The sequence below is a fragment of the Streptomyces sp. NPDC005485 genome (assembly GCF_040606085.1).
Lineage (GTDB): Bacteria > Actinomycetota > Actinomycetes > Streptomycetales > Streptomycetaceae > Streptomyces.
On the sequence record NZ_JBEXDZ010000048.1, the window covers coordinates 1 to 57,671 of the forward strand.

The following is a 57,671-nucleotide window of genomic DNA, read 5'->3' on the forward strand; positions in this document are numbered from 1 at the left end:
TCGTACTGGACGTACTTGGGGCTTCGGCCGGTGCGGCGAGGGTGCGTGCCGGGCGCCGTGGGTGCTGTGCGGGACTTTCAAACACCCCCTAGGGGCAGCTGAGCCGCGTGTCGCCCGTGTCCGTCGTGCAGGTGTCCGTGCCGAGGCCGCCGTTGGCGGTGTCGTTGCCGGAGACGTTGTCGACGGTGTTGAGCCTGTCGTTGCCGTAGTTGCCGATCAGGTTGTCGTTGCCCGGGCCGCCGTTCAGGGTGTCGTCGTTGTAGCCGCCGTCGAGGCGGTCGTTGCCGTAGTTGCCGTACACGGTGTCGTTGCCGTAGCTCGCGTCGACGGTGTCGTCGCCACCGAGGCCGCAGATCACGTCGGTGCCGTAGCCACCGGTGAGGGTGTCGTTGCCGCTGGTGCCGATGCGGGTGCAGCCGCGGGCGTTGTTGACGGTGGTGGTCGCCGTCGCGCTGTTGTTGCCGGGGGTCGGGTCGGACTGGCCGGCGCTCACCGTGGCCTTGTCGGTGAGGGTGCCGGTGGCGCGGGGTTCGGCGACAACCGTGACCGTGGCCTTCGCGCCGGGGGCGAGGGTGCCGAGGGAGCAGGTGCCGCCGGTGGTGCAGGTGCCCTGGGAGGGGGTGGCCGAGACGATCGTGGCGGCGGGGCCGGTGAGCGCGTCCGTGAGAGCCACGCCGGTGGCCGTGGTCGTGGCGCTGTTGTTGGTGACCGTCACGGTGTACGTCGCCCGGTCACCGATGCTGACCGTGCCCGTGCCGGACTTGGTGACGGACAGGTCCACCCCGGCGGGCGGCGGAGGAGGGGTGCCGGCGCCGCCCAGGTAGCGGGCGAGGGCGCGGTCGTCGCCGCTGGTGCCGACCGCGACGATCCTGCCGTCGGACCGGAGGGCGAGGCTGTTGACCTGGGCGGCGGCGCCGAAGCCGGTGCTCGTGCGGCCGCCGGTGCCGAACCCGGTGTCCAGAGTGCCGTTGGTGTTGTAGCGGGCCAGGGCGAAGCCGCCGTCGGCGCTTCCGGCGGCGACGATCCGGCCGTCGGGCTGAAGCATCAGGTCCCGCACGCTGCCGTTGGTGCCGAAGGGGGTGTTCACGACACCGCCGGTGCCGAAGCCGCCGTCGAGCGTGCCGTCGGTGTTGTAGCGCACCAAGGTGAAGCCGGGGCCCGCGCCGCTTCCGGCGGCGACGATCCTGCCGTCCGACTGCACCACCACGGCCTCACCGAAGTTGTAGCCGCCCAGGTCCGTGACGACGCGGCCGTCGCCGCCACCGAACGTGGTGTCGAGGCTCCCGTCGGGGTTGTAGCGGACGACCGCGAAGTCGAAGGCCGTCTCGCCCGTGTCGCCGAATACGACGAACCGGCCGTCCGGCTGGAGCGCCATGTCCTTGCCCTGCACGCCCTGCTCGAAGGCGGTGGTGACCTCGCCGTCACCGCCGCCGAACGCGGTGTCCGGGGTTCCGTCGGGGTTGTAGCGGACCGCGGCGATCTCACCGCCCGCGGTCCCCGAGGCGAGGATCTTCCCGTCGGGCTGCACCGCGACCGCCCAGCCGTCCTCGGCGCCACCGGCCAGTTCGGGGATGACCCAGCCGGTGCCCCCGAAGCTGGTGTCCAGGGTGCCGTCGGGGTTGTAGCGGGCCAGCGTGAACCAGCAGCAGCCGCCGCTCTCCTCCCCGAACCGCTCGGTCCGGCCGACCACGACGATCTTGCCGTCGGGCTGCAGGGCCGCCCCCTGGGCCCGGTCGTCGCCGCCCTCGAAGTCGGTGGTCACCTCGCCGTCGCCACCGAACGAGGGGTCGAGGCTGCCGTCGGGGTTGTGCCGCATCAGGGAGAAGTCGGGCGACGGGGCGTCGGAAGCCCAGTTCACGCCGACCGTGACGATCTTGCCGTCGGGCTGCAGGACGACGTCCTCGCCCTCCTCGTTCTGGCCGCGGTCGACGGTCACCTTCCCGCCGGTGCCGAACGAGGTGTCCAGGTCGCCGGGTGCGGCGAGGGCGGTACAGGGCATCGCGACGACGAGTGCGAGCGCGGCGGCGGCCAGAGCTGCCGCGCGGAGGGATCCCCGTAGGGAAACAAGGGTGGACATCCGCCCAGCTTCGGGAGGTTCCCCCGGCGCTATCGCGCGGCTTACCGGCGGCTGGGCCCACTGCGCCGCGGAGTCCACTCTCGGGGGTGACGGCGAGGCCGTCTCCCCCGCGACCGGTTCCTCAGCCCGGCTGTACGGACCTCAGCGCCGCCAGCAGCGCACGGGCGTCGCGGACCGTGGGATGGCCGTCCCCGAGGTGTACGGCGACCTCCTCCACGACGCGTTCGGCGTACTCGGTTCCGCTCGCGCCGTCATAGCCGAGCATGGCGTGGGAGACCTTGAGACGCAGGGCCAGGGGGTGCTCCTCGCCGAGCCGGGAGCGGGCCTCCGCGGTGAACGCGCCGCATTCCCGGCGTACTTGGTCGGTCGGCTTCGAACCGCCCTCGCGTTCCCAGGCGAGGACCTGGGCTTCGAGGTCCTGGGCCGCGGTGTCGGGCGTGCGGTCCTCGGGCGGTACGTCGCCGCCCGCGCCGCCCCTCCCCTGCCGTGCGGCCACCGTGGTGGCGTCCGGGCCCTGCTGCCTGGTGCGAACCAGCGTCTCGAAGCGGCGGGTGGGCGGCAGGCCGGCGTGCTCGCGGATGAGGGTCGTCGCCTCGTCGGGCAGGAGCGGCGGGGTGAATCGTTCCGCCCCCGGGTCGCGGAGTTCGCCCTCCGGGCCCTTCGCGAGGGCGGCGGCGACAGCGGCGGGGGTCGGCCGTCGGGCCGGGTCGAGCTGGAGGCAGGAGCGGACCACCTCTTCCAGTTCGGCGGGCATCCCGGCCAGGTCGGGCGTGCCGTCGCAGATGTTGCTCATCACCGCGAGCACCTTCTTGCCCCAGGGCAGGCGCCCGAGGGCGAGGCGGGCGAGGAGTGTGCCGAGCGACGGCTTCGTCCAGGTCCTCCGTCCGCATGGCCGCCTTCGCCTGTGAGACCAGCGCGCCGAGCGTCCGGTCGCTGCGGGCGCCGTACAACTCCCGGCATTTCTCGGCTATTTGGCCGTACATGCGACTCGCCCGCGAGAGGTCGCCGCTCCGCTCGATCTCCGCGGCCGCCGCGACGAGGTCCTCCAGGCTGTCGTGTCCCCGCTCGTGGCCGAAGGGCAGAGCGCCGGCGAGTTCGGCGTAGCGCCTACGGGCGATGCCGGCGAGTTCGTGATGGGCGCCCAGTTCGGCCTCGGCGGTCTTCAGCATCCGGGTGTAGGTGCGCAGCGCGGCGGCGTTGTCGTCGGCCTGCTGCTGCCAATGGCCCAGGTCGCACAGGAGGTTGAGCGCGGCCTCGGTGCGGCCCTCCTGTTCCGCCGCGCGGTGCATCTCCCCATAACGGTGTACGGCCTCCTCGCTCCGTCCCGCCCGGCCGTGCCAGTGGGCGAGCTGGTGGCGGGCGAGGCCGGTGTCCTGGTGGTGTGGCCCCTGGAGGCGCTCACGGTCGGACAGGAGCTGCGCGAACAGCTGCACGGCGCCTTCCGCATCGCCGGACTCCCCTGTCCAGTGGGCGAGTTGGTGCCGCAGGGCCAGGGTGGTGAGGTCGTCGGGCCCGGGGGCGGACGTCGCCTGGACGACCAGTTCGCGATAGCGCTTCACGGCCTTGCGGGGTCGGCCCTGCCGGCCGTCCTGCTCGGCCGAGGCGCTGCCGTCCCGCAGCCGGGCGAGCACATCCGCCGCCGGTTCGCCGGACGCCGGCGTGGTGTTCCGTCGCTTGCCGACCCATCGCACACAGACCCCCCGGAGCTGCAGATCGGCCGACATCCCGCCCCGCACGGGGACCGAATGAAGAGCCCGTAGGCGACAAAATACCCCGATCCGCGAGGAGTTGACCTTATGAACAACCGATCACTGTCCCGCTACGCTCGGCCGGATGAACGAACAGGAAAGCGAGCCGGTCGCCTCGTACGCCGACGAACCCGCCCTCTGGCGTCGGTTCGCGCGACTTCTGCCGTCCGCCGAGGACGCGGCCGAGTTCCAGGACTGCTGGGACATCGGCGAGCAGGAGGCCGGGCTCCAGTTCGTGCTGCTCCCGCGGCTCCTTGAGCGGGGTGTACCGATCGGCGAGACCACGCGGGCCGAGCTGGCGGTCATGGCCGAGACCTGGACCATGTGGGACGCGCTCGGCGCCGACATCGCGCGCTGCCAGGGCGATCCCGCGCAGGACGCGTCACTGCGGCTGGTGGAGTTCGACGGTGACCGCGAAACGCCGGGGCCCGCCGGGGTCCAGGAACCCGACGGTCCCCTGCTCGTCCCGTGGATCACCTGCACGCACTGCGGGCAGGTGCTGGCCCGCGCCCACCGACGGGAGGAGTGGGGCGGCCTCTCCTACCTTCCGGAGTCGTACGTCGTGTTCGGCCCCGACCGCGGCACGGCACCCAGCACGTTCGCCCAGGACTCCGCCTGGGACGCCCTCACCGCCTTGCGGACGGCCTGCCCCGGCCGCGAGGACTCGTCGGCATCCGAGGGCCGCTGAGGGCACCCCTCCCGCGTCCGGATGCGGCGCGGGCGCGGGCGAAGCCTGCCCTCGCGAGCCTGTTGAACGGGCTCGATCCGGCGCTGCGGGACCTGTCCGCGGGCGCGCCACTTCCACGCGCTTCACCCGCAGGGTGCGGAGGGTTCGATTCGGCCCCCTCCGCGCCGCGGGCCCACGCACGATCAGCCGTATGCGCATCCAAGGCGTCAACGTCCGCAGACGAGTGGTGGTCCGGCTGTCCGCCGTCGCCGTCCTGGCCGGCGGCCTGCGGGCCCTGCGCGCTCTGGTGACGGGCGCAACCGAGCCGCACGACGCACTCGGCCTGCCCATCGCGGTCGCGGCCCTGGCCTGCGCAGGCCCAGGTCCGTGACCTATCGGCCTATGTACACTAGGTCATTACCTAGGGCTCCTAGGTTTCAAGGTGTGCGGAGGTGGATCACCCATGGTCCGAGCAGGGCTCACGGCCGACCGGCTCGTGGAGGCGGCCGCCGACCTCGCGGACGAGGTCGGATTCGAGAGCGTCACCCTGTCCGCGCTGGCGCGGCACTTCGGTGTGAAGGACGCGAGTCTGTACTCGCACGTCAGGAACCTCCAGGACCTGCGGACACGCGTTGCGCTGCTCGCGGGCGGGGAGATGATCGACCGGATCGCGGCGGCGGTGGCGGGGCGGGCGGGCCAGGACGCGCTGGCCGCGTTCGCCGGCGCCTACCGGGCGTACGCACTGGAGCGGCCGGGACGGTACGCCGCCACCCAGATCCGGATGGACCAGGCCCTCCTCACCGAGTCCCCCAACTTCCGGCGCACCGCCGAAATCACGTACGGCATGCTCCGCGCCTACGGCCTCGAAGAACCCGACCTCACCGACGCCGTACGCCTGTTGCGCAGCACCTTCCACGGCTACTGCGCCCTGGAGGCCACCGGCGGCTTCGGCGCCGCCCGTGACGTGCAGGCGTCCTGGGACCGGGCCATCGCCGCGCTGCACGTGGCACTGGAGCAGTGGCCTCGACAGGAGAAGAGCAATGACTGATCCGACCGACCTGTACTACGACGTGCGCGGCGTCGGGCCCGTGCTGCTGGTCATTCCCGGCGGGGCCGGGCATCCCATGGGCTTCGACGCGTTGACGGACCGGCTCGCCAAGCGGTTCACCGTCGTGACGTACGACCCGCTGGGCCTCGCGCACGGCCGGCTCGGCCTGCCCGTCGGCGAGCAGAGCGTGACGGCGTGGAGCGAGGGCGCCCATCGCGTGCTCGGCGAAGTCCTGCCGGACGGCGAGTCCGCCTACGTCTTCGGGACCAGCTCCGGCGCAATCGCCGCACTCGACCTGCTCGCCCGCCGTCCGGAGCGCCTGCGGCGCGTGGTGGCACACGAGCCGCCGGTCGTGGAGGTGCTGCCGGACGCGGACGTGCAGCGGGCCATGTTCGCGGAGGTGTACGACGTCTACCGCGCGGCGGGCCTGGGTGCAGGGGCCGCCCGGCTCGGCGCCGGGCTGGAGGAGCGAGCGTGGACCGCGGACCGGTCGCTCGACTCCCAACGCCCTTCTGCTGATGATGAGTTGACCAAGCCCATGGCACTCTTCCTCACCCGTGTCCTGGGTCCCTTCACCGCCTACATGCCGGATACGACCGCTCTCAAGCAGCTGCCCGGACGTCTCGTCCTCGGTGCGGGGGTCGACTCGCGCGGCCGACTACTGCACCGTACGGCCACGTTGGTGTCCGAGCTGAGCGGCGGCGAATTCGTCGAGTTTCCCGGCGGTCACATCGGCGTCGCCGAACACCCGGCCGACTTCGCGGAGTTGCTCGCGCGGACGCTGCTGTCGGTCACGGTGCACTGAGCGCCTGCACCTCGGCGTAGGTCGGGGCGGGGCCGCGGGGCGGGCGTCCGGCCCGGATGTCCGCCACGCCTTCCAGGGCGGCGCCCAGTGCACGCCGGTAGAGGTAGGAGCCGAGACTGACCCTGCGCACGCCGAGGTCGGCGAGATGCGGGAAGGCCGGGCCGGACGGGGAGTAGAGGATGTTGAGCGGGACGTCGAGGGACTTCACGAGAGCGGCGATCCGCTTGTCGTCCGTCAGGCCCGGCACGAACACGCAGTCCGCGCCCGCCTGTTGGTAGGCCTCGAGTCGCTTCATCGTCTCCGCGCCGTCGCCCAGCCAGTACGTGTCGGTGCGGGCGTTCACGAAGAGGCCGGGCACGGCTGCCTTCACCGCGGCGATCTTCGCGGCGTGCAGGCCGGCCGAGCCGAGGCCGTCCTCCAGGTTGATGCCGACGGCTCCGGCGGCGGCCAACTCCCGTGCCACCCGGGCGACTTCGTCCGGATCGTCACTGAAACCGCCCTCGGCGTCGACGGACAGGAGGAACGGCCCCTGGCCGAGTTGCAGGGTCAGCCCCAGGGTCAGGTCCCGGGTCGCCGCCGAGCCGTCCGGCAGTCCGGCCGCGGCGGCGACACCGAGGCTCGTGGTGCCGATCGCCTCGAAGCCCTCGGCGGCAAGAGCGGCCACCGAGGCGTGGTCCCAGGCGTTGGGCAGGAGCAGAGGTGTGTCGGCGTGGTGGAGTGCGGCGAACGCGGTCACGGTCATACCGGAACGGTAGGGCCGGATCGGTTCGGTGCGGGCCGAACTGTGGCGGGATTTCACCCCCCCTCCGCCCCTACCCGCCCCGTTGACCTGGGGGCTGCGCCCCTCTCCCCCTGCATCGCGCTTCGCGCTCGTCCTCAAACGCCGGACGGGCTGAAACCACGCCCCCCTCGGGTGGGTGGGGGACCGGGACGGCCGAACCGTCCTCAAACGCCGGACGGGCTGAAATCCTCCGGCAACCTTTCCGCGTGCCGCGGCGACCCACCCACATGACAACCGCAAGACGCACCACCTCCCACCGCCGTCGCCGCAGCGGCGCCCGTAAGCCGGTCGTGGGCGCTCTCGCCGCCGCCGGCCTGCTGGCCGGGGCCTGGTACGCGACGGCGACGACGACGAACGGCTCGGGCGGCGGGCAGAGCACCTCGGCCTCGGCCGAGAAGTCGGCCACCGCCTCCGAAGCCGCGTCCGGCTCCGGGTCACCGTCGAGCACCGCGCCCACCGCGAGCGCCTCGACGTCGTCCAGGGCCAAGGCCAAGGCCGCCGCCTCATCGGCCACGAAGACCGCCAAGTCCGCCGCGACCGCGACGGGCACCCTCGCCGTCACGAACACCACGGTCACGCTGGCCGCCAAGTTCCCCTACCTGTCCGCGGGTTACAACAGCACCCGCGAGTGGACGCGCACCACGACCGCGGTGGCCCCGGACGGCACGCTGCGCGTCGCCTGGCCCGCGGCCGACGGGGTCCACGTCACACCGCTGACCGCGGCGGGCAAGCGGTCCGCGAAGGACACGGTCGTGAAGGGTGCGAAGGAGGTCGGCGGACTCGTCGCGCACAACGACGGCTTCGCGCTGCTGACCCGGGTCGCCGACACGAACAAGTGGAAGGAGACGGCCGCGGCGCTGATCCGCTACAAGAACGGCGCGCAGGCCTTCCGTACGAAGCTGACGGGGACCTCGTCGCACGACACGGCGCCGCTCCTCGACGGCCAACTGGCCTGGAACGGCACGAAGTACGGCGCGTACTTCGTCGTCCACGGCGCTGGTGGCTGGACCGACGGCCACTTCGGCGACAAGCTGATGTACCTCGGCTCGACCGGCGCGAAGCTGAGCGGCGGCTGGAGCTGGGGATGCAGCCACAACGAGGGCATCGCGCTGCACGCCGAGTCCACCGGCGCGTTCACCTCACTCTGCTTCGACGACTGGCGCTCGGGCCTGTTCGTGTCGACCGGCATCGGCGCACCCGACACCGCGCCCGTCGTCCAGCGCGAACAGTGCTGGGCCGGCTACTGCGGCGGCACGTTCGCCGGCCGCACCGGCGACCTGGTGAAGTCGTCGACCGGCCGCTACGCCACCGCCTTCGCCTCCCGCGGGGCCGCCTCCGCCGCCAAGAACCCGGACGACTCGAGCGGCCGCGGCTGGACCGTGAAGCCGAAGACCAAGACCCACCAGGTCGCGGTCGCCTTCCTCAAGAACCGCAACACGCCCTCGGGCAAGCCGATTTACCTCACGAGTGCCGCGGGCACCGAGAACGTGAACGTCCACGTGGCGCCGTACGGCAAGGACCGGCTCCTCGTCTCCTGGGAGTCACTGAGGAACGCCACGTGCGCGGACGGCACCTGCAAGGGCACCTTCAGCGGCACCCACTTCCGCCTCGTCGACTGGAACGGCACGGTCAAGTCGGCGGACAAGGTGGTCTCGGCCCGCATCACGGGCGACATCGCGGTCCAGAAGGACGGCACGCTCGCCTGGGCGTACCCGCCCGTCACACCGTCGTACGCCACCGCACTCACGGGCTCCTCGCCCACGACCTCCACGCTGAGGATCGCCCGTCTCAAGCCCTGACCCGGCCGCGCTGCGACGCGGTGTCACCTCAGTCCGTCCGCGATCGCCCGGCCGGTCTCCCGTGCGGTGAGATACGGCCGGACGTCGTGCGCCTTGGCTCCGTTGTGCACGAGCGCGTCCTGCACGCGGCTGCCGAACAACGGCGCCAACTCCTTTGCCAACGCCACGGCATCGCCCCGGTCCGCGATGTTGGACCAGCGTTTCACGGGCGCCGGCCAACGGCCGTGTCCGGCGCCCGGCGCGGGGACGAGCCGGTCGAAGACCAGGCTGCGCACGCCGAGGGGGGAACCGAGGGTGACGAGCGAGAGGTCCCGCAACTCCGGGTGGGCGCAGAGCACTTCGTAGGCGACGACCGTGCCCAGGGAGTGGGCGACGACCACCTCGGTGTCGGCGGTCAGCGCCTGCGCGAGCCGGTCGCGGACCGCGGCGCGCAGCTCCGGCTCGGTGAAGTAGCGGCGTACCTGGCGGGCGCTGTGGATCACCAGCCGTTCGCTCAGTCCTGCGAAGAAGGAGCAGTGGCTCAGCGCGTCGAGGGCTCGCTGCACGAGGTCGGGCGTACGCAGCCGGACAGTGCGGTCCGGTCCGGTGACCTGGCTCTCCGCGCGGGCCGCCGCCTCCCACCAGGCCAGCAGGAGTTCGCGTTCCAGGCCGTCCTCGACGTCGCTCGCGTCGAGTTCGGGGATGCCGAGTCCGCGATGGCCGGCGGGGCGGAAGAGGTCACCGTAGAACGCCATGGAGACGTCGCTCCGCCGCAGCCTCGGACCTGCCGCGAGGGTGACGCCGTCGGCCAGCGCGGGGAACCAGTCGGCGAGCAGGCTGTCCGCGCCCTTGTACTGCTGGGCTATGCCGTGCGCGAGGACGAGGCGGGTCATGGGGCGTCGCCCTGGGGCGCCGGCGCGTGGGCGATATTGATGCCGAGGACCACGACGCCCATGTCCGTGGCCAGACAGACGTGGCCCGCGTTGTCCACCGCGATGTCGTTGATGCCGCCGCCGACGTCGAGTTCCGCGGTCCAGGAGGCCGACCGGGTGTCCCAGATGCGGGTCAGTCCGTAGCCGTCGCCCGCGATGAGCATGGGGACGCCGTGGATGTCGGCCGACTTGACGGCGCTGACGAGGAAGGGGAACGGCTCCAACTCGGGCCCTGTGTCACGCTGTTCGGCCAGGTCCCAGAAGCGCAGCCGCCCGTCGCCGGCGCCGGACACGAGGACGTCCTTGCCGAGACGGGCGAACGCCACACTGAACGCCCCTCTGCCGTGGCCGTCGATCGGCTCGGCGAACGGTTCGCCCGTGCGCAGGTCCCACAGCCGGACCGTCCCGTCGAGCGAGGCGCTGGCCAGCAGGTGCGCGTCCCCGAGGATGCCCACGCGCAGGCACATCACCTGTGCCGTGTGGCCGGACATCGGCGGGCACATCTGGGCCTGAGTGCCCAGTTCCCAGGCGTGCAGGGTGAAGTCCTCCGCCACCGACACCGCGAACGCCCTGTCCTCCAGGGTGTGCAGGCGGGTCTTCCACGAGGTGCCGAACCGCTTGCCGAGCCGTCGTCGTGGCTCCAGGACCCAGACGTCCGCCTCCGACCAGCTGCTCGTCACCACCACGGTGTCCTCGCCGAGACGGGCGCTCGTCGTGTCGAAGAGTTCGTAGTTGGCCGATGCGATGTGCGCGGCGATCTGCTCCCCGTCGTCGAGGTCATGGATCCTCACCCCGCCGTATTTGCTGCCGGTGATCACCATCGCGCGGTCGGAGCCCCGGACGATGTCCGCGGAAACCAGTGCGTTGTCGACACCGCACAGCGGTTCCCCGACAGGTCTCATGGTGGTCATGTCCCACATCCGCACCTCGCGGGTGAACGCCGTCACGGCCACGGGAACTCCGTCGGCCAGGCCCAGCGCGGGCGCCGGACAGGGCGTCATCGATTCGCCGAGCCGCGTCAGCCCCTCCAGCGGCGCTCCCAGGGCCGTGGCGCTCTCCAGATCCCAGACCCGTACGGTGTTGTCGTAGGCCACGGATGCCACCAGCACGGTGTCACCGGTACGCGCGAGGGTGCCGGCCAGCACGCTCTGGGTGTGTCCGACCAGGGGGCCGCCGACGTGGGCGCGCGTCACGATGTCGTGGACGTAGACGCCGTTGCCCTCCCGGGTGGACAGCACGACGGGGCGGTCGCCGTCGAAGGCCACGCCCAGCGCCCGTTCGTACAGGGTGAGGTCCTCGAGGTCGAAGTGCGCCATCTGCACGGCGGTCCCGGCGCCGTCGACGCGCCAGAGGTAGGCGTGGTCGAGGGAGGTCGCGAGGGCGATCTCCAGCGCGGGGCCGGACCGTCGGGCGGCCAGGTACTGGATGCCGCCCTGATGGCCCGACAACGGTCGGGTGACGGCCTGCCCGGTGACGGTGTTCGAGATCCGCACCGTCCCGTCCTCGCTGCCGCTGACCACCACCGCCTCCCCGTGCAGCGCGCCGAGCGCAACGCAGCGCACCACGTTGGTGTGCCCGGTCGACGGCGGTCCCAGGGGTCTGCCGGTGAACGGCTCCCAGCACCGGACGGTGGTGTCGGCCCCGCCGGTCACCGCGACCGGCCGGCCCCTGACACTGCCGAGCGCCACCGCGAGTACCTTCCCCTGGTGCCCGTCCAGGGGCGGGCCGGCCTGCACCCGGGTGCGGAGGTTCCACAGCCGGGCGGTGCCGTCCGCCCCGCCCGTGATCGCCATGGGCACGTCGCACACCTCCCGGACCGCCACGCAGTGCACCTGCCCGCTGTGGCCCTCCGTCGGCCGGTCCGCCGACAGATCCCAGATACGGGCCGTACGGTCCCGGCTGACCGTGACCGCCAGCGAGCTGTGCCCGCGGCTGGTGAGGGCGGCCGCCATGATGTCGTGGACGTGGCCTCGCAGCGAGGGGCCGAGCTGACGCAGGGTCCGCAGATCCCACAGTCGTGTCTCCAGACGTCCGCTCGTCAGGGCCACGCTGCGGCCGCCGAACCGTCCGATCACCACGGAGTGGACACCGCTGCGCTCGAAGTAGCGGTGCGCGATGACGGGTTCGCCGATCTGGCGGCTGGTGGCCAGGTCCCACAGGCTCAGCATCCCGGACCCGTCTCCGACCAGGGCGACGGTCCGGCCGTCCTGCTTTCCCACGCTCAGGGCGGTCACCTCCTCCACCGGGCCGACCAGCGGGCTGCCGTAGGGCCGTGGTGTGCCTCCGTCCGGGACCTCGCTGAGATCCCAGATCCGTACGGCCTTGTCGTCCCCGCCGGTGACCGCCACCGGGCATCCGTCGATCTCCCCCAGGGCCGCGTCCCGGACGGTGCGGCGGTGCGCGGACATGTCACCGCCCAGCTGGGTCCGGTCCCGCAGGTCCCAGAGGCGTGCCGTGCCGTCGCTGCTCGCCGTCAGCGCGACCGGCCGTCCGCCGAGGTCGCCGGTCGTGATCGCCTTGACGCTGTTGGTGTGGCCGGTCAGGGCGCGGCCGTACTCCTGGCCGGCCGAGAGGTCCCAGATCCGTACCGTGCCGTCGACCCCGCCCACCAGCGCCACGGTGTAGTCGCCGAGATCGCCGATGGCCACGGCGCTGACCGCGACGCCCATCCGCAGCGAGTCCCCCAGTTGCCGCTGGGCGGTGAGGTCCCAGACGCGCACGGTGGCGTCGTTGCTTCCCGTCACCGCGATGGGCCGCTCGTCGAGGCTGCCCACCGCGACGCAGTACACCCCTCTGGTGTGGCCGGTGAGCAGCCGGTGCGCGCCGCTCGCCGACCACCAGGCCCAGCGGGCGCTCCAGGGAAGGGTCACGCCGAGGTCCTCGATGCGGTCGGCGAGGCTGTCGGCCTCGCAGCGGCGCGCCGAAAGCTGCAAATCCGCGGCCCGCGCGCCCAGTTGGCGGTTCGGGGTGAGCCGGTGGGCCACCTGCTCGTACGCGGTCCGGATGCGTCGGGGGGCCTCGCCGTTGATGGTGGCCAACGCCCGGAGCAGGCCGAGGGGTTCGCAGGCGAGCAGGAAGCCGGGGTCCTCTATGAGGCCGGCGAAGACGCCCGCCGCCGCGGCGTGCGTGGCCAGGTGCTGGCGTACGTAGGGGGGTGCGGCGAACCAGTCGAGGCCGTCGTGCGGCACGACCGGCACGAGGGCCACCAGTGCTTCGACCACGGACCGGTGGATGTCGGTGGTGGCCCGGCCCGCGGTCTCCCGCAGGTGCTCGGCCAGAGCTTTGTGGTAGAGCCGGTAGACCGACCGGTGGTCGTCGTCGGTGACCTCGGCGACATACGCCTCGGCGACGTCGAGTACCCAGGAGACGTCCTCCTCGGTGCAGGGGACGCCGGAGAGCACGGTGCTGAGCGTCGTCCACACCCGGCCGCGGGGCAGCCCCGTCCCCTCGGAGAAGGCCAGGGCGAGCAGCATCCGGCGCACGCGCGCCTCGTCCGGTCCGAAACGCGCCAGGTAGTCGTCGAACGCCTCGCCGATCTCGCTGGGCAGTTCGTCCGCCCACCCCGCGCGGCGTACGTCGACGGCGGCACCGTCGGAGCGCAGCGTACGGGCGGTGGTGCGCGCGTAGAGGTAGACGCCCGCCGCGCGCCTGGCGACCCCGGCGGCGACGGTCCCGGCGAGGTCGGGGAGGTCGCGGTAGGGGGTGCTGACCTCGGGTTCCTCCTCGGCGAGCAGCATCTTGCCGACGTACTCGGTGAGATCGCCCTGCTCGGCCCGGTAGCCGGGGCGGTCCAGGTCCAGGCAGGTGAAGGTGGGGCCGAGCGGGGTCACGAGTTCGTGGCGGGTGCCCACGAGCAGCCGTACGCCCTGGATCTCGGACATGGGCCGCAGCAGTTCCCGGGTGATGCGGCGGGGCTCCCCGTGTCCGCCCGCGTCGGCCGCGGTGTCGGATCCGGCCTCGTCGACCGCGTCGACCACGACGACGATCGGTGGCTCCTGCCGGCCGCGCCGCGTCAGCTCCTGGAGCAGTGCCGGCGTGCCGTTCACCTCCGCGCCCAGGGTGTGGGCGATGCGCTCGACGATCTCCTCAAGTCGTTTGTGCCGTGCGTGCACGGCCACCGTCACGCATCCTTTGGGCACCACCGTCGCGGGATCCAGCGCGCGGACGTCGAACCGGGTGCGGTAGCGCTGGTCCGACAGGGCCACGACTCTTCCCAGGACCGCCGATTTGCCGCATCCGGGCCGGCCGGTGACCACGCGTCCCCTGCCGTCGCCGTGAGCGGCCGTCAGCCAGGCCACGAGTTCGCGGAGCACCCGGACACGCCCGCTGAAGTACAGGCCGTGCTCGGACTCGAACTCGACTCCGCGCGAGCGGGGGCCGAAGTGGTCGGCGAGATCCTGCTCGGCGGCGCGCCGTTGGACCTCCAGGTCGGTCCCGATGGGCGGTAAGGACTCACGGAAACCGGAGTTGGGGAAGAACGGTGCCAGGCCGGTCACCAACCCGCTGGCGAGTTCGGCGCGTTGGCCGCGGCCCGCGTCCTCGAAGCGCTCGTTGACGGCCCGCACCAGCTCGGTCAGGTCGAGGTACTGCTGGCGTTGCCCGGTGCGAGTGGTGGTGACGCCGACGGCCGTGCGCAGCGCGCTCACGAAGAGGCCGTCCTCCGCGACGTCCTTGCGCCGGGCGGAGGCGAGGAACCACAGTCCGGTGGAGGTGCCCGCGCCGCCGTGCCGGTAGGCGATCGACTGGAGGGCGATGCCCGCCGCGTCGGCGCTGCCCGCGCCGGCCGCGCAGGTGTCGAGGACGAGGAGCAGGTGGCGCAGCTCTCCTCGGCACAGAATGCGGACCAGGTCCTCGGTGGCGAGGGCGGTGGTGGCGACGTCGGCGTCCTGCGAGTCCCAGCACAGCAGGTAGTGGCGGTCGCGGTCCTGGACGAGTCCGTGGCCGGCGAAGTACACGACCACCACGTCGTCGCGGGCGAGTTCGGCGTCCGTCGACCAGTGGCGGAGCTTCTGGCGGACCTGTTCGGCCCCGTCGTACTCGCCGAGTCCCGGAAGCACTTCCTGGTATCCGCACCCGGCCATGAGCTCGCGCATCGCGCGGACGTCGTTGGGCACGTGGAGCAGTTGCTCGTCGGCCGGGAGGTGGGCGTACCGCCCCATCCCCAGCGTGATGAAGAATCGCCGCCCCACCTGTCGCACCATCGCGCCCCCCGCTGCCCCTGTGAGAAACAGTAGCGGCACGGTCGCTCTCTGTGTCGAGAAGCGTCAGGCGCGAAACACCTCGATTCCTCCCGCCGCCTACCGCTCGTTCACTTCGCCGACGAAGGCCGCGCCGTCTTCGAGCCGTGCCCGCACGCTGTCGTCCCCGGACCAGGACACGACGATCCCGTCCGGCCCGTCCGTGCGCACGGACACCAGGTCCGCGAGGGGCCGGGGGTCCGGCTCCGCGGTGAGCCGGGCGAGCGCGACGAACAGGGTGGGGCCGTCCCCCGTGGTGCCTGTCAGGCCGGCGGGGCCCTCCAACAGGCCGACGGCGGGCAGGAGTTCGGCTTGGGCGTCCTCGTGCGGCGCCCAGCCGGTGATCCGTACCGGCGTCCCGGGCGCCGCGCCTGTCACCAGGTGCGCTCGCACCTCCGCCGCTCCGCGGGCGAGGACGAGGCTGGTCACCCGGGCGTCACCGCCCGTCGCATGGCGGGACGCCACCCAGCCGTCGCCCGCGCCGAGCGGTTCGATGTCCGTGCGGCTCGGATCCTCGTCCACGATCACGCTGTTGTCGTACGACGCGGAGGGCGCGGTCATGGTCGAGTACGCGAGCCGTGTGTAGTACGGGTCGTAGCGGACGTCCTCGCTGCCGTGGTTGTGCAGGCGGACCAGGCCGTCCGAAGCGGTGGACTGGAGCAGCCAGTTGGGCGGGCGGACGGGGGTGACCGCGTCGGCGCGGTCCGTCGGGCCGGGCTGTTCGGGGGCCGTCCAGGCCTCGTGGTCGGGGGGCAGCAGCAGCCCAACGAAGGCCTTGCTCGCCCAGTACGGGGACGCGGGGCCCGAATAGCCCTGCAGGACGGCTTCCTCGGGGCCGTGCCAGCCGAGGGTGAGCAGGCCCCGGTCGTCGACGGCGTCCCGGTCGAGGAAGTGACGCAGGGCGCCGGAGGCCAGCCTGCGGGTCTCGCCGGGCGACAGGGGCGTGCGGCCGGTGAGGGCGCCCAGCCACAGCGGGGCGGTGGTCGCGAAGCGGTAGGTGAGGGAGCGGCCCTGGCGCATCGGAGCTCCGTCGGCGCCGAACAGGCGGGCGTAGTCGGCGAGATGGGTCTCCAGGCGGCCGCCGTAGAGGTCCAGCAGGCGGGGGTCGTCCTCCAGCCACGCGTGCAGCACCGGGTAGAGGTGCATGGCCCAGCCGTTGTAGTAGTCGAAGGCCCGGCCGGGGCCGTCGGTGTACCAGCCGTCGCCGACGTACCACTGCTCGATGCGGTCCAGGCCCCGGTCGATCGCCGCGCCGGCGGCCTCCGGCTCGTAGCCGATCTCCCGCAGGAAGCCGCCCACCGTGACGGGGAACAACTCCCAGTTGCAGGCCCAGGGTTCGGCCGTCAGGGCGTCCGCGAGCCACTGCGCGGCCCGCTCGCGGACGGGGGCGTCCAGGCGGTCCCAGAGCAGCGGGCGGGTCAGCCGCAGTGCGAGGGCGATGGACGCCGCCTCGACGAGCGGCTGGCTGCGGTCGGCGATGCGCGGCCAGACGCCCGCGGTTCCGGCGGCGAGGCCGTCCGCGTAGCGCTCCAGGGCCTTCTCGTCGCGCCGGAAGGCGGCCAGGAGCAGGGTGCGGGCGTACCCTTCCAGGCCGTCGGAGAGCTTCCCGGACCAGCTCGTGCGGTCGCCGGGGAGGTGGTAGAGCGCGCCGTCCGCCGTGGCGTACGGCGCGACCGCGGCCAGCAGGGAGTCCGCGGCCGACTCCCAGTGGGCACGCGTGTAGCCGGTGTACGGGCTGAGTGTGCGGTCGTCCGACGGCAGGGGGAAGGGGAAGGGCACGGGAGCTTTCCAGTCTCGATCAGGGGGGCGGCTGCCCCGGGACGGGCGTCGGGCCCGTCGACGGGCGGGCCTGGCGTCGGGCCCGTGCCCGGTGGACAGGCACAGGCCTGGGGCGCCCCGGTTCCGGTCGGGACGCCCCAGGGTCTCATCCCACCCTCACCAAGCCCTCCGGCACCAGATGCCGGGCGACCAATTCGTCGCGCACCAGCTCCGCGTACACCGTGGCACCGTGCACCGAGGTGTGGGTGTTGTCCCTTTTTTCGTTGTACAGGTAGATCGCTTTGGAGCCTTCGACGCCCAGAGACTCGACGAGGGCCTTGGTCCTGGCGGTCAGGTCGATCAGCGGGACGTTCTCGGCCGCCGCGACCGAGCGGATGACCGCCGGGTGATCCACGCCGAGGCCGTTCACCAGCAGCGCGGTGTTGTTGTTCAAGGTACCGTCCGCGTTGAACCAGCGTCGGACGATCGGTGTGACCAGGACGGGTTCCCCGCCCTCGGCTCGTACACCTGCCACGAGGGTTTCCAGGTTCGCACGGTAGGTCGGCTCGTCGGTGGTCTTGTCGTTGTGGGCGAGCTGGATGAGGACGAGGTCGCCCTTGCGGATCAGCGGCTTGACGGTCGCGAAGAGCGCCGGGTTGTCGAGGTAGGTGACCGTACTCTCCCCGGAGTCCGCGTAGTTGGCCACGGACAGGCCCTTGCGGAGGTACTGGGGCAGCTCCTGGCCCCAGCCGGTGTAGGGCTCGCCGGGCTGGTCGCAGACCGTGGAGTCGCCGACCAGGAAGATCTGCCGGGTGTGCGGGCGGGCGGGGGTCACGCGGATGCCGGCCAGCGCGGGCGCCGAGCCGCCGATCACCAGGTCCAGGCCCGGTGTGCCGTCGGCTCCGGTCGGTTCGCCCTCGGGGGTGCGGACGTTCACGGTGAAGCTGCGGGCCGCGTACTCGCCGGCCGCCGTGGCGGTCTCGGGGAGGAGAGCGCGGCGCGTCTCGCCGCTGATGCCGGTGGCGGCGGCACTGTCGCCGCCGAGGAGCACCTTCACGTCGTACGTGCCGGGGGCGACGTCGAAGTGGCAGGTGACCGGCGCGGTCGTCGTGCAGTTCTCCGGACCGAGAACGGGCCCGCGGCCCCCATGGGCCTGCGCCGGGGTGACCGCGAGTGCGGTCGCGGCGGTCAGCGCCGCCAGCACGGCGACGGGGACTCGGTTGAAACGTCTCACTGCGGCTCCTCCGACAGGACGACAGGACCTGGCGGCTGGACGGTACCGCTCCGGACAAGCGCTTTCTAGTACTTGGCTCAATTTCACACGATTGTCAACTCCAAGCATGCGAAAGCCCTTTCGCGAAATCGATTCAACTGTCACTCTGCGAGACACCCGCACACCCCCCACACCCTCCCGAAGGAGGCACCCCCATGTCCGGATCCGCCCGCAGAACGGTCCGCCGCCGCACCTTCGTCCTCGGCGCTACGGCCGCCGCAGGATCGGCCGCCCTCGCCGGCCCGCTCGCCCCCACGGCGACCGCTGCGACCTTCGGCTACACGGACGACGGCGCGAACTACGTGATCGACACCGGCGCCAACCTCGTGTTCAAGGTCAGCAAGACCAACGGCGACCTGACCTCGCTCGTCTACCGGGGCACGGAGTACCAGGGCTACGGCGGCAAGAACTCGCACATCGAGTCGGGCCTCGGCACCTCCACCGTGACCGTCAAGCAATCCGGTTCGACGATCCTGGTCTCCGTCGCGTACGGCACGCTGAAGCACTACTACGCGGCCCGCAGCGGTGAGAACAACGTCTATCTGTGGACCAACAAGGCCGACACCTCGGTCAGTGCGACCCGTTACATCGTGCGGGTCAAGGCGGGCCTCTTCCTCAACGACGAGCCCGATTCGTACACTTACGCACCTACCACCATCGAGGCCGCGGACGTCTTCGCGAAGTCCGACGGCCAGACCCGCTCCAAGCACTACTCCAAGCTCCGCGTCACCGACTACGACTACATCGGCTGGAAGACGGGCAGCGTCGGCCTGTGGATGGTGCGCAGCAACCACGAGAAGGCCTCCGGCGGCCCGTTCTACCGCTCGCTGCTGCGCCACCAGAGCGCGGACGGCGGCGGCCTGTACGAGATCCTGTACTACGGCGAGAACCAGACCGAGTCGCAGCGGTTCGGGCTCCAGGGGCCCTACGTCATCGCCTTCACGGACGGCGGCGCGCCCTCCTCGTCGCTGTTCCACGGCAGCCTGACCACCTCCTGGGCGGACTCGCTCGGCATCTCCGGGTACGTCGCCTCGGGCGGCCGGGGCAAGGTCGCGGGCGTCGGGATCTCGGGGCGCGACACGGCATACGCGTACACGGTCGGGATCGCCAACTCCGCTGCCCAGTACTGGGCTTCGGCGCGCTCGTCGGACGGCTGGTTCTCGATCGCGGGCGTGCTGCCCGGGACGTACACCCTCACCGTCTTCAAGGGTGAACTCGCCGTCCACACCATGTCGGTGACGGTCACCGCGGGTGGGACGACCACGCTGAACACGATCGCGATCCCGTCCTCGAACGATCCGAGCAACGCGAGCGCGATCTGGCGGATCGGCAACTGGGACGGTACGCCGAGCGGGTTCAAGAACGCGGACCTGATGACCTACGCGCATCCGTCCGACCCGCGGGCCGCCGCCTGGACGGGCAACGTGGTGATCGGCAGCGGCAGCGAGACGTCCGCGTTCCCGGCGTACATCTGGAAGGACGTCAACAGCGGTCTGCTGGTCTACTTCAAGCTGACGGCGGCCCAGGCGGCGGCCGCGCACACGCTGCGGATCGGGGTGACGACGGCATACGCGAACGGGCGGCCGCAGGTCGTCGTCAACGACGCCTGGACGTCGCCGATCCCCTCGCCGCCCACCCAGCCGAGCACACGGTCGCTGACCGTCGGCTCCTACCGGGGCAACAACTACACGTTCACGTACAGCGTTCCGGCCAGTGCCTGGCTCACGGACACCAGCCAGTACAACGTGCTGAAGATCAACGTGGTGAGCGGTTCGGGGACGACGTCCTATCTCAGCGCCGGGACCGCCATCGACGCGCTGGACCTGCTGACCTGACGGCGGCAACCTCCGGGCGCCGGGCGGCGACTCCTGTGCATGACTGAGCCGAACCCGCACTCCGCAGAGCAGCACCGGCATCGCCTCTCCCGCACCCGGCGCCGTACCCTCGCGTTCGCCACCGGCACCGCGGCGGCCCTCGGGCTCGTCGCGGTGTCGCTGGTGCCCAAGGCGCAGGCGGCGACCGTGATCACGGTCGCCAAGGACGGTTCCGGTAGATACACGACCGTGCAGGCCGCCATCGACGCGGCGTCCGCGGGCGACACGATCTCCATCGGGAAGGGCACCTACACGGAGATCGTCAAGGTGCCGACGAGCAGGTCGGGGCTGACGATCAAGGGCGCCACCGGCAACGCCGAGGACGTCGTCATCACCTATGACCGGGCCGCCGGGTACACGGATGGGAGCGCCAACAAGTACGGCACACTGGGCAGTTCGGTGGCGACCTTCTCGGCGAACAACCTCACCGTCACCGGGATCACGGTCCAGAACACCTTCTCCAAGACCGCACATCCGGAGATCACCGACACCCAGGCGGTCGCCGTCACCACACAGGGCGACCGGCAGAAGTTCACGAACGACCGTTTCATCAGCCGCCAGGACACGATGCTCAACTGGGCGCCGTCCGCCACCGGCCAGTACCGGCAGTACTTCTCCTCCTCCTTCGTCTCCGGCGACGTCGACTTCATCTTCGGCAACGCCACCGCCGTCTACGACCGCGTCAACATCCAGCTGCGCAATTCGGGCGCGGCGGCGGGCGGGCTGAACGGCTTCCTGGCCGCGCCCAACACCAACTCGGCGAAGACGTACGGGATCCTGATCACCGGCAGCACGATCTCCAGCTCGGCCGCGGCCAACTCGTACTATCTGGGCCGTCCTTGGCATCCCACGTCGGACGCCGTGGGGCAACTGGTGATCAGGAACAGCGCGTTGCCCGCCGCCGTGAAGACCGCGGGACCCTGGACCGACATGAGCGGCTACTCATGGAAGAACGCCCGTTTCTTCGAGTACAGGAACACGGGCGCCGGTGCCACGGTGAACTCCAACCGCCCGCAGCTCACCGACTCCCAGGCCGCGAGCTACACGGCCCAGAAGTACCTGGCGGGCACGGACGGCTGGAATCCCGTCGGCTGACGTCACATCATGACGCGCGCGTCCACTGCTGGTTGGTGCCTCCGTTGCAGGTGTACGTGATCAGGGTGGCGGAGTTGGCGGTGGACGCGCCGTTCACGTCCAGGCACTCGCCGCTCGCGCGGGACTTCAGCAGCACGTAGCTGCCCGACGTGGTGACCGACCACTGCTGGGCGGTCGCGGTGCTGCAGTTCTCCTGGGTGACGTTCGTGGGGTTCTCCGTCAGGCACAGGGAGCTGTGCCGGGTCATCAGCTCGTAGTAGCCGCTGCCGACGGACTTGAACCAGTACTTCTGGTTCGTCCCGCCGTTGCAGGTGTACTGGGTGAGCGCCTTGCCCTGCCACAGCGACTGGTCGGGGACGTCGGCGCACTTGCCGGAGTGCCGGGCGGTCAGCGTCTGGTAGGTGGCGGCGACCGCGGTCACCGTCCCGGCGGTCGTGTCGACGGTGACCTCCGGGGACCAGCTCATGCTCAGACTGGTGGAGGTCGGGAAGGTGAGCGGCAGCCACACGTACCGCGAGTCGTTGACGGTCCCGCCGAAGGAGTTGCCCCAGCGGTCGCCCAGATAGAGGTACGAGGTGCCCGAGGTGCCCTGCACCGGAAGGACGTAGGCGGTCTGCGAGTTGAAGGCCGTCGAGTCGCCGACGTTCGTCATCGCGCTCCACGGCCCGGCAAGACTGGTGGCGGTCGCGTACTGCTGCTGGTTGGCGCTCCAGCCGGTGGCGCCCGAGGTCAGCATGAAGTACACGCCGCCCCGCTTGAAGAGCGCCGGTGCCTCGCGGTGGCCGCCGGGCCACGGGTTGGCGACCAGGCTCGCGATGCCCGTGTAGTCGGCGGTGAGCCTGTAGAGGTGCAGGTCGTAGTTCTCGTTGGCGGCCGACGCCATGTAGCCGGCACCGTCGGAGTCGACGAAGACGGTGATGTCGCGGGACATCGAGTCGCCGAGCGGCCGGAAGCTGCCCCGATAGGTGTAGTTGCCGTCGACGGTGTCCGAGACGGCGACGGCCGCGCGGGCCTCGCTGTAGTCGGTCCCGTTCTCCTTGTGCATCCACATCACGAACTTGCCGGTGGACTCGTTGTACATGACCTTGGGACGCTCGATGTTGGCCGTCGCCAGTTCGCTCGCGCTGGACTGGCTCAGCACATGGTTGCGGAACTCCCAGTTCTTCAGGTCGGTGGAGCGGTAGGCGTCCACGTACTGGAAGGTGTTGTCGGCGTTGCGGTGCTCGCCGAACCAGTAGTAGTAGCTGCCGACCTTGATGACGCCGCCGCCGTGCGCGTGCACGGCGCTGCCGGAACTGTCCGTGAACTGGGTGCCGTTGGTGATGGTCTGGGCCGCGGCCTGCGCCGGCCCCGCGGTGGCCAGAGCGCCGACGAGCGCCAGACAGAGCGCGACGAGGACCGCGTGGACACGTCTCATCTCACACACTCTCCTTCAGAACGGTGAAGTGCCGGGCGGAGCCCGAGAGTCCGGGCAGGGTGCGGATCGGTGACCAGGTGCGCAGCCCGTCGAGGCTGTCGCTGTAGTAGTACTTCTTCTCCGCGTAGCCGTCGAAGTAGATGCGCCAGCCGCCGTTGTCGAGACGCACCAGGGCGGGACCCTCGCGCCAGTCGCCCCAGCCCGCCCAGTCGCCCGTGCCGGTGAGGGTGTAGGGCCCGGCGAGGCGGTCGGCGACCGCGTGCTCCAGGTACTTGGTCGTCTCCTGCTTGGTGATGGCGTGGTACTTGCCCCCGTGGCGGACGACGAAGGTGTCGATGTAGTTGGCGTTGTCGAGACCCGAAAGCGGCCTCGGAACCGACCAGTTGAGCAGCGAGGTGCCGCGCGCGGTGAGCAGGTGCGGCCGGAAGACCGAGTTGTTGGCGGTGTCGAGGGCGACGACGATGTTGACGCTGCCGTCCACCGGGTCGACGAACCACTCCGGTGCCCAGGTGCGCGCGAGGCCCGGCGTCGGCAGGGTGTGGTTCGCGACGAACTGCCAGCTCGTGCGGTCCTTGCTGCGCGCGAACCCGATCGTGTTCCCGGTCCAGTTGGTGGTGTAGACGATCCAGTAGTACCCGTCGGAGTGCTTGATGAGCGAGGGGTCGCGGATCAGTCCGGTCGGCGGGGTGTAGGCCGGTCCCTTCAGCAGGGAGTACGTCAGCGCGTCGGCGGACTCGTAGACGTACAGGTTGGACTCGCTGCTGTTGGTGAACGCCGTCATCGTGTAGCGGCTGGTGGCGGCGGGCGCCTTGACGGGGGTGTCGGCGACGGGGACGCCGAAGTCGGGGGTGCCGTCCTCGTGCCAGCCCAGCTTCTGGATACGGGTGTGCCGATTGGGGTCGTTCAGCGGGTCGCCGACGATCTCCTTGTACTGGCGGGCGTGGTAGACGAGGACGTCGGTGCGGCCGTCCTCGGCGACCGTGAAGCAGTTGTGGCCCGGCCCGTACTGCTTCGTGGTGTCGTTGCTGGTGAAGACGGGGTTCGGCGACTTGGACCAGCCGGCCGGGTCCATGAGGTCGCTGTCGGCGTCGGCCGTGAGCAGGCCGAGGCAGTAGTGGTAGTCGGTGGCGCTCGCGGAGTACGACATGAAGACGCGTCCGCCCCGGGTGATGACCGAGGGGCCCTCGTTGACCTTGTAGCCGACGCACTCCCAGTCGAACTCCGGTGTGGTGAGCCGAACCTGAGGGCCCGTCAGAGTCCAGGGGTTCGCCATCGCGGAGAGGAAGATGCCGGTGTTGTTGTCGAGGCCGGGCTCGTGCTGCGCCCAGGAGAGGTAGCGCGTGCCGTTGTGCTCGAAGGTCGTGGCGTCCAGGGAAAAGGTCTCCCAGGCCGTCTTGATCTGCCCCTTCTCCGTCCAGGTCCCCTTGAACGGATCGGCGTTCTCGTTCTCCAGGACCCAGATGCGGATGGCCCACACGTCGTTCGCGGGCGCGGAGGCGAAGTAGATGTACCACTTGCCGTCGATGTGGTGGATCTCCGGCGCCCAGATGTGCGCGCCCATGGCACCGCTCGAGTGCTTCTTCCAGATGACGGACTCGTCGGCCTTCGCCAGCCCGCGCAGGGTGCGGGAGCGGCGCAGGATGATCCGGTCGTACTCGGGGGCGGTGGCCGTGAAGTAGTACTGGCCGTCGGTGTGGCGGTGGATGTGGGGATCGGCGCGGTTGCGGACCAGGGGGCTCGGATAGGCGGCGGTGCGGGCCTCGGCCACGCCGGGGGCGGCGACGAGCGCGCCCGCGGCCAGTGCGGCACCCTTCAGCACCAGTCTCCGGCTGGGGACGTCGGGCAGGTCGTCAACGCGGCTCATGCTGAGGGCCTCTCGGGGTGGGGGACGAGGGGGCGAGGGGGGGACGGCTCTCGAACGCGGCTGGTTCGATATGTCGCACAACATCTGTTATTCCGAACGCCGAAAAGGTAAGGGCGTGTTACGAGGAGGTCAACGGGTCCGACGGGACAAAAGAGGAAGCGAAAATTTCTGTTATCGGCGACGGTCCGCCCGCGTCTCCGATGCGTGCGCAGCCTCCCCCACACCACAGCAGCCGCCGCCGGAGCCATCGCCGCGGTGGCCCTGACGATCATCGCCCCCGCCACCGCCCGGGCGGCCGGGGCCCAGGACGTCACCGCGGCGGTCCGCGCCGACCAGGACGTCACGCTCACCGGCGACGCGGTCGTCACCGTGCCGGCCGGGACCACCACGTACGACGGAGTGATCCACGGCGAGGGCACCCTCACCGTGCGCGGCACCGGCACGCTGGTCCTCACCAAGGACAGCGACTTCACGCTTCCGAAGTCCCGGCAGCGGCAGACCGTGCGGACCCAGGGCGGCAACCACCCGTACACGACCGTCACGAACCCCGATCCGCCCGCGATCACGGTCGAGCGCGGCGCGACCCTGCAGTACGGCACGGGCGGCGGCACCGGCCTGATCGGCCACTTCCCGTACAGCACCCCGGGCTATCGGCTCAATCAGCTCAACGTCCGGGTCGACGGCACCCTGCGCCTCTCCCTCACCCGCACCTTCAACATCGGCACCATCAGCGGCTCGGGCCTGGTCACCCAGCCGCGCAACATGTGGGGCACGCTCGACCTCGCCGGAACGCACCCGTTCTCGGGGGTGATCGACAACGGCACGGGCATGGCGGTCGGCCGCCCCGAGTACCCGGTGGCGCTCCCGAACACCCGCGCCGTCCTCAACCAGGGTTCCTGGATCATCGACACCCCGCTGTACCAGAAGATCACCCTGCGCCAGGACTTCTACCAGCGCGAGTACGGCAGCGACGTCAACGTGCACACCCGGCCCGGCAGCAAGGTCGTGCTCACCGGCCAGTACAGCTACAGCGACCGGGGCGGCGACACGAACCCCTCGCTCAGCGACCCCGGCATCAACTGGCGTGCGATACCGCACCAGTTGAACAAGCGCGGCACCAACATCGAGGGTGCGAACGTCCAGTGGGGCGACGGCACCACCCACAAGATCTTCATGCCGGGAACGGCCGACACCGTCTACATCAACCTCCATGAGGCAAGCGGCCGCCGCTCCCTGCTCACCTTCGCCTACAACGGCCCCGTCACGCTGGGCGCACCCATCGGCGGCGGCAGGTACCACGACACGCTCGCCGCGCCCGGCGCCGGTGACGTAGTGATCAAGGGGACGGCCGGCAACGACGTCACGTTCGCGGCGAAGCAGCACTACGACGGCTCCACGACCGTCGAGAAGGGGGCCGTGCTGCGGCTCGGCTCGGGCGCCCGCGGTGGCGACGGCTCGCTGATGACCGGCACGGCGCGCCGCCGCATCGTCGACAACGGCACGCTCGTCGTCCGCAACACGTCCACGCCCGTCTCGCTGTCCCGCATCAGCGGCAGCGGAGGCCTTGTGCAGTCGGGCGCCGCGACGACGACGCTCACCGGCACGGGCGTGACGTACACGGGGACGACGACCGTGAAGAAGGGCACGCTCGCGCTGGCCCCGGGCGCCTCGCTCGCCCGCAGCAAGGCGATCCGGCTAAGCTCGGCCGGAGCACGGCTGGACGTACGCGGGACGGGCCTGCGGGTGGCGACCTCGCTCACCGGCAAGGGCACGGTCCTGGGTGCGGTGACCAACGCCGGCGAGGTCGCGGGCGCGCCGACGGTGAACGGCTCCTACACACAGACCGCGAAGGGTGAACTCGTCCTCGGCGACCGGCCGTTGAAGGTGAGCGGCGCCGTCCGCCTAGCCGGGGGCCTGGACCTCTCCGCCGCCGGCGGCGCCCCGGCCCGCACGGTCACCGTCCTCGACCACACGGGCGACGCGAGGACCACCGGCACCTTCACCGGGCTGCGCGAGGGCGCCAAGGTCAAGCTCGCCGACACCACGTACCGCATCACCTACCGGGGCGGCGACGGCAACGACGTCGTCCTGACCGCCGCCAGCGCCGCGAGCCCCTCGGCGACCGCCCGCGCGAAGGCGGCGCCCGGGACGTCGGAGGTGGACACCCGCGCCGCGGGCGCCTCCGCCGCAGCCCAGGGCTTCGGCTGGTGGCCGTACGCGCTGGGGATCGGCCTGCTCGTCGGACTGCTGATCCCGGCGACCCGGCGGACGCGGGGAGGCGGACGGCGGCGCGGCGGGCGGCATGCGTCGCAGAGGTAACGGGGATGCCGTTTCTGACCTCTCGCGACCGGCGGGATGACGGCTGTCCTCCCCATGACGGGCGTCGGCGACGGCCGGCGGTCGACCCCGCGCCGGTGCCCCTGAAACCGGCTGGGACACTGCCAACCATGGACACGACACCCGAGCAGATAAGCTCCCGGACAGCAGCCGCGTGGACCGTCGCGCTCGCGGTCCTCGGAGGTTTCACCGGCTTCGCCTGGGACGGGCCGTTTCTTGCCGTTACCTGCGCCCTTTCCCTGGGAGGCGGCGCCACTCTGGGCACGATCCTGTCCCGCCGCCGAATGATCGCAACCATTCGGGAAGGCCAGGGGAAGGCTGCCGCGCTCGGGTACGCCGACGGGATCGCGGACATGATGGTGCTGGGGATATCCGCATACAGTGCGGCTGTCTTCCCGCTGTCCGGCCCCGGCGCAGTGGACACCGCCGAGCGCGTGGCGCGCCGTAAGGCCGCCTACGGCCTCACAGCCGCCGAGGGACTCCCCCACCCCGTTCGCGAGGCCGCGGCCGCCGCTCTGGAAGCGATCGACGGCGGGAGTGAAAGCGACACCCGGTCCGCCATCGAGGACCTCATGAACGCCGTTCAGGAGCAGCGCCGCGCAACGTGACTGACAGGTTCTCGCTCACGGCCTTCTGCACGGGGACGCCGTAAGAGCCCAGGACGGCTGGGCGAGCGCTGCTGCGTGACCAATGGCCGTGTCGTGCGCTACGACCGCACTGCGTCCGCCGTCACAAAGTCATACCCGGCTGTCGACTCACCCGTCCGGACCTGTCGGACTGTGCAGGCGTGGCGGTCGGCATGACGCTGGAAGCCGAGCCCGCGGGACGGCCGGAGGGACCACCCGGCGCACCGGACCCACCCGTCGGGCCGAGGAGCGGCCGGGGGACGCCTCCATGCCGCCCATCCTCCAGGAGCGTGATCATGGCCCGTAACCGCTGTCTGATCCTGAGCTCGCCGGCCGCGGTCTGGCGTCTGCTGTCCGACGGCCACCGTTACGGGGAGTGGGTGACAGGAACCCAGCAGGTCCTCGCCGCGGACCCGAATTGGCCCGACGCCGGTGCCCGACTTCAGGTCCGCGTCGGCGCCGGCCCTCTGACCCCTCGACGACACCTGCGTCGTCCGTATCTCCGAACCGCGACACCGTCTCGAACTGGAAGCGAAGGCGGATCCCTTCGGCGCCGCTCGCATCGCCATGAAGCTCACCCCCTGGGGCGAGCACACCCTCTTCACCCTCGACTGGCACCCCCTGCGGGGTCCCGGCACGCGGATGCACGGACTCCCGGTGAACTACTTCGTCTCGGTCCGCAACGGCATGATGCTGACGAAGCTGGCTCGCATCGCGGTGCGCGAGCACGACACGACCGTTTGAGGCACCTTGCAAGCACCCGACGCGGTCCACTGCCAATGAAGGACCACCTACCGACGTCGACTGGTGGCCTGCCTCCGCGCATCCCACATCATGGGCATTCCGCCCACATAACGGACAGGATCCGCCTCGTCCGCCCCCGTCGACTAACGTCATGACATGACCAGCGACACCCTCAGCGACAGCCCGCGCACCCTCGCCGACGCCCTCGCCACCGGCACGGTCGTCCTGGACGGCGGCATGTCCAACCAGCTCGAGTCGGCCGGCCACGACCTGAGCGACGAGCTGTGGTCGGCGCGGCTGCTCGCGGAGCGGCCCGAGGCGATCACCGAGGCGCACCTCGCCTACTTCGAGGCGGGCGCCGACGTGGCGATCACCTCCAGCTACCAGGCGACCTTCGAGGGCTTCGCCGCACGCGGCATCACGCCAGAGCGGGCGGCCGAACTCCTCGGCCTCAGCGTCGAGTTGGCCCGTGAGGCCGCTCGCCGCGCGCACGCCAAAGGTGTCAGCCGGCCGCTGTGGACCGCCGCTTCGGTCGGGCCGTACGGTGCGATGCTCGCGGACGGGTCGGAGTACCGGGGGCGGTACGGGCTGAGCGTCGCCGAGCTGGAGCGCTTCCACCGGCCGCGCCTGGAGGTGCTGGCCGCGGCCGGCCCGGACGTGCTGGCCCTGGAGACCGTGCCGGACGCCGACGAGGCCAGGGCCCTGTTGCGCGCGATCCGCGGCCTCGGGGTGCCGGCCTGGCTGTCCTACAGCGTCGCCGGTGACCGTACGCGAGCCGGGCAGCCCCTGGAGGAGGCCTTCGCCCTGGCGGCCGACGCCGAGGAGGTCCTCGCGGTCGGCGTGAACTGCTGCGCCCCCGAGGATGTGGACGGCGCCGTGGAGATCGCGGCGCGTGTGACCGGCAAGCCGGTCGTGGTCTACCCCAACAGCGGCGAGACCTGGGACGCCGAGGCACGCGGCTGGGCCGGCCGCTCCACCTTCACGGCCGAACAGGTCACCGGGTGGCAGCGCGGCGGAGCACGGCTGATCGGCGGGTGCTGCCGGGTGGGGCCGGGCGCGATCGCGGGGATCTCCGAGGCACTGGGAGACCACTGAGACTCCCGGGCCGGACGGCCACCGCGCGGCCCCGGCTCCATCGCCTCTGTCCCCAGCCCTCCTCCTCGGCCCCTCCCCCCTGCTAGCCTCCGGCTCGGGAACCGGTTGCCCTGGTGTTGCCGCACTTCCCGAGGGGTGGGTCCGGCGCGGCGAAGGCGTCGCCCGGGGTGGCGGAGAGGGGCGAGGGGATGACCAGGAAGAGCACCGCGGATGCCGGGGGGCGGCTCACGATCCGGGACGTGGCGGCGCGCGCGGGGGTGTCCGCGTCGACGGTGTCGCGGGTACTCGGCGGCGACTACCCGGTGAGCACGGCGACCCGCACCCGGGTCATGCGCGCGGTCCGCGAGATGGACTACGTCGCCGACGCCCGCGCCAAGGCGATCGCGGGAGTCGGCACCCCGACGCTGGCGTTCGTGCTCGACGACATCACCGGCCCCTCGTTCGCGCACATGGCGCACGGCGTGGAGCGCGAGGCGACCCGGCTCGGCCATCTCTGTCTGGTGTGCAGCACGGACGGCGACGCCGAGCACGAGCTGGAGTTCATCGAGACGATGCGCGCCCAGCGTGCGACGGCGGTGATCCTGGTCGGCGGCGCCGCCGACACCGCCGAGTACCGCGAGCGCATGGCGCGCATCGCCAACTCACTCTCCTCGGCGGGGTCGCGGCTCGTGCTGTGCGGGCGGCCGCCGCTGGAGCGCGGCACACCGGCCACGGTCATCGAGTACGACAACGAGGGCGGCGCCTACGCCCTGTGCGCCCATCTCCTCGCCCAGGGGCACGAACGGGTCCTCTTCCTCGGCGGCAAGCCGGACAACAGCACCGCTCAGGGCCGCGAGCGCGGCTACCTCGCCGCCCACCGCGCCCGCGGCCTCGACCCGGACCCGGCGCTGCGGCTGTCCGGCGACTTCACCCGCGACTCGGGCCACCGTCTGATGCGCCAAGCCCTCGCGCAGGGGCTGGAGTTCACCGCCGTGTTCGCCGCCACCGACATGGTCGCGTCGGGGGCGCTGACCGCGCTGCACGAGGCGGGTCTGCGGGTGCCGGCCGACGTCTCGCTCGCCGGTTACGACGACATCCCGTACGCCCGCGACCTCCATCCACCGCTGACCACGGTCCACGTCCCCTACGAGGAACTCGGCCGGCTGGCCGTCCGCACCGCGCTCGGCCGCACCCCGGACGCGCCGAACGAACACCTGCTCCTCGGCACGCACGTCGTGGTCCGCGACTCGGTGGCGGCTCCGGCACACATCTAGCACCTGTGGTGCAGGAGCATAGAAACCGGTTGCTCAACCCGAGCCCGGCGGTCCGGCACGAACCCCGGCTCCTCGGCTGGACCGACGTCCTCACGGCCGGGGGCGGGGCTCGCCGGAGCGACGCAGCCGCCGTACGACCGACAGCGATGCCGTGCTGCGCGGGGGCGAGCCGTCGACAGGGGGCGCTGCGGGTGTGGTTTCCGCAGAGCTGACGGGTTTCGCCGACTCGGTCTCCCACAGGGCGAGTTCGCGATCGCGCGGGCCCCGGACTACGACAGGGTCTCCGGCGCCGAAGACGCGTACCGGACGAGAGGCGTCCCAGGCGGGCCAGCCCGGGTCGCCCTCGACCGCGAACCGCACCCATGCCGCGTGCATCGCGTCGGCGAGTTCCTGCGGAGCACCCTCGCCCGCGAGTTTCGCCGACTCGGGCACCCCGGCGGTGTCGAAGACGAAGCCCAGTTCCAGGGCATGGCAGGCGCCGAGGCCGGTGATGTTGGACGGCCAGGCGAACTCGTAGACGTGGCACGGCACTCGGCGCGCGTCGGCGAGACGGTGCAGGGGCATGCGCAGCAGGTGGTCGGTGACCATCTGGCCCACGAGGTCGGCGATGCCCGCGTCCGGGTGCAGGGCGCGGTAGCCGCGCGGCACCTCGGTGCCGCAGTGGCAGCGGGCCATGGCGCCGGCGAGGGCGACCGCGCCGAGCCGGTCGACGCGCTCGTGCAGGCCGCCGGGCACCAGCCAGAGCCGGTACTCCTCGCTGGTCCAGCCCAGGAGCAGTTCGACGCCGGGCGCGGCTGTCCCGTCGAGCAGGGCCTCAAGCGGGTCGCGGGGGACGAGGTCGCCGTCGACGACGATGCCGAAGGCGGGTCCGCCGAGGATCGGGCTGCTGAGCCGGCCGACGTCGGCCTGAATGCGCAACAGCAGGTCACGGTCGACGGAGGCGAACGCCTCGGCCGTAGCGGGGACCTTCAGCCGGGTGGCCATCCTGCGCACCATCCGGCGGACCTTGTCGCGTTCCATCGCCTCCGGCGGTCCGCTCTGCAGGGCCGCGCGGTGGAACAGCCCGGCGGCGCGCGGAGTGGCCAGCAGCGCGCCGATGCTGATGGCGCCGGCGGACTCGCCGAAGACGGTCACCCGGTCCGGGTCGCCGCCGAACCGCTCGATCGACTCGTGCACCCACTCCAGGGCGGCGAGCTGGTCGCGCAGTCCGGCGTTGGCGGGTGCGTCCGGGAAGAGGCCGTAACCCTCCACGCCCAGGCGGTAGTTCATCGACACCAGGACGACGCCGTCGCGGGCGAAGGCGTGTCCGTCGTAGACGGGGACGGCCGAGGAGCCGCGGGTCAGGGCGCCGCCGTGGATCCACACCATGACGGGCAGCCGGGCGCCCGAACCCGGTTCGGGTGTCCACACGTTGAGGTTGAGGCAGTCGTCGCCGGGCACGACGGGGTCGGACAGAAGGCGCGCGAACGCCTCGGAGTACGGCGGCTTGGGCGGCGTAGGCCCGAAGGCGCCCGCGTCGCGCACCCCGTCCCAGGGATCGGGGGGAGCGGGTGGCCGGAAGCGGCGGGGGCCGAAGGGTGGTGCCGCGTACGGGATGCCGCGGAAGACGGCGATCCCCCGCTCGTACCTGCCGCGCACCGCTCCGTAGGGGGTGGTGACCACCGGGCCCCGCGCGTTCACCGGGTCCGTCGAGTCCACCGAGGGCGCCGTCATCCGACCACCAGCTCCTCACTCAGTACCGCGCCGACTGTTCGGGCCAGCGCATCACATCACCTCCGGTGTGTGCGTCGAGGGCGTTTCGGACGGCTGCCCGGCCGCCTATTTGGCGTACATCAACGTGCCGAATCCGGTCTGGTCGAAGCCGCCGCTGGTCGAGCCGTAGTCACCGCCCCCGCCTTCGGGGCGGCCCGCCTCGGCCATGGCGGTGATGTACGGGACGGAGAGGCCGCGCCTGCGGGCGTAGTGGTAGTGCAGGATGTCCCACACCGGGCGGGCCTGGCCGCGGCTCGCGGACGAGATCACGGTCTGCGACTGCTGGGCGCAGTTCTGGCCGGTGCCCCAGGTGTACGTCGTGTAGGGCACGTCCTGTCCGAGGTTGTACTTGGCGACGTACTGGGCGCACTTCATGAAACGGTTGTCGTCGTAGCCGTACAGGTCCTCGCCCTGCGACCAGGCCGTCTCGCAGAAGGCGCCGAGCTGGCCCATGCCCATCATGGTGTGTCCCTGGTCGCGGCCGGACTCCTGGTACTGGGCGAGGCCCTGGCTCTCGTAGACGAACGGCACGGCATGGGTGATCGACCCGTTTCCCGCGCCGTTCTTGAAGTAGTTCACGGCCTGGTCGTACATGGCCGCGTCGTCGCACAGGATTCCGATCGCGAGGATCGAGTTCATGGTGCAGAGGTCCCAGTTCGCCCAGTAGTTGGTGATGCAGGCGTCGTTGTGGCCGGTGAGGAACTGGTTGTTGAGCGGGTAGAACACGCCCCGCATCATCGTCTTGAACCGGTCGAGGTCGAACCCGGCGTAGCCGCGCATGAGTTCGGCGGCGTTCGCGAACTGGTAGCCGTAGATCCCGGCGGCCAGGAAGCGGTCGGCGTTGCCGGTGACCGTGGTGAGTTCGGCCGACCAGGCGTTGAGGATCTTCACGGCGGTGTCGCCGTTGGCGCCGGTGCCGGCGATCTTCCAGCGCAGGGCGTTCTGGTAGGCGGCGTGGATGTCGTTGTAGAGGATGCCGTAGTTCTCGCCCGTGCCGCCGCGGATGATGGTGGCCTGCGGGTTGGGTGTCCAGCCGGCGGCCGAGTGGGAGTTGGCGGTCAGCCGGTTCCAGCCGGAGAGCCAGGGGTCGTCGCCCGCGGCGACCCTCACCTTGGCGCGGTTGAGCTCTCCGTAGGCGTGCAGCATGCCGGGGTGGGTGAAGGTCGCGGGTGCGGCGGCCGCGGTGGGGCCGCTCACCGCCGACGCGGAGGCGCCGACGGCGAGGGCGGCGGTGAGTCCGCCGGCGGTCCTGAGCAGACCGCGGCGGCTGACGTTCGTGGGCGTGCTCTGCCTGTGGGGGTTGGTGCGGCTCATGGCAGTGCATCTCCGATCTATGTGGGGGTGATGCTCACCTGCTCGAACTGCGTGGTGCTGTGGACCAGCGGGCTGCGGGAGCAGACCACGAGGCCCACGTAATAGGGGGCGTCACCGAAGTCGGGGATCTGGCCGTCCGCGAGGGAGGTCCAGGTGGCGCCGTCGTCGGTGGAGAGAGCTGCGGTGAAGGCGGTCCCGGCGCGCTTCAGCCGCAGCAGGCAGGGGAGTTGGGTGCTTCCGCTGCCGGTGAATGCGGAGGCTCCCGCCACGGTCTTGCGCAGCATGAGCTGTGCGGTGGTTCCGGACGTGACGATCGCTCCGGCCGCCTGGTCGAACGGTGACAGCGACTTGGCCATCAGCAGGCCCACGCGGTCAGTGGGGGATCCGCTACGGGACAGCAGCCGGGCGGTGATCTCGCAGTCGCCGCTGACGGGCTGCCGTACGAACTGACCTGTCATCCCCTGGCCGTTGACGTTCAGGTCGACGCCCGCACCGCGCACGGTGAAGGTGCCGCCGTCGTACGACGTGCTGCCGGGGGTGCGGATCGCGACCACGCCGAGGGTCCCGAAGGCCCGGTCGTCGAGCACGGGGTCGCCGAGGTCGCCGTACGTCCAGGGGGCGGGCGGCGGGGTGCCGACGGTGACGGTGAGCGTGCCGGAGGCGGTTGCGGCCGCGTTGCCCGCGGTGGTGGTGACCGTGAACTCGCCTGTCCCGGTGGCGGTTCCGCAGATGAGGCCGGTGCGTTTGTTGAGGCGGAGTCCGTCGGGCAGGCCGTCCGCGGTGAACCGCACGGGCTCGTGCGACGCGCGCAGCAGGTGCCTGAACTCCGTGCCCCTGTTGACGAACACCGCGCCGGGCGAGGTGAGTTCGGGGGCCGACGGGGTCGGCATCTGCGCGTGGGCGGTCTCCGAGAGCGGGCCGCGACCGCCGGTGCCGGTCTTCGCGACGGCGTAGTGGTACGTCGTTCCGGGCGTCCCTGTCGCGTCCGCGTACCGGATGCGGGCGCCGAAGCCGACCGGGCCGATGCCGGTGGCGAGGGTCTCGTACGGTCCTTCGGGACGGTCGGCCCGCAGCACCAGGTAGCCGGCGGCCAAGTCCGGGTCGGACCAGGATAGTTCGACGGCGTCGGCCGCGGTGGTGGCCCGCAGATCGGTGGCGGAGCGGGTGGGCCGGGGCGAGGTCCAGACGTCACCGGACGAGGAGGTCACGCTCACGTTGTCGAAGGCACCGGTGCCGGTCTCGGCGTACGCCTCGTCGACGCCGAGGCAGGAGGTGAGGGTGAGCCCGGCGTGGACCGTGCCGCCCAACTGGACCTTGGTGGAGCCGACTTCGCGCCAGCGGATGCCGTCCGGGGAGAGGAGACCGGTGCAGCGGCCGCCCTTGCGGGTGACCCGCACCCAGTACGGCTTCCGCAGCCGGTAGCCGTCGCCCGCACCCTCGACGTACGGCGCCTGGAGTGGTGTCGCCGACTCCGGCAGCGTGCCGAGGTCGGAGATCGGGAAGGACGCGGACGTGGTGAGGGTCTGCTGCTGGGACGGCGGGACGGGGGTGCTGCCGGTGGCCGAGGTGGCCGCCCCCGCCTTCGGGCGCACGGTCCACACACCGCTCCAGGTGTGCAGCGGCAGCCCCTGGACCAGCATCGACGCATGCGCGGCGGTCGCGTCGAGGGAGTCGCGGAGGGTGACGCCGATCTTGGAGTACTGCGAGCTGAGCGGCCACACGATGCGCGCGGTGACCGTGCCGTCGCCGTGCAGCGGAAGGTGCACGAACCGGTGGGTCTCGGCGGTGCCGCTCGCCTCCAGCACGAACCGCTCTCCGTCGAACACCGCGGATCCGGGGATCCTCACCTCGCCCACGTCCTGGGTGGACCAGGCCTCCGGGAGGCCTGCGCAGGCGGCCACCGGCAGCGAACTCCCGCTCATTCCCTGGGAGTTGGAGGCGGTGACTGTGTAGTGGTACGTCCGGCCCGTGCGCGCGCCGGCGTCGGTGTACGTCGGCCGGTCGACACCGGTCGCGACGGTCTCGTACGGGCCCTGCGGCCTGGTGGCCCGGCGCACGGTGTAGGCGGTCGCACCCGCGGACGGCAGCCAGCCGACGGTGACCGACCCGTCCTGCCCCACCGCGGTGAGGCCCGCCGGAGGGGTCGGCGCGGTGGGTGCGGGGGCCGTCGCGCCGGCATAGGTGAAGGTGCCCCAGCTCGGCAGGTCGTCGTTGCTGCCCTCGACGACGCGGGCCCCGCCGCTGCCGCGGAAGACGGCGGCCTTCGTGTACGGGGCGTCGAGGCCGCGGACACCGGCGTAGTGGGCGTAGTACATCTCGTAGATCGGGGGCAGCGTGCCGCGGACCTTGTCCGAGACGGCCGTCTTGACGTACTTGCCGGTGCGGTCGAGGTCGGGGGTGAAGGGGACATCGCCGCCGAGGTTGTAGCGGGCGGCGTACTCGGCGTTCGCGAGCATGCGGTGGCCGTCGAAGCCCCACAGGTCGACGCCCTGGCTCCAGGCGACCTGGGCCGCGTCGCCGAGCAGTCCGACGGCGAGCTGCTCGTGGCCCTGGTCGCGGCCGCTCTCCTGGCCCTGGCCGTCGGCGCCGACGACGCGGTGCGGGACGCTGCCGTTGCCGGCGCCCGCCGCGGCGAAGCGGAGCGCGTCCTCGAAGAGGGTGCGGTTCTCGCAGAACACGCCGATGGCCAGAATGGTCTGAATGGACGTCAGGTCCCAGTTGCCGTTGGCGTAGAGCATGTATCCGGACACTGCCGGATACCAGACGCGCAGGAAGGACTCCTCGCAGCGGGCGATGTCCGAGTCCGCCCAGCCGTCGTAACCGGTGTGCCGCAGCAGCTCGGCCGCGTTGACGAACTTGAAGGCCTGGAGCCCGGCGCCGAGCGGCCCGTCCGCTCCGGTGATCGCCGTCAACGACGTCGACCAGGCGTTGAGGATGTCGCGGGCCTTGTCGGCATGGGCGCGCTCCCCGGTGGCGCACCACATCAGGGCGTTCTGGTAGGCGGCGGCCGAGTCGGCGACGGCCTGGTTCATGAAGTTCGAGGGGCCGCGGCCCCAGGAGGTGATCTGGCCGGTGTTCTGCACGGTGTACGACGCCGACGAGCGGGCGTGCGCCGCGAGCGCCGAGTAGCCGTCGTACAGGGGGGATTGCTTGGACCCGACCGCGGCCTTCATACGGGCGAGGTCGTCGGCGGTGTGCAGGAGGCCGGGGTGGGCGAAGGTGAACTCGGCGGCGGTGTCCGGGGTTTCGGCCCGCGCCGCGGGCACGGACAGGGAGGTCGTGCCCGCGGCGAGGAGCAGTGCCGTGGAGGCCTGGATGAGGCCGCGGCGGCTGAGCGTGGTCACTGGGCTGCCGCCTCCGCCTCGGCGGTGGTCAGGAAGGTGAGACCGGTGACGTGCTCGTTGTAGTACCACTGCACCGAGTCGGTGGTCGCGTACCACTTGGGCTTCTTCATCGAGTCGGCGACGACCGTGCCGTTGATCACCAGGTTCTCGAAGGTGACGTTCTTGATGCCGTGGTCGGCGTCGTAGCCGAGGAAGAGCGACGGGTTCGCGTGGGTGCCCGTGTAGCTGAGGTTCTTGACGTAGACGTCCTCGATGCCTCGGCCGACCGAGGTGTTGTACTTGGTGTTGTACATGACCCGCATATGGATCACCTGACCCCAGCGGAAGTCCTCGATGCGGACGTCCTCGATCAGCACGTTCTTGACCAGGTTGGAGTCGCCGGGGTTGAGGGCGATGCAGCCCTGGTAGCCCAGCTGCGGCTCGCGGTGGTCGAGGATGTCGAGGTTCTTGAAGACCAGGTTCTCGAGCATCTCGGGGGCGTCGCTGTTGCCGTGCGTGCCGACGTTGATCGGGTGGGCGACGTCGGCCCACAGGGTGCAGTTCTGGACGGTGATGTCCCGGGTGTCGCCGTAGTAGTCCCAGCGGTGGCAGTAGATGGCGATGCAGTCGTCGGAGTTGCGCATGAAGCAGCCGTCGAAGACGATCCCGGTGGAGGAGAAGACGTCGAAGCCGTCGCCGTTGCCCTTCGAGCTGAACGAGCGCGCCTTCTTGATGTGGACGTTCTCGCTCATGCCGAACGTGCCCGCGTAGCCGTTCGGGTTCATGATGATGACGTCCTCGACGCGGATGTTCCTGCTGCCCTCGCAGAGGATTCCGCCGGGACCCGCGTTGAGCATGCCGCGGCCGGTGAGGGCCGCCTTCTCCACGTTCTTGAAGAACACCTGCGCCTGCAGGACCGCTCCTCCCGCCAGGTACACGGTCTTGCCGCTGGGAACGGTGAGGACGTTGCCGGTGACGGTGTGCACGCCGGGGCCGAACCAGAGGACGTCCGGGTCGTCGGCGGAGGGCGGGTTGGGGTCGATGTGGTTGGTGAACAGGTGCAGACAGTCGAAGATCTCGTCGTTGATCTGGACGACCACGTCACGCGGCTCGTCGAGGGTGAACCGCAGGGTGTCGCCGAGCAGTTCGGGCTTGATGCCGAGCGCGTCCGGTCTCACCCGGGCCTTGGTGGTGCCGCCCTTGAGATACGTGACCTCGATCTCGACGCAGCCCTGGAAGTCGAAGTACACCATCGACGTGTTGAGGACCTTGCCCGACCCGGTGGTCGCGTTGATCTCCTCCAGCTGCGGCCGCCAGATGTCGAGGGTCGCCCACTCGCCGTCGGGGGCGGTACGGACGCGCACCTTGAAGCTCGTGTTGGTCGGCATGGTGGACGGGCGCGGGTAAGTGACCAGCTTGGGGGCGGAGTTGCCGCCGTCGGCGCGGGCCGTCGTGGCCGTCAGGCCGGACAGGCCGGCGGCGAGCACGGTGGCGCCGGTCGCCTGAAGAGCGGTGCGCCGGGACAGGGGCGTGTTCATGCGTGACTCCTTGCAACAGGAAGGCAGGTGGGGCTACTTGAGGCCGGAGGTCGCCATACCGGCGACGAATCCGCGCTGGGCGACGAGGAAGATCAGCAGGATGGGGACGACGTACATCACGGAGGCCGCGGCCTGGAGGTTGGCGACGGGTGTGCCGGCCGAGGTGACATAGGTGGACATGATGGCGACGGCGAGCGTGGTGTGGTCGGTGGACAGCAGCAGCTGCGGGGCGATGTAGTCCCCCCAGGTCCAGGTGAAGGCGATCACGAAGCTCGCGGACAGGACCGGCCAGGACTGCGGCAGGAAGATCCGCCAGAAGATCGCCGCATAGCCGCAGCCGTCGACGATCGCGGCCTCCTCCAGCTCCCGGGGCAGGCCGGCGAAGAACTGCCGGAAGAGGAAGACCAGATACGGGGCGGCGGACAGGCCCCACAGCACCCACGGCCAGTACGTGTCGACCATGCCGAGCTTCGCGAAGATCAGGTAGGTCGGCAGGAGGGTGATGAGCTGGGGCAGCATCATCGAGCCGAGCAGGATGCCGAACAGCGTCTTCTTGCCGGGTGCGTCGAGGCGGGCGAAGCCGAAGCCGACCCAGGCCGAGCTGAGAGTGACCAGGGTGGCGTAGATGAGGGCGATGACCAGGGAGTTGCGGGCGTAGCCGAGGAAGTCGATGAGGTTGAAGGCGTCGGCGAAGTTGTGCCACTGGACGTGCTCGGGGAGCCAGTGCACCGGTGAGGCGGCCAGTTCGCCCGGGGTCTTCAGGCCGGTGAGGACCAGCCAGCCGAAGGGGCCGAGGAACAGCCCGGTGAGGGCGACGAGGACGGTGTAGAGAACGAGGCGGTTCACGCGCAGTCGCACGCGGGCCGGGGACGTCGAGGGCTTCGGGGGCAGGCTCGCGGCGGTCACTTCTTCGCCTCCGGTTCGACGTTGTAGAACACCGCACCGGACGTGAACCTGAAGATGAGTCCGGTCACGATGAGGATCAGGACGAAGAGAATCCACAGCAGCGCGGAGGCGTAGCCGTAGCGGCCGAGCGCGAAGTACTGCGCGAACACGTGCATCATGTAGGTGTAGTTGGACTGAGGGACCGTGGTGACGCCGCCCGTGGTGCCGAACGGGGCCAGCAGCAGCGGCATGATGGTCTGCACCGAGGCGATCACCCCGGTCACCGTCTGGAACAGCAGCACCGGCGACAGCAGTGGCACGGTGATGCTCCGGAAGGTCCGCCAGGCACCGGCCCCGTCGATACGGGCCGCCTCATGGAGCTCGCGGGGTACGTCCTGGAGCCCCGCCAGCGAGATGATCATGATGTTTCCGGCGGCCCAGAGAACCGTCATCAGCAGGACGTAGCGCGCATAAGGATCGGCGAGCCAGCCGACGGCGTCGATACCGAAGATGTTGAGGACGCCGTTGGCCGCACCCGAGTTCTGGTCGAAGAGCTGCTTGAACGCGATACCCGCGCCCACCGGCGGCACCACCGCCGGCAGATACAGCAGGGTGCGGAACAGCCCGCGTGCCTTCATCGGCCGGTTGACCAGGACGGCGAGCCCCATCCCCGCGATGATCGACAGCGGTACCGAGGTCACCGCGAACAGGCCCGCGCGGCCCAGCGCGTCCCAGGTCGTCGGGTCCGAGAACAGCTCCCGGTAGTTGCCGAGGCCGACGTAGCGCCAGTGCGGCGAGATGCCGTCGTACGTGGTGAAGCTCAGCCACAGCGCGTACGCCATCGGCACGATGGTCAGCAGCAGGAACCCGACGATCCAGGGCGAGGTGAACATGTAGAACGCCCGGTACCTGCGCGCGGCCATGGAGGACCGCGGCCGGCCGGCGGTCCCGGCCCGTCCGGAACTGGCCGCCGAGTTACGCCGGTCCGCGACGGACGGCATCTGATCAACCGTCATCCCACCTGCTCCTTACCGCGCTTCAGCTGCTCGTTGAGGGACGAGTTCAGCCGTCCCGCGAGGGTGTCGACGGAGATGCCGCCGTTCATCGCGGCCGGGGCGATCTGGTTGAAGAGCGCGTCGAACGCGTCCGCGGTGGTGTACGGCGTGAAGGAGATCACCGAGAAGTGCTTCAGCTCGGCCTCCTGGACCCTCAACTCCTGCCTCTGATAGGCCTCCTGAGCGGGCATCAGCGGGCGTAGCGACTTCAGCGTGGGGATTCCCCAGCCGCTGGAGGCGCGCGCCTTGGCCGGTGCCTCGCCGAAGAACCACTCGAAGACCCGCCAGGCGGCGTCCTTGTTCCGTGCCTTCCGCGGCATCCACAGACCGGTGCCGCCCTGGCAGGCGCTGATCCGCGGGCCTCCCTCGAAGACCGGCGCGGGTGCGAGGCGGGAGACGGGCGCCAGCTTCTTGTCCGCGTTGATCATGCCGCCGAGCCAGTAGCCCGCGTTCGACATGGCCATCCGGCCTGCCTGATAGGTGGGGCCGTCCCAGCCGTTGGGGTCGGGCTGGATGAGACTCGGTCCGACCTTGGCCCTGCAGAAGTCGATGTACCAGGCCAGCGCCTTGCGGGCCTCGGGGGTGGTGAAGTCGACCCGGGAGAAGTCGTCGTTGAAGAGACTGCCTCCGGCGGACGCCGTCATGGTCGCCAGGAGCGTGGCCCTGGTCAGACCGCTGTAGCTGCCGCCGAAGACGGTCGTCTGACCGTTCTTGCGCTGGACGATGCGCTTGGCGCGTTCCAGCCATTCCTCGTACGTGACCGGCTCGGTTTCCGACGGGTGGTCGACCCCGGCCTTGTCGAACGCCGAGGTGTTGTACCAGTACATCGAGTCCTGGGAGAAGTCCTTCGCCATGCCGTAGCGGGGGCCCTTGCCCTGGGTCCGGCCGTCGTACCGCCACAGGTCGTTGACCGGATCCAGGTCGTCGACCTTGAGGACGCTGCTCCTGGCGAAGTAGGGGTCCAGCTCCTCCATCACGTCCCGCGCCGCGAAGTACGCCGCGTCCACGGCTCCGACGGCGCGCACCAGGTCGGGCGGGTTGCCGTTGGTGAGCATCGCGATCAGCTTGGTGATGTCCTGCTGCACCGTGACGATCCTGATGCCGGTGTCCTTCTGGGCCTGCTTGATCAGTTCCGGGGAGATGTCCTCGGGCTTGACCATCAGCGTGACGGTCTCGCCCGACCCGCCGACCGCGCTCGACACCTGCAACGCGCAGCCGCTGAGCGCCGCCGCACCGGCCACGGCGCCGCCCGCCGACATGGCGAGAAACCGGCGGCGGCTGGGTGGAGTTCCGGCGTGCGAGCGCATGAACGCCTCACCTTCTGCTTCGAGTCGAGCGGACCACCGGCCAACCGGTGGCATAACGACCTCACCGATAGCAACCGGTTGCTACGGCAGGTGCGCAGAGCTTCTTCGCTGTCCGGAAACCTCGTCAAGACTCCTGACGAACTTTCGAAAACACTGGTCGGTCCTCGACGGCACTCAAAAGCGGCGATCGGGAGGGCGGTGACGGGCGGTTTCGGGGCACTTGAGTGGAGGGCAGACTCCGGAGGCGGGCTGTCCGCGAGGCCGAACCGGTGGGTGGCGCGACCGGCACAGGGTCGGTCGTCGACGTTGACGGCACTCATAGGAACCGGTTGTCGATCACCTCTTGAGGATCACTCGCGGAGAGGCGCACCATGGGGTCCCTCGCCATGGGGTCCCTCGCCATGGGGTCCCTCGCCATGGGGCACTCGCCGAGGATCAGACCCCTGCGGCGCCGCCTGCGAGCCGCCCACCCCGAGGCGACAGCCTCACCGATCTCGCCGAACACCGCGGGCCGCTCGGGTAAGCGCTTGCCCCCCATTCCCGGCTCCGTGACGCCACCCCGGCGCAAGGACCCGCCCCCGACCCCACCCCGATCCCACCCCCTTTCCGCCACGAACCGCGCCCCCAATGCCCCATCCCGCCACGACATGCACAGATGCACCCAGCGGGATCGAGCCGCGCGCGAGGCCCTTCCTCCACCGCACTGTTTGACCGGCTCCGCGCGCCAGATCTACGGTAGAAGACGCTTTCTGAAACTGTTTCCCAGCGCCTCAGGAGAGTCATGCCCAGCGCCCAGCCGCCGAGGGTCGTGTTCGCGATGGATCCGGTACACCTCCCCCTGCTCTTCCCTCCTCCGCTCATGGCACGGCTCCAGAAGGTGGCCGCGATCGACCCCGGTCTCGTCGTACGGGACTTCGCGGCCCCTGAGGCGGCCGCGGCGCTCGCCGAGGCCGAGGTGCTGATCACCGGCTGGGGCTGCCCCCGGCTCGATGAGGAAGCACTGGCGGCGGCACCGCGGCTGCGCACCGTCCTGCACGCCGCGGGCTCCGTCCGCTCACTGGTCGGCGAGGCCCTGTGGGAGCGCGGCGTGACCGTGGCCAGCGCGGCGGCCGGCAACGCCCTGCCGGTCGCGGAGTACACGCTCGGCATGATCCTGCTCCTCGGCAAGGACACCTTCGCCCACCGCGAGCGCTTCCGCGCCACCCATGCCCAGCCCTCCGCCGCCGAGACCGTGGCCACCGGCAACCTCGGCCGTCGCGTCGGGATCATCGGCGCCTCCCGCGTGGGCCGACGGCTGCTGGAACTGCTGCGCCCGTTCGACTTCGCCGTATCGCTGTACGACCCCTACGTGGACGCCGCCGAGGCCGCCGCCCTCGGCGCCGAACCCCGGTCGCTGGAGGACCTGCTCGGCGACAGCGACATCGTCAGCCTGCACGCTCCCGACATCCCCGAGACCTACCGCATGCTCGACCGCGACCGGCTCGCCCTCATCAAGGACGGCGGGGTGCTGATCAACACCTCGCGCGGCGCCCTGGTGGACCCGGTCGGTCTCACCGAGGAGCTCGTCTCCGGCCGCCTGCACGCGGTGCTGGACGTCACCGAACCCGAGCCGCTGCCCGCCGACTCGCCGCTGTACGACCTGCCCAACGTGTTCCTCACCCCGCACATCGCCGGCTCCCTCGGCAACGAACTGGCGCGCCTCGGCAGCATCGTCGTCGACGAGCTGACCCGCTTCGCCACCGGACTGCCGCCGGTCCACGAGGTCCGGCGCGCGGATCTGGCCCGTGTCGCCTGACCTCCACGCCTTCCGCGCGCCCCGCCGCGCGGAAACCATGGGATACGGTTTCACCACCGGCGGGGTGCGGGACCCCGGCCCGTCCGGCGGGAGAGTCGCCGACGCGGCAGTCGCTACGGTCAAGGAGTCGCCACGGTGAGTCAGCGCAAGGTGTCGGGCGACTCCGCAGGACGGGCCACCATCCGGGACGTGGCCCAGCGCGCGGATGTCTCCGTCGCCAGTGTGTCGCGAGTCCTGTCCGGCAACTACCCGGTCTCGGACGAGCTGCGCCGCCGGGTGATGAAGGTCGTACAGGACCTGGACTACGTCACCAACGCGCACGCCCGCTCCCTGGCCGGCGGCGGTACGCCCACGGTGGCCATCCTCCTGAACAACATCACCGGTGCCGCCTTCGCCCATGTCGCCAAGGGTGTCGAGGGTGCCGCCTCGCTGCGCGGCTGGCTCTCGCTGGTCGGCACGACCGGGGACGACCCGGAGCGGGAACTCGCCCTGGTCAACCTCATGCGGCAGCAGGGCGTCGCCGCGGTGGTCCTGCTCGGCGGGGCGTACGACTTCGACGAGTACCAGGTCCGGATGGCGAGGTTCGCCCGCTCCCTGGACGCGGCGGGCTCGCATCTCGTCCTGGTGGGCAGACCGCCGCTGGAGGGCAACGTCCCCGCCACGACGGTCGACTACGACAACGAGGGCGGCGCCTACGCCATGGCCAGCCACCTGCTGTCCGCCGGCCACCGCCGCGTCCTCATCCTGCCGGGCCACGCCGAACTCACCACCGCCCAGGGCCGTTTGAGGGGCGCCCGGCGCGCCTTCGAGGCGTACGGAGTGCCGTTCGACCCGGGCACGGTGATCCACGGCAGCTACGACTACGAGCACGGCTACGACGCGGTCGAGCAGAGCCTGCGCGAGGGGCTGGACTTCACGGCGGTCCTCGCGGGCACGGACGTGGTCGCCGCCGGCGCCATGCAGGCGCTGCGCTCGGCCGGGCTCAGGGTGCCCGAGGACGTGTCGATCGTCGGCTACGACGACATTCCGCTGGCCTCCCAGCTCACGCCGCAACTGACCACCGTGCACGTCCCGTACGAGGAGATGGGCCGGGTGGCGCTGCGCGCGGTCGCCGACCGGCGCGAAGGCGGTGCGGGCCGGCGCCGTAGCGGGGACGGCGACCACCTGGTCCTGGGCACGCATGTCGTCGTACGCCAGTCGGTCTGCCCGCCGAGCCGACGTCCGTAACGTCTCCCGCACCCTGTTACGTAAACGTTTTCTTGCCGTTCTCGCTCTCACCCGACGCCCCACGCGTCACCCGAGGCCGGCCGCTCACCCTGCCCCCGCATGCCGCTGACCTGCGGAGATTCGCATTCCCCCAACTCCCTCGGGTCGACCTCCGACCTAACCTCCCGGACAACCCCACGTAACAATTTTCCGGGGACCTCTTGCTCGCGACTGGCCGATAGGCCTACCGTCCACGGCAACCGCTTTCTACATCTTCCGCTTGGCCACTCCCCCCGCAACCGCGTGCCGATGCATTCCGGCCGCCGTTCCTGGCCGACACCGAGCCGCCGTCCTCTCGTTCTGAGAACGCCTACTCCGAAGGATCAGGGTCAGATGAACTCCACCAGCCCCCGCAAAAGGGCCGTCCGCGCCGCTGTCGCGGGCCTCGCGCTGACAGGTCTGCTCGCCGCGTGCGGCGGGTCCGGCTCCGGAGACTCCTCGTCGTCCGGTCCGGTCACCCTGCCCTTCTGGGGCTGGGCCAACGGCCAGGAAGCGGTTGTCAAGGCGTTCAACGCCGGCCACAAGGACATCAAGCTCAAGTACACGAAGGTCACCGACCAGCTGACCATGCAGAAGCAGCTGACCAACGCCGTCAAGGCGGGCAACGCGCCCTGTCTGGTGCAGAACACCGCCGAGTACGTGACCACATGGGTGTCGCAGGGCGCGCTCGCCGACATCACCAAGTACGTCGAGGCCGACAAGGACAAGTTCAACGCAGGCGCCTGGGCCGGCGCAGGGGTGCAGGGCAAGATCTACGGCGTTCCGACCAGTTCGGCGCCCGCCTTCACCATCTACCGCACCGACCTCTTCGCGAAGTACGGCCTGAAGGCACCCGCGACCTGGGACGACTTCATCGCCGCGGGCAAGGTGCTGAAGAAGCACGGCATCAAGATCACCAACTACGCCGGTGAGGACCCCAGCACCCTTGAGGTGCTCGCCATGCAAGCCGGAGCGCACTGGTACTCCATCGACGGCAACGCGTGGAAGGTGAACTTCCAGGACGCGGGCACCCTCAAGGCCGCCAAGGTGATCCAGGACATCATCGACAACGGCCTCAACTCCAAGCTCTCCTTCGCGGACTACGCGGCTGTGCAGCGCAACTACGACAACGGCGGCACCGCGACCCGGCAGATCTCCACCTGGCAGATGGCCGGCATGGTGCAGAACTTCACCAAGTCGAACGGCAAGTGGGCCCTGTCCCCCTGGCCGACGTTCGACGGCGCCGCGGCGAAGACTCCCGCAGGCACCAACCAGAGTGGCGGCCTGACCCTGGTGACCAAGCAGTGCAAGAACCAACAGCAGGCGGCCGAGGCAGCGTTGTGGATGTCCACCAACACCGGCGCGGTCAAGACGATGGCGAGCCCGGAGACCGGCAACGGCGTGATGCCCGCGCTGGCCGACAGCGACGCGTACGTCGGAGAGGCGATCTCAGACAAGCTGCTCGGCGACCACTACGAGCCGGGCAAGAAGGTGGTCACGGACAGCCTGTCCACCGTCACCACCGACTGGACCTTCGGCCCGGACTGGACCGCGATGTTCACGGAGTTGCAGAGCGGCTGGGCGAAGGTCATGAACAAGGAGCAGAAGGTCACCGATCTGCTGGCGCACATGCAGGAGTGGACGGTCAAGGACCTCAAGTCCCGCGGCATCAGCGTCAAGGGCTGAGGCACGCCCGATGATCCGCTCCCAGCGCTGGAAGGGCGCCGCCTTCACGGTGCCCTTCCAGCTCGGCTTCGTGTTCCTGTACGTGATCCCGATCGGCTACGCCGTCTACCAGTCGCTCTTCCTTGAGCAGCAGTCGGGCCTCGGGCTCGGCGGTGCGACGGAGAAGTTCGTCGGTCTGGACAACTACCAGCACGGCCTGACCGACTCGGCGTTCCTCAACTCCGTGCTCCGGGTCGTCCTGTTCGCCTGCGTCCAGATTCCGGTGATGCTCGCCGTCAGCCTGGTGCTCGCCCTGTGTCTGGACGCGCTCACCTCGCGGGCGGCCGGGCGCTTCCGGATCCTGCTGCTCATTCCGTACATGATCCCCGGGGTGGTCGCCGCCATCGTGTGGATCAACCTCTACAGCCCGGATGTGGGCCCGCTGACGCCGCTCGGCGACCTGTTCGGCTTCTCCTGGAACTTCTTCGCGCCCTCGATGGTCTGGCCGTCCATCGGCAACCTGCTGACCTGGCACGGCATCGGCTACAACATGGTGATCATCTACTCGGCGCTGCAGGGCGTGCCGCGCGAGCTGTTCGAGGCCGCACGGCTCGACGGCGCCTCCGAACTCCGTATCGCGCGAAGCATCAAGATCCCGCACGTGCGCGGGGCTCTCGTCCTGACCGGCATGCTGTCGATCATCCAGATGCTGCAGATCTTCAACGAGCCGGCGCTGTTCCGCAACGTGACCCCACAGACGGTCGACGACAGCTTCACGCCGATCATGGTCATCTACAACCAGGCGTTCAACGCGGGCAACTACCACTACGCGGCGGCCCTTTCGGTGCTGCTCGCCCTCATCCTCGGCATCGCCTCCTTCCTCTTCTACCGGCTGACCTCGAAGGAGGCCGACTGACCATGCTGACGGACACCCGCAGCGAAGACACCACCGAGCGGCCCCCGAGGCGCCCCGTCCGGCGGCTCACCCGTCCCGACCGCGCGGCCACCGGCCGAGGCGGCCAGCGCTTCATCATGATCGGCCTGGCCCTGGGAAGCGCCTACAGCCTCTTCCCGGTGTACTGGCTGATCGTCGCCGCCACCAAGGACCGCACCGGGCTGTACCAGACCAACGGCCTCTGGTTCTCCGGCATGCACCTCTGGGACAACCTGCATCAGCTCTTCACCTACCACGACGGCATCTTCCTGCGCTGGACAGCCAACTCGTTCCTGTACGCCGGCGTCGGCTCCCTCGGCGGCACACTCATCGCGCTCGCCACCGGCTACGGCCTGGCGCGCTTCGAATTCCCGGGCCGCGGCGCGGTGTTCGCGTGTGTCGTGGGCTCCTTCCTCATCCCGATCGCCCTGCTCACCCTCCCCCTCTATCTCCTGTTCTCGGAGATCGGGCTGGTGGACACCCCGTGGGCCATGCTCATCCCGTGCCTGATCAACCCGTTCAGCGTGTACCTGGCCAAGGTCTACACGGAGTCCTCGATCCCCTTCGAACTCCTGGAGGCGGCCCGCCTGGACGGTGCCGGTGAGCTGCGGATCTTCTTCAGCATCGTGCTGCGGATGATGACGACGGGCGGCGCAACCGTCTTCCTGCTCGCCTTCGTCCAGACCTGGAACGCCTTCTTCCTCCCGCTGACCGTGCTGCGCGGAGAGGAGAACTGGACGCTGAACATCGGCCTGTACAACTGGAGCGGCAAACGTCTGGAGTCAGGCATCGACCTGACCAGCCTGGTGCTGACCGGCGCACTCCTGTCGATCGTGCCGCTCGCCGTGATGATGACGGCGATGCGCCGCTACTGGCGGACCGGCGTCACGCTGGGAGCCCTCAAGTGACCGTGGCGCACAATCCCGTCATCCGTGGCTTCGCCCCGGACCCCTCGCTGGTCCGGGCGGGCGACTGGTACTACGTCGCCACCAGCTCCTTCGAGTGGTTCCCCACGATCCCCGTCCACCGCTCCCGCGACTTGGCCCACTGGGAGTACGCGGGCCATGTCCGGGGCGCCGTCCCGGGCGACTCGCTGGCCGGGGTGCCGGACTCGGGAGGCATCTGGGCCCCTTCCCTGAGCTGGGACGGCGAGCGGTTCTGGATGGTCTACTCGATCGTGCGCTCGGTCGGCACCCGCTACTTCGACCTCGACACCTACGTCACCACGGCCACGCAGGTCGACGGGGAGTGGACGGCACCGCGCCGGGTCGCCGGCCACGGCTTCGACCCCGCGCTCTTCCACCACGAAGGACGCCTGTGGCTGCTCAACATGCAGAGCGACCACCGCCCCTCCGGGCAGCGCTTCGCCGGAATCGTGCTGACCGAACTCGACCGTGACACTCTCACCCCGCTCGGCGACACACGTCTGCTGCTCCAGCACGAACGGCTCATCGAGGGACCGAAGCTGCTGTACCGCGACGGCTGGTTCCACCTCGTGCTCGCCGAGGGCGGAACCGGTTTCGAGCACGGCGTCCTGACGGCACGCAGCCGCGAGATCACGGGCCCGTACGAACTCGACAGCCTCCCTCTGCTGACCACACGGGACGACCCCTCGCACCCCCTCCAGAAGGCCGGTCACGCGGAACTGGTGCAGACCCCGACCGGCGAGTGGTTCCTCAGCCACCTCACGGCGCGCCCCCTCCATACCGCGGAAGGCCCCCGCTGCACCCTGGGACGCGAGACGGCGATCCAGGCGGTGACCTGGGACGACGACGGCCGGCCCCGACTGCGCCAAGGCGGTTGGCACCCCGAGATCGACGTGGAAGTACCCGACCCCCCGGCGCCACCCGCACCCCCCGCCCGCTCCCCCGAAACCGCCACGCTGTCCTGGCCTTGGAGCACCCTGCGCGGCTACCCCGACCCCTCCTGGGCCGACACCTCGGCGCGCCCCGGCTGGATCCGACTGCGCGGCCGCCAGGGCCCGGAGTCCCTCTGGGACCAGAGCCTGCTGGCCAGACGCATCACGGAACACCATGCCGAGGCCGAGGTGACGATCGAGGCGAGCCCGCGCACCTTCACCCAGGCAGCCGGTCTGGCGCTCTGGTACAACACGGAGTCCTTCCTGACCCTCGATCTGACCTGGGCGGAGCCCGCGGGCGAACTGCAGCGCGGCCAGCAGTGGCAGGGCGGGGGCCGTACCGTGCTCAGCCTCCTGGAACGCGACCCGGAGGGCACCAGGCAGCTGGCCGTCGTCGACGTGGACGCGGGCACCCCGGTCACCCTGGGTGTGACGGTGGAAGGCGCCGACGCCCAGTTCTGGCACGTCCGGAACGAGACGCGCACCCCGATCGGCCCGCCGCTGGACGTGACCCGCCTCTCCGACGACTACGGCCCCAAGCTGCGCTTCACCGGCTCCTTCGTAGCCCTTCGCGCCCACGACCTGGTCGACGCGGCCTTCACGGCGGATTTCACCGACTTCCGGCTGACCTGCACGGCCGGCTGACGTTCGACCCTTCGAAATTTTCGCCGAGCCCCATCCTTCAAATCCCTACTCCTTCACGCCGCGTTGAGGCAGGTCTAGGGTAGGAAGCGCTTGCTATGCGGTGTGTGGCGCCGACGCGCGAGCGACGTTGTTCGAAAATTTCGTCGGCCCACGGGACGGCGCCTGAGAGATGGAGTCGCGATGGCGCGTGGCGGGAGCGTGACGACCGGGCCGACACTGGCCGTCGTGGCCCGCGAGGCCGGGGTGTCGGTGCCCACCGCCTCGAAGGTGGTCAACGGACGGGAGGACGTGGCGCCGGAGACCCGCCGCCGGGTCACCGAGGCGCTCGACCGGCTCGGGTACGTCCGCAGGCCCCGCTTCGACGCGGCCAAGGCGCCGAGTCTGGTCGACCTCGTCGTGCACTCGCTGGACAGTTCCTGGTCGGGCGCGGTGCTGCACGGCGTCGAGGAGGCGGCGTACGACACGGGCCTGGAGGTGGTGGTCTCCGCCGGCCTGACCCGGACCCGGGCCGGTCACCCCGACCGCGACTGGCTGGACAAGCTCACCGCACGCGGCTCGGCCGGAGTCCTGTTCAACCTGGCCGAGTTGACCCCGGCGCAGTACACCTGGCTCGACCAGCACCGCGTCCCGTTCGTGATGATCGACCCGGTGCACGAACCGCCGCCGGGCGTGGTGTCGGTGGGCGCGGCCAACTGGCAGGGCGGAGTGACGGCGACCGAGCACCTCCTGTCCCTGGGTCACGAGCGCATCGCCGTCATCGGCGGCTACCGCCGCAAGATGTGCAGCAGCGCCCGCGTCTCCGGTTACCGCTCCGCGCTGGCCACGGCCGGCATCCCGCACCGCCCCGAGTACATCCGCTACGGCAGCTTCAGCGAGGACGGCGCCCACCGCCGCATGCTGGAACTCCTCAGCCTCCCCGAGCCGCCCACGGCCGTCTTCGTCTGCTCCGACAAGATGGCACTGGGCGTCTACCAGGCCCTGGCCGAACGGGAGTTGAGCGTGCCGGACGACATCAGCGTGGTCGGCTTCGACGACCTGCCCGAGGCCCGCTGGACGAGACCGTCACTGACCACGGTCCGCCAGCCCCTGTCGGAGATGGCGTCGACGGCACTGCACCTGCTGGTACGCATGATGGCGGGCGACCGCCCGGAAAGCACCCGCACAGAACTCTCCACCCGCCTGGTGCACAGATCGAGCACGGCCCCACCCGACCAGAACGCACCCACAGCACCCCACCGGCCGTGACAACGGCCGCCGCACACCCGCAGCAACCCACCGGCCGGCGTTGACAACGGCCCCCACGTCCCCGCAGCCGCGTACGCACGGCAGGGGACGGGCCGGAACGTCCGCCCGCAGCGGATGGCGCGTCAACACCCTCCACCTGTAACGCAACCGATTCCGCGCCAGACCGAGGACGGATGCTCCGGCCCGGCCCCGACCCACCCACCGGCGACGGCGGCGGCGGCGGCGGCAGGCGACCCCCCTGCCGGGGGAGTGACCGATTCCTTCAAGACCCGCCCCCACCCCCCGCCTACCGTGGCCACATGACCAAGACTCCACGATTCGACGTGATCGGCCTGGTCGTCTCCGACCTGGCCGCCTCCCTCGCCTTCTACCGCCGCCTCGGCCTCGCCTTCCCCGACGGCTCCGAGAGCCAGCCGCACGTCGAGGCGGAACTGCCGGGCGGACTGCGGCTGGCCCTGGACACCGAGGCGACGGTCCGCTCGTTCCACCCCGGGTGGCGGCCCCCGGCCGGAGGGGGCCGGATCTCGCTGGCGTTCACCTGTGACTCACCGGCCGAGGTGGACTCGGTGTACGAGGACCTCGTCGGCGCGGGCCACCACGGCGAGCTGAAGCCGTGGGACGCCTTCTGGGGCATGCGGTACGCCGTGGTGCACGACCCGGACGGCAACGGCGTCGACCTGTTCGCCGCGCTACCCGCGACCCAGTAGCTCCCCGAGCGTCTGCCCCGCCAACTCCCGTACGTCCCGCGCCAGATGGGCCTGATCCGCGTACCCGCAACGGACGGCCGTCTCCGCGAAGGTCACCCCTTCCCGGGCCAGCGCAAGCGCCCGCTGGAGCCGCAGCACACGGGCCAGCGTCTTGGGTCCGTACCCGAAGGCGGCCAGCGAGCGGCGGTGCAACTGGCGTACGCCGAGGCCGAGTTCGTCGGCCGTGGCCGCGACGGGGCGGCCCGCGCCCAGCGCCGCGGCGAGTCGGCGCAGCAGCGGGTCCGCCGGATCGCGGTCGGCCGCCCGTTCCAGGGCCACGTCTTCCAGGGCAGCGACGGGGTCGGCGGCCGCGTCCACACGTGCGGTGAGGCGTCGTACCTCCGAGGCGGGCCACAGATCGGCCAACTCGACGCGAAGGTCACGCAGTTCGCAGGCCGGCACCCCCAGCAGGGCGGGCGCGGTGCCGGGAGGGAACCGCACGCCCGCCCACCGTACGGGCCGCTCCCCCGCGACCGGGACGTACGCGTGTGTGTCCGGCCCGGCGACCAGCAGCCGCCCCTCGCTCCACAGCAGGTCCATGCACCCGTCGGGCAGCACGGGCCGGATCACGGGATCGTCCGGGGAGCCCAGGGTGCGGCTCCACACCACCGCGCCCGGGAACCTGGACGCCTGCTCCACGTACACAGCCACCACGCTACGCGGCGCGCGCCCGATGTTCCTGCGGGCTGACGCCGTACACCCGCTTGAAGGCGTTGGACAGCGCGAACGCGCTGCCGTAGCCGACCTGCCGGGCGATCGCCTCAAGCGTGTCGTCGGTGTCGCGCAGCCGGTCGGCGGCGAGGGCGAGCCGCCAGCCGGTCAGGTAGGTCATCGGGGGCTCGCCGACGAGTTCGCTGAAGCGGCGGGCCAGCGCGGCCCGCGAGACCCCGGCCTTGGCGGCGACGGTGGCGACCGTCCAGGGGTGGGCGGGGTTGTCCTGAAGCAGCCGCAGCACCCGCCCGACGACGGGGTCGGCGAGCGCCCGGTACCAGGCGGGCGTGGCGGCCTCGGGACGCGAGAACCAGGCGCGCAGCGCGGCGATGACGATCAGGTCGAGCAGCCGGTCGAGGACCACCTCCTGCCCGGGCTCGTCGCGCACGATCTCCTCGGCGAGGATCGGCGTGAGCGGGCACTCCCACACGTCGGGGGTCAGCGTCAGCAGCGGCGGCAGGGCGTCCAGCAGCCGTCCGTGGACCTCGCCCTGCATCATGTAGGTCCCGATCAGCATCACCGCGGAGCCGTCGAGCCGGTCGCCCCAACTGCGTACGCCGAGGTCCCAGTGGCCCTTCAGGGACCGTCCGTCGGGGTAGCTGCACTCGCCGCCGGGCAGGATGACGGCCTGCGGTGCGGTGGCCGGGTCGTCGGCGCAGGTGTACGGGTCGGGGCCGCGGGTGATGGCGAGGTCGCCGGCCCGCAGCCGCACGGGCTCTCCGCCGTCGGGCATGATCCAGGAGTCACCGCGGACCATCAGGACGACCGTCAGCGGAGCGCGGTCCTCCACCCGCACGCACCACGGCGGGTCGAAGCAGGCGCGGATCATGAAGGCGCCCCGGGCGCGTGGGCCCTCCAGCAGGCCGGCGAGGGGGTCCCCCCGCGTGAGCGTGGTCGAGCGTGGAGGAGCGTCCATGGCGTCAGCGTAGACGCCCGGGGCCGGGCGCCGTAGACGTCGGCTTATGGGAATGAGTCCTTCAGCGATGTTCCCGTGCCGGGCACGGCAGTTGACTGAACGGCATGACGGAAAACACGGCAGGTACGCAGGACATGACGGTGTTGGTCACGGGGGCCTCGGGGCGCACGGGCCGCCGGGTCGCGGAGGCGGCGCGGGCCGCAGGTCTCACGGTACGGGCGGCCTCGCGCGCCCAGGGCTTCGACTGGGAGGACCGGTCGACGTGGGCGGACGCACTGCGGGGCGCCGACGCGGCGTACCTCGTCCACCCCTCGGACGTCGGCTCGCCCGCGGCGGCCACGGCGGTCGGCGCGCTCGCCGCGGAGGCGGTCGGGCTCGGCGTACGGCGGCTGGTGCTGCTGTCGTCGCGGGGCGAGGAGCGGGCCCGGCCGACGGAGGAGGCGCTCAGGGAGTCCGGCGCGGACTGGACGGTCGTACGGGCCGCGTGGTTCGCGCAGAACTTCAGCGAGGGCCCGCTCGTGGAAGGGCTGCGGCATGGGGAACTGGTGTTCCCGGCGGGTGAGGTGCGGGAACCGTTCGTCGATGTGCGGGACATCGCGGACGTCGTGGTGGCCGCGCTCACGGCGGGTGACCGGTACATCGGCCAGGACCTGGCGGTGTCGGGGCCGCGGCTGCTGACGTTCCGGGACGCGGTCGCGGAGATCGCGCGGGCGACGGGCCGCGAGCTGACGTACACCCCGGTGACGGCCCGCGCGTACGGCGGGAACCTCGCGGGGTTCGGGGTGCCGCCCGAGGAGGTCGAGTTCCTCGTGGAGCTCTTCGAGAGCCTCCTCGACGGCCGCAACTCCTACCTCTCCGACGGTGTCCAGCAGATCCTGGGCCGCGCGCCGCGCGACTTCACGGACTTCGTACGGGAGGCCACGGCGGCAGGCGCCTGGAAGGAATAGGCAGCCTCCCCCGCGGGTCACTCCCCCGTAGGTCATTCCTCCGGAGGACGGGGCGGCGGCGCATCCCCGTTCTTGTGCGGATGCGGATGCGGGTGCGGATGGGGATGCGGCTGATGATGGGTGTTCTTCGCGTGCGTGCGCAGCCGGGACGTGACGTCCTCGGGCGGCAGGAAGCGGGACCAGCGCTCGGGGAACTCGGAGGGCATGTCCGGGTCGTCGGGGTCGGGATCGAAGTCGGAGTCGGCGGCGCGGGAGGCCGCGGCGCGCGCGACGTACTCGGCGGCCTGCTCCTGGCGCAGCCGCTCGTTGGCGGCGCGGGCCGCGGCCGTGGCGGCGGCCGGCCAGATCCGGTCGATGGCGGCGTTGACCGCGGCGCCTACCAGCACCGCGAACGCGGACACACCGATCCACAGCAGGACGGCGACGGGCGCGGCGAGCGAGCCGTAGATCGTGGGGCCCTCGACGGTGTTGGTGAGGTAGATGCGGAGCAGGAAGCTGCCGAGCATCCACATGCCGAGGGCGACCAGGGCGCCGGGGACGTCCTCGACCCAGGGCGAACGCACGGGCACGGACACGTGGTAGAGCGTGGTCAGGAAGACGACCGAGAGCACGATGACGACGGGCCAGTACAGGACCTGCACGACCGTCGTCGACCAGGGCACGATCTTCACCACGGCGTCCGGGCCCGCGACCATCAGCGGCAGCGCCACCGAGCCGATGATCAGCGCCACGATGAAGAGCAGGAACGACATCAGTCGGGTCTTGACGATGCCGCGGGCGCCGTCGAGGCCGTACATGACGGTGATGGTGTCGATGAAGACGTTGACCGCGCGGGACCCGGACCACAGGGCGAACAGGAAGCCGATGGAGATGACGTCGGGGCGGCCGCCCTTCATCACGTCGTCCAGGATCGGCTGGGCGATCTGTGTGACGCCCTTGTCGGACAGGACGGTGCGGGAGGCCTCCAGGAGGTTGGACTCCAGGCTCGCGATGGTGTCGGCGCCGGTCCAGTCGTCCACGTAGCCGAGCAGGCCGATCATGCTCAGCAGCAGTGGCGGTACGGACAGCAGCGTGAAGAAGGCCGCCTCCGCCGCGAGGCCGAGGATGCGGTACTCCATGCACGAATTGACGGTGTCCTTGACCAGCAGCCAGGCGGTCCTGCGCTTGGAGACGTTCCGGTAGAGGGCACGGGCCCGGTGGAGACGGCCGCGGGGGCTCTCGGGTGGTTCACTTGCTGGCTGCACGCCCTAAAGGTATCCGCAGTGCCGGGCCCCACTCACCCTCCGGTACGACGGCCCGCGCGGGGCGGGCCCCCGCCCCTCCCGTTCCGAGGCCGTTCCACCGGAAATCCGCCGGAATCACGGCGCGCGGCACCTGCCCGGGAAACCTGGTGACCTGCCCGTACCGAGGAGTAGGTTCGCAGACATGGCAGCCAGCACGCACGAAGTGACCAACCAGGTTCCGCCCCTGGTGGGCTATGACGTCTACTCCGCCGACCGGGCGCTGACGGAGGCCGTCGAGCGGCATCTCGAACCCCGGCTGCTGGACGAGGCACGCGACGAACTGTCGGCCCTCGGACGCACGTCCGGTTCCGCGCAGGTCCAGGAGTGGGGGGTGCTCGCCAACGAGAACCCGCCGAAGCTGCGGACGCACGACCGCTACGGGCACCGCATCGACGAGGTCGAGTTCCATCCGTCCTGGCACCGGCTGCTCGGCAAGGGGGTCTCGGCGGGGCTGACCTCGGCCTGGGCGCGGCCCGGCGGGCATGTGCGGCGCGCGGCCGCGTTCGTGGTCTGGACGCAGGTCGAGGCGGGCAACGGCTGCCCGCTGTCGATGACCCACGCGGCGGTGCCCGCGCTGCGCACGGACCCGGAGTTGGCCGCCGAGTGGGAGCCGCGGCTGACCTCGACGGTCTACGACCAGGGGCTGCGGCCCGCCGCGCAGAAGGCCGGCGCGCTCTTCGGCATGGGCATGACGGAGAAGCAGGGCGGCAGTGACGTCCGCGCGAACACCACGACGGCGCGGCCGCTCGCCGAGGACGGGACGTACGAGCTGACGGGCCACAAGTGGTTCTGTTCGGCGCCGATGTCGGACGGTTTCCTCGTGCTGGCGCAGGCTCCGGGCGGGCTGACGTGTTTCCTCGTGCCGCGCGTCCTGGCGGACGACACGCGCAACGTGTTCCGCATCCAGCGGCTCAAGGACAAGCTCGGCAACCGCTCCAACGCCTCCAGCGAGGTCGAGTTCGAGGGGACCTGGGCGCGCCGGGTCGGGGACGAGGGACGGGGGGTGCGCACCATCATCGAGATGGTCGCGGCGACCCGGCTGGACTGCGTGCTCGGTTCGGCGTCGCTGATGCGCCAGGCCGTCGCGCAGGCGGTCCACCACAGCACCTATCGCGAGGCCTTCGGCGGCCGGCTGCTCGACAAGCCGCTGATGCGCAACGTGCTGGCGGACCTGGCGCTGGAGTCGGAGGCGGCGACCACGCTGGCGCTGCGGCTGGCGGCGGCGTACGACGACGGGGGTGAGCAGGAGCGGGCGTTTTTGCGGCTCGCGGTGCCGGCGGCGAAGTACTGGGTGACCAAGCGCTGTACGCCGGTGGTGGCGGAGGCGGCGGAGTGCCTGGGCGGCAACGGGTACGTGGAGGAGTCCGGCATGCCGCGGCTGCTGCGCGAGTCGCCGCTCAACTCCGTCTGGGAGGGGGCGGGCAACGTGCAGGCGCTGGATGTGCTGCGCGCGATCCAGCGGGAGCCGCAGGCGCTCAACGCCTTCCTCCTGGAGGTCGGTCAGGCGCGCGGCGCCGACCATCGCCTCGACGCGGCGATCAAGAACCTGCTGACCGAACTCGCCGACCTGGAGGGCATCGAGGGCCGCGCCCGCCGTCTGGTGGAGCGCATCGCGCTGGTGCTCCAGGGTTCGCTGCTGGTGCGGTACGCGCCCGCGGAGGTCGCCGACGCGTTCTGCGCCTCACGACTGGGCGGCGACTGGGGTGCGGCCTTCGGGACACTGCCGCACAGTCTGGATCTGGCCACCGTGGTGGAGCGGTCCCGGCCGGTGTCCTAGCCGAGAGCGGAACCTACGCCGTACGGGGGTGGTGCTGCGCCGACACGGCACCACCCCCGCGTGCTGGCCCCGTTCAAGGAGCACGGACGCCGTACAGGCGGCGTTGTTCAAGTTTCTGACGCCGTACGGCTGTTCGCCAGGGTTGCAAGGGGTTGCAACTTTTCTGCCTCTGCCGCCGAAGTGTGTCCGTCCACCCCGGGCGGGCGGCACTATGAGAGCCACAGTCGGCGGGGCACCTGGGAGGCTTGGCCGAAAAGAGCCGAGCAACCGGTTGTTCGCGGACCGTCCGGGAGGATCCAGTGGTGCACTCTCCGATCGACG

The 57,671-nt window shown here is 70.9% G+C and carries 42 protein-coding genes and 2 pseudogenes (1 of these 44 running past the window's edge); 24 read left to right on the forward strand and 20 right to left on the reverse strand.

Annotated features, from left to right (window positions below):
• Positions 1-88 precede the first annotated feature (88 nt).
• Both ABZS97_RS18185 and ABZS97_RS18190 read right to left on the reverse strand, forming a co-directional pair.
• On the reverse strand, positions 89-2,077 hold the full coding sequence (locus ABZS97_RS18185) for a calcium-binding protein (protein ID WP_356138938.1): 1,989 nt from the start codon (positions 2,075-2,077) through the stop codon (positions 89-91).
• Positions 2,078-2,198: 121 nt separating this feature from the next.
• Positions 2,199-2,870: a hypothetical protein gene (locus ABZS97_RS18190; RefSeq protein WP_356138940.1), complete on the reverse strand. Its 672-nt coding sequence runs from the start codon at positions 2,868-2,870 to the stop codon at positions 2,199-2,201.
• 262 nt (positions 2,871-3,132) lie between these two features.
• Between ABZS97_RS18190 and ABZS97_RS18195 the strand changes: the two genes are divergently transcribed.
• From ABZS97_RS18195 to ABZS97_RS18215, 5 genes are all read left to right on the forward strand, one after another.
• Positions 3,133-3,837 carry a hypothetical protein gene (locus ABZS97_RS18195; RefSeq protein WP_356138942.1) on the forward strand — a complete coding sequence of 235 codons (705 nt, stop codon included), beginning with the start codon at positions 3,133-3,135 and terminating at the stop codon, positions 3,835-3,837.
• Positions 3,838-3,910: 73 nt separating this feature from the next.
• Positions 3,911-4,513 carry a hypothetical protein gene (locus ABZS97_RS18200; protein ID WP_356138944.1) on the forward strand — a complete coding sequence of 201 codons (603 nt, stop codon included), beginning with the start codon at positions 3,911-3,913 and terminating at the stop codon, positions 4,511-4,513.
• A gap of 190 nt (positions 4,514-4,703) precedes the next feature.
• Positions 4,704-4,883, forward strand: a complete 180-nt coding sequence (locus tag ABZS97_RS18205) for a hypothetical protein (protein WP_356138946.1) — start codon at positions 4,704-4,706, stop codon at positions 4,881-4,883.
• Between the two features lie 72 nt (positions 4,884-4,955).
• The gene (locus ABZS97_RS18210; protein ID WP_356138948.1) at positions 4,956-5,540 is read left to right on the forward strand and encodes a WHG domain-containing protein; all 585 of its coding nucleotides are present in this window, start codon (positions 4,956-4,958) and stop codon (positions 5,538-5,540) included.
• Positions 5,533-6,345, forward strand: coding sequence for an alpha/beta hydrolase (locus ABZS97_RS18215; protein ID WP_356138950.1), 813 nt, complete (start codon positions 5,533-5,535; stop codon positions 6,343-6,345). The genes ABZS97_RS18210 and ABZS97_RS18215 overlap by 8 nt, the downstream gene beginning before the upstream one ends.
• Here ABZS97_RS18215 and ABZS97_RS18220 read toward each other — a convergent pair.
• Positions 6,332-7,087, reverse strand: coding sequence for an isocitrate lyase/phosphoenolpyruvate mutase family protein (locus ABZS97_RS18220; RefSeq protein ID WP_356138952.1), 756 nt, complete (start codon positions 7,085-7,087; stop codon positions 6,332-6,334). The genes ABZS97_RS18215 and ABZS97_RS18220 overlap by 14 nt on opposite strands.
• Positions 7,088-7,353: 266 nt before the next feature.
• Here ABZS97_RS18220 and ABZS97_RS18225 point away from each other — a divergent pair, with 266 nt between their 5' ends.
• Complete coding sequence (locus ABZS97_RS18225; protein WP_356138954.1) at positions 7,354-8,925, forward strand: hypothetical protein; 1,572 nt, start codon at positions 7,354-7,356, stop codon at positions 8,923-8,925.
• A gap of 23 nt (positions 8,926-8,948) precedes the next feature.
• Here ABZS97_RS18225 and ABZS97_RS18230 read toward each other — a convergent pair whose 3' ends face one another.
• The 4 genes from ABZS97_RS18230 to ABZS97_RS18245 form a co-directional block, all read right to left on the reverse strand.
• The gene (locus tag ABZS97_RS18230; RefSeq protein ID WP_356138956.1) at positions 8,949-9,797 is read right to left on the reverse strand and encodes a hypothetical protein; all 849 of its coding nucleotides are present in this window, start codon (positions 9,795-9,797) and stop codon (positions 8,949-8,951) included.
• A complete protein-coding gene (locus ABZS97_RS18235; RefSeq protein WP_356138958.1) occupies positions 9,794-15,025 on the reverse strand; it encodes a caspase family protein in 5,232 nt (1,743 codons plus the stop codon). The genes ABZS97_RS18230 and ABZS97_RS18235 overlap by 4 nt, the downstream gene beginning before the upstream one ends.
• A gap of 108 nt (positions 15,026-15,133) precedes the next feature.
• Positions 15,134-16,852: a DUF2264 domain-containing protein gene (locus tag ABZS97_RS18240; protein WP_356138960.1), complete on the reverse strand. Its 1,719-nt coding sequence runs from the start codon at positions 16,850-16,852 to the stop codon at positions 15,134-15,136.
• A gap of 145 nt (positions 16,853-16,997) precedes the next feature.
• Positions 16,998-18,065 (reverse strand): rhamnogalacturonan acetylesterase, encoded by a 1,068-nt coding sequence (locus tag ABZS97_RS18245; protein WP_356138961.1) that lies wholly within the window; start codon positions 18,063-18,065, stop codon positions 16,998-17,000.
• 194 nt (positions 18,066-18,259) lie between these two features.
• Between ABZS97_RS18245 and ABZS97_RS18250 the strand changes: the two genes are divergently transcribed.
• Together ABZS97_RS18250 and ABZS97_RS18255 are read left to right on the forward strand one after the other, a co-directional pair.
• A complete protein-coding gene (locus tag ABZS97_RS18250) occupies positions 18,260-19,939 on the forward strand; it encodes a rhamnogalacturonan lyase B N-terminal domain-containing protein (protein ID WP_356138963.1) in 1,680 nt (559 codons plus the stop codon).
• Between the two features lie 39 nt (positions 19,940-19,978).
• Positions 19,979-21,073, forward strand: coding sequence for a pectinesterase family protein (locus ABZS97_RS18255; RefSeq protein WP_356138965.1), 1,095 nt, complete (start codon positions 19,979-19,981; stop codon positions 21,071-21,073).
• Positions 21,074-21,080: 7 nt separating this feature from the next.
• Here the strand turns inward: ABZS97_RS18255 and ABZS97_RS18260 are convergent, their stop codons facing one another.
• The 3 genes and pseudogenes from ABZS97_RS18260 to ABZS97_RS18270 form a co-directional block, all read right to left on the reverse strand.
• On the reverse strand, positions 21,081-22,490 hold the full coding sequence (locus ABZS97_RS18260; protein ID WP_356138968.1) for an RICIN domain-containing protein: 1,410 nt from the start codon (positions 22,488-22,490) through the stop codon (positions 21,081-21,083).
• 1 nt (position 22,491) lies between these two features.
• Positions 22,492-23,271 (reverse strand): glycoside hydrolase family 43 protein, encoded by a 780-nt coding sequence (locus ABZS97_RS18265; protein ID WP_356139024.1) that lies wholly within the window; start codon positions 23,269-23,271, stop codon positions 22,492-22,494.
• Positions 23,272-23,307: 36 nt separating this feature from the next.
• Positions 23,308-24,354, reverse strand: a pseudogene (locus tag ABZS97_RS18270) (glycoside hydrolase family 43 protein); the annotation flags it as partial.
• 204 nt (positions 24,355-24,558) lie between these two features.
• On the opposite strand from ABZS97_RS18270, the gene ABZS97_RS18275 reads away from it, so the two are divergent.
• The 5 genes and pseudogenes from ABZS97_RS18275 (at position 24,559) to ABZS97_RS18295 (ending at position 30,409) form a co-directional block, all read left to right on the forward strand.
• Positions 24,559-26,673: an autotransporter gene (locus tag ABZS97_RS18275; RefSeq protein WP_356138970.1), complete on the forward strand. Its 2,115-nt coding sequence runs from the start codon at positions 24,559-24,561 to the stop codon at positions 26,671-26,673.
• Positions 26,674-26,801: 128 nt separating this feature from the next.
• Complete coding sequence (locus ABZS97_RS18280; RefSeq protein WP_356138972.1) at positions 26,802-27,299, forward strand: hypothetical protein; 498 nt, start codon at positions 26,802-26,804, stop codon at positions 27,297-27,299.
• Between the two features lie 314 nt (positions 27,300-27,613).
• Positions 27,614-28,061: pseudogene (locus ABZS97_RS18285) on the forward strand (SRPBCC family protein).
• Between the two features lie 156 nt (positions 28,062-28,217).
• The gene (gene mmuM, locus ABZS97_RS18290; RefSeq protein WP_356138974.1) at positions 28,218-29,156 is read left to right on the forward strand and encodes a homocysteine S-methyltransferase; all 939 of its coding nucleotides are present in this window, start codon (positions 28,218-28,220) and stop codon (positions 29,154-29,156) included.
• Between the two features lie 188 nt (positions 29,157-29,344).
• Positions 29,345-30,409, forward strand: a complete 1,065-nt coding sequence (locus tag ABZS97_RS18295) for a LacI family DNA-binding transcriptional regulator (protein ID WP_356138976.1) — start codon at positions 29,345-29,347, stop codon at positions 30,407-30,409.
• Between the two features lie 90 nt (positions 30,410-30,499).
• On the opposite strand, the gene ABZS97_RS18300 is transcribed toward ABZS97_RS18295, so the two are convergent.
• The 7 genes from ABZS97_RS18300 to ABZS97_RS18330 form a co-directional block, all read right to left on the reverse strand.
• Positions 30,500-32,122: a carboxylesterase family protein gene (locus ABZS97_RS18300; RefSeq protein ID WP_356138978.1), complete on the reverse strand. Its 1,623-nt coding sequence runs from the start codon at positions 32,120-32,122 to the stop codon at positions 30,500-30,502.
• Between the two features lie 105 nt (positions 32,123-32,227).
• Entirely contained in the window at positions 32,228-33,475 is a 1,248-nt protein-coding gene (locus tag ABZS97_RS18305; RefSeq protein WP_356138980.1) for an alginate lyase family protein, read from the reverse strand.
• A 17-nt stretch (positions 33,476-33,492) separates the two neighbouring features.
• Complete coding sequence (locus ABZS97_RS18310) at positions 33,493-36,819, reverse strand: alginate lyase family protein (RefSeq protein ID WP_356138982.1); 3,327 nt, start codon at positions 36,817-36,819, stop codon at positions 33,493-33,495.
• Positions 36,816-38,336 (reverse strand): glycosyl hydrolase family 28 protein, encoded by a 1,521-nt coding sequence (locus ABZS97_RS18315; RefSeq protein WP_356138984.1) that lies wholly within the window; start codon positions 38,334-38,336, stop codon positions 36,816-36,818. Before ABZS97_RS18315 ends, ABZS97_RS18310 begins: the two co-directional genes overlap by 4 nt.
• Before the next feature lie 33 nt (positions 38,337-38,369).
• The gene (locus tag ABZS97_RS18320; RefSeq protein WP_356138986.1) at positions 38,370-39,242 is read right to left on the reverse strand and encodes a carbohydrate ABC transporter permease; all 873 of its coding nucleotides are present in this window, start codon (positions 39,240-39,242) and stop codon (positions 38,370-38,372) included.
• Positions 39,239-40,237: a sugar ABC transporter permease gene (locus tag ABZS97_RS18325; protein ID WP_356138988.1), complete on the reverse strand. Its 999-nt coding sequence runs from the start codon at positions 40,235-40,237 to the stop codon at positions 39,239-39,241. Before ABZS97_RS18325 ends, ABZS97_RS18320 begins: the two co-directional genes overlap by 4 nt.
• The gene (locus ABZS97_RS18330; RefSeq protein WP_356138990.1) at positions 40,234-41,583 is read right to left on the reverse strand and encodes an extracellular solute-binding protein; all 1,350 of its coding nucleotides are present in this window, start codon (positions 41,581-41,583) and stop codon (positions 40,234-40,236) included. The genes ABZS97_RS18325 and ABZS97_RS18330 overlap by 4 nt, the downstream gene beginning before the upstream one ends.
• A 781-nt stretch (positions 41,584-42,364) precedes the next feature.
• Here ABZS97_RS18330 and ABZS97_RS18335 point away from each other — a divergent pair.
• The 8 genes from ABZS97_RS18335 to ABZS97_RS18370 all read left to right on the forward strand — a co-directional run bounded on the left by ABZS97_RS18335 (position 42,365) and on the right by ABZS97_RS18370 (position 51,677).
• Positions 42,365-43,378: a hydroxyacid dehydrogenase gene (locus tag ABZS97_RS18335; RefSeq protein ID WP_356138992.1), complete on the forward strand. Its 1,014-nt coding sequence runs from the start codon at positions 42,365-42,367 to the stop codon at positions 43,376-43,378.
• Between the two features lie 135 nt (positions 43,379-43,513).
• Positions 43,514-44,605: a LacI family DNA-binding transcriptional regulator gene (locus tag ABZS97_RS18340; RefSeq protein WP_356138994.1), complete on the forward strand. Its 1,092-nt coding sequence runs from the start codon at positions 43,514-43,516 to the stop codon at positions 44,603-44,605.
• Between the two features lie 372 nt (positions 44,606-44,977).
• The gene (locus tag ABZS97_RS18345; RefSeq protein WP_356138996.1) at positions 44,978-46,309 is read left to right on the forward strand and encodes an extracellular solute-binding protein; all 1,332 of its coding nucleotides are present in this window, start codon (positions 44,978-44,980) and stop codon (positions 46,307-46,309) included.
• Positions 46,310-46,319: 10 nt separating this feature from the next.
• A complete protein-coding gene (locus tag ABZS97_RS18350) occupies positions 46,320-47,204 on the forward strand; it encodes a sugar ABC transporter permease (RefSeq protein WP_356138999.1) in 885 nt (294 codons plus the stop codon).
• Positions 47,205-47,206: 2 nt separating this feature from the next.
• Positions 47,207-48,130 (forward strand): carbohydrate ABC transporter permease, encoded by a 924-nt coding sequence (locus ABZS97_RS18355; RefSeq protein ID WP_356139001.1) that lies wholly within the window; start codon positions 47,207-47,209, stop codon positions 48,128-48,130.
• Complete coding sequence (locus tag ABZS97_RS18360) at positions 48,127-49,725, forward strand: family 43 glycosylhydrolase (protein WP_356139003.1); 1,599 nt, start codon at positions 48,127-48,129, stop codon at positions 49,723-49,725. Before ABZS97_RS18355 ends, ABZS97_RS18360 begins: the two co-directional genes overlap by 4 nt.
• Before the next feature lie 180 nt (positions 49,726-49,905).
• Entirely contained in the window at positions 49,906-50,970 is a 1,065-nt protein-coding gene (locus ABZS97_RS18365) for a LacI family DNA-binding transcriptional regulator (protein WP_356139006.1), read from the forward strand.
• Positions 50,971-51,269: 299 nt separating this feature from the next.
• Positions 51,270-51,677: a VOC family protein gene (locus ABZS97_RS18370; RefSeq protein ID WP_356139008.1), complete on the forward strand. Its 408-nt coding sequence runs from the start codon at positions 51,270-51,272 to the stop codon at positions 51,675-51,677.
• Here the strand turns inward: ABZS97_RS18370 and ABZS97_RS18375 are convergent.
• Positions 51,660-52,361 (reverse strand): helix-turn-helix transcriptional regulator, encoded by a 702-nt coding sequence (locus ABZS97_RS18375; protein WP_356139011.1) that lies wholly within the window; start codon positions 52,359-52,361, stop codon positions 51,660-51,662. The two genes, ABZS97_RS18370 and ABZS97_RS18375, sit on opposite strands and share 18 nt — an antisense overlap.
• Before the next feature lie 10 nt (positions 52,362-52,371).
• Positions 52,372-53,343 carry an AraC family transcriptional regulator gene (locus ABZS97_RS18380; protein ID WP_356139013.1) on the reverse strand — a complete coding sequence of 324 codons (972 nt, stop codon included), beginning with the start codon at positions 53,341-53,343 and terminating at the stop codon, positions 52,372-52,374.
• A gap of 104 nt (positions 53,344-53,447) precedes the next feature.
• Here ABZS97_RS18380 and ABZS97_RS18385 point away from each other — a divergent pair, with 104 nt between their 5' ends.
• Entirely contained in the window at positions 53,448-54,290 is an 843-nt protein-coding gene (locus tag ABZS97_RS18385) for an NAD(P)H-binding protein (protein WP_356139015.1), read from the forward strand.
• Positions 54,291-54,322: 32 nt separating this feature from the next.
• Here the strand turns inward: ABZS97_RS18385 and ABZS97_RS18390 are convergent, their stop codons facing one another.
• The gene (locus tag ABZS97_RS18390) at positions 54,323-55,534 is read right to left on the reverse strand and encodes a YihY/virulence factor BrkB family protein (protein WP_356139017.1); all 1,212 of its coding nucleotides are present in this window, start codon (positions 55,532-55,534) and stop codon (positions 54,323-54,325) included.
• Between the two features lie 181 nt (positions 55,535-55,715).
• On the opposite strand from ABZS97_RS18390, the gene ABZS97_RS18395 reads away from it, so the two are divergent.
• Together ABZS97_RS18395 and ABZS97_RS18400 are read left to right on the forward strand one after the other, a co-directional pair.
• Entirely contained in the window at positions 55,716-57,350 is a 1,635-nt protein-coding gene (locus ABZS97_RS18395; RefSeq protein ID WP_356139019.1) for an acyl-CoA dehydrogenase family protein, read from the forward strand.
• A gap of 299 nt (positions 57,351-57,649) precedes the next feature.
• Positions 57,650-57,671, forward strand: the 5' portion of a protein-coding gene (locus ABZS97_RS18400; protein ID WP_356139021.1) for a GAF domain-containing protein. The gene runs 1,277 nt beyond the window's last position; the window shows 22 of its 1,299 coding nt (coding positions 1-22); its start codon is at positions 57,650-57,652; its stop codon lies off the right edge, out of view.

Bases quoted from the DNA above. Each gene is read 5' to 3' on its own strand.
- ABZS97_RS18365 (WP_356139006.1), top strand. From the start codon at position 49,906: ATGGCGCGTGGCGGGAGCGTGACGACCGGGCCGACACTGGCCGTCGTG.
- ABZS97_RS18250 (WP_356138963.1), top strand. From the start codon at position 18,260: ATGTCCGGATCCGCCCGCAGAACGGTCCGCCGCCGCACCTTCGTCCTC.
- ABZS97_RS18350 (WP_356138999.1), top strand. From the start codon at position 46,320: ATGATCCGCTCCCAGCGCTGGAAGGGCGCCGCCTTCACGGTGCCCTTC.
- ABZS97_RS18255 (WP_356138965.1), top strand. From the start codon at position 19,979: ATGACTGAGCCGAACCCGCACTCCGCAGAGCAGCACCGGCATCGCCTC.
- ABZS97_RS18305 (WP_356138980.1), bottom strand. From the start codon at position 33,475: ATGAGCCGCACCAACCCCCACAGGCAGAGCACGCCCACGAACGTCAGC.
- mmuM (WP_356138974.1), top strand. From the start codon at position 28,218: ATGACCAGCGACACCCTCAGCGACAGCCCGCGCACCCTCGCCGACGCC.
- ABZS97_RS18210 (WP_356138948.1), top strand. From the start codon at position 4,956: ATGGTCCGAGCAGGGCTCACGGCCGACCGGCTCGTGGAGGCGGCCGCC.
- ABZS97_RS18190 (WP_356138940.1), bottom strand. From the start codon at position 2,870: ATGAGCAACATCTGCGACGGCACGCCCGACCTGGCCGGGATGCCCGCC.
- ABZS97_RS18215 (WP_356138950.1), top strand. From the start codon at position 5,533: ATGACTGATCCGACCGACCTGTACTACGACGTGCGCGGCGTCGGGCCC.
- ABZS97_RS18345 (WP_356138996.1), top strand. From the start codon at position 44,978: ATGAACTCCACCAGCCCCCGCAAAAGGGCCGTCCGCGCCGCTGTCGCG.
- ABZS97_RS18380 (WP_356139013.1), bottom strand. From the start codon at position 53,343: ATGGACGCTCCTCCACGCTCGACCACGCTCACGCGGGGGGACCCCCTC.
- ABZS97_RS18370 (WP_356139008.1), top strand. From the start codon at position 51,270: ATGACCAAGACTCCACGATTCGACGTGATCGGCCTGGTCGTCTCCGAC.
- ABZS97_RS18225 (WP_356138954.1), top strand. From the start codon at position 7,354: ATGACAACCGCAAGACGCACCACCTCCCACCGCCGTCGCCGCAGCGGC.
- ABZS97_RS18185 (WP_356138938.1), bottom strand. From the start codon at position 2,077: ATGTCCACCCTTGTTTCCCTACGGGGATCCCTCCGCGCGGCAGCTCTG.
- ABZS97_RS18280 (WP_356138972.1), top strand. From the start codon at position 26,802: ATGGACACGACACCCGAGCAGATAAGCTCCCGGACAGCAGCCGCGTGG.
- ABZS97_RS18300 (WP_356138978.1), bottom strand. From the start codon at position 32,122: ATGACGGCGCCCTCGGTGGACTCGACGGACCCGGTGAACGCGCGGGGC.
- ABZS97_RS18395 (WP_356139019.1), top strand. From the start codon at position 55,716: ATGGCAGCCAGCACGCACGAAGTGACCAACCAGGTTCCGCCCCTGGTG.
- ABZS97_RS18385 (WP_356139015.1), top strand. From the start codon at position 53,448: ATGACGGAAAACACGGCAGGTACGCAGGACATGACGGTGTTGGTCACG.
- ABZS97_RS18220 (WP_356138952.1), bottom strand. From the start codon at position 7,087: ATGACCGTGACCGCGTTCGCCGCACTCCACCACGCCGACACACCTCTG.
- ABZS97_RS18335 (WP_356138992.1), top strand. From the start codon at position 42,365: ATGCCCAGCGCCCAGCCGCCGAGGGTCGTGTTCGCGATGGATCCGGTA.
- ABZS97_RS18230 (WP_356138956.1), bottom strand. From the start codon at position 9,797: ATGACCCGCCTCGTCCTCGCGCACGGCATAGCCCAGCAGTACAAGGGC.
- ABZS97_RS18330 (WP_356138990.1), bottom strand. From the start codon at position 41,583: ATGCGCTCGCACGCCGGAACTCCACCCAGCCGCCGCCGGTTTCTCGCC.
- ABZS97_RS18315 (WP_356138984.1), bottom strand. From the start codon at position 38,336: ATGAACACGCCCCTGTCCCGGCGCACCGCTCTTCAGGCGACCGGCGCC.
- ABZS97_RS18325 (WP_356138988.1), bottom strand. From the start codon at position 40,237: ATGACGGTTGATCAGATGCCGTCCGTCGCGGACCGGCGTAACTCGGCG.
- ABZS97_RS18260 (WP_356138968.1), bottom strand. From the start codon at position 22,490: ATGAGACGTGTCCACGCGGTCCTCGTCGCGCTCTGTCTGGCGCTCGTC.
- ABZS97_RS18265 (WP_356139024.1), bottom strand. From the start codon at position 23,271: ATGACGGCGTTCACCAACAGCAGCGAGTCCAACCTGTACGTCTACGAG.
- ABZS97_RS18355 (WP_356139001.1), top strand. From the start codon at position 47,207: ATGCTGACGGACACCCGCAGCGAAGACACCACCGAGCGGCCCCCGAGG.
- ABZS97_RS18205 (WP_356138946.1), top strand. From the start codon at position 4,704: ATGCGCATCCAAGGCGTCAACGTCCGCAGACGAGTGGTGGTCCGGCTG.
- ABZS97_RS18295 (WP_356138976.1), top strand. From the start codon at position 29,345: ATGACCAGGAAGAGCACCGCGGATGCCGGGGGGCGGCTCACGATCCGG.
- ABZS97_RS18200 (WP_356138944.1), top strand. From the start codon at position 3,911: ATGAACGAACAGGAAAGCGAGCCGGTCGCCTCGTACGCCGACGAACCC.